This window comes from Glaciimonas sp. PCH181 (assembly GCF_003056055.1).
Classification (GTDB): Bacteria; Pseudomonadota; Gammaproteobacteria; order Burkholderiales; family Burkholderiaceae_D; genus Glaciimonas.
The window spans coordinates 2,767,640-2,825,310 of the sequence record NZ_PYFP01000001.1 but is presented as its reverse complement, the minus strand read 5'-3'; the positions used below and the strand labels follow the sequence as shown (position 1 = coordinate 2,825,310).

Sequence of the window (57,671 nt, the reverse complement as noted above, 5' to 3'; positions counted from 1 at the left end):
TCAGGTTCTGCTGCAAGTGTTAAAGGCACGCAATTATTTGTTGCAGAAAGTGCAGGCCAATGATGATGAAACGACTAGCTCCAAGAATCGCCGCTGTCCTCATGCTGCTGATGTTAAGCGCCTGTGCACTGCCAGATACGCAAGTTAAAACAGGCTCGGTAAGCCCGTCGCTATCAATCCATGGCGCACCGCCGAATGCTGTGCTGTATGTCGATGGTCTGGCTGTTGGAAATGCCGATCAATATAACGGTACAAAAATTTTAGCGATTGAAGAAGGGATGCACCAAATCCAGATCAAGCAGGGTGAACGAGTTTTGCATGCAGAAAAAATAGTTGTCAGTAGCGGAGAAACGCGCACGGTCACTATGAATCGAGGGGACCAATGATGCATTGCAAAATAGTCCTACCTTTTCTGACTGCGCTTTTGATGTTGTCCGGGTGCGCCACCAATCACAATAAATACGAATGGGGCAGCTATGAAAACGGTATGTACAGTTATTACAAAGATCCTGCAGCCGCTGCAGCTTGGGCGACGCAGCTAGAACAAACGATTCAAATTGCCGAGTCGGGCCAGAAAATCTTAGCGCCCGGCGTGTATGCGGAATATGGCTACTTATTGATGCAACAGGGCAAAAATCAGGAGGCCATTATCTACTTTCAGAAAGAGAAAAAGCAGTGGCCGGAAGCAGCATATTTTATGGGTGTGATGATTAAAACCGCCTCCGATACGCCGGGCAAGGCCGCTGTCAAAGGGAGTAAAGAATCATGATTTACAGAGTAAAGTTTCTCTCTTTGATAGCGGTGTTAGTGGTGTTGAGCGGGTGTGTCACTGCACCGAAGGATCAAGCAACCAACTACGAAAAATTCCGTGCCACCAATCCACGTTCGATGTTGATCGTGCCTGTTGTTAATCGCAGTGTTGACGTAGATGCTCCCGATTATTTTCTATCCACTATTTCACGTCCTATTGCTGAACGCGGATATTACGTGTTCCCGGTTAATCTGGTGAAGCGTGTGATGGAGGATGATGGTTTGGGCGATGCGGATATGGTGCATGCAAACTCACCCCAGCGAATGGCGCAGATATTTGGCGCAGAGCCGGTCATGTACATCGCGATTAATCGTTGGGATGCGAAGTATATGGTGCTGTCTACACAAACAACGGTGGAGTTAGTCTATTCACTAAAAAGCGGTATTACGGGAGAGGAGTTATGGCACAAGAAAGAGACGCTAGTCTATAGCCCGCAAGGAAACTCTGGCTTTATTGCCTTAGCCATTGCCGCCGCGATTGAAAAGGCTAAACCGAACTACATGCCGCTGGCGCAGCAGGCTAACGCGCAAGCCATTTATCAAATCGGACATGGCTTACCTGCAGGTCCTTATCATTCGCAATACTTGAAGGATCAAAGCCTGTTTTAATAGGCTGCCTGACAGTGACAGTGACAGCGTTGCGTATTTGCCCATGACCAGTGCATGCGCAGCGCGCATTAAACAAGGAGGGAGGTCAATGTGGATTTTTGTTGATCTCACCCGATTGATGGATGTGCATCAGATTTATGACGTTGATAGATGCTCTGTAGCCGTCGAAAAAATTTCGCGTTACTTCCCGGATTGAGGGGAAGTAACGCATTTTAGAAAGTCTAAAATCTATTTTTCGGCCACGTCTGGCTTGCCGAATACATGGGTATAGGTAGAGTAAAACGAGCAATACATCACGACCGTTAATACGATGGACAGCGGCAACAGCACCATGATGGTAATCGATGCGCTTCCGACTACCAGGGCGACGATAACGCTGATGATTGCCGGTAGCAGAACACCGAAAAGCATCCAGGCAAGTCCGTACACCAGAAAAGCTTTGGTTTCGCGCTGAACGGCGAAGAAGCTGTAAAAAACCGCTTTTGCTACGCCCATTTTCTGCCACATAATAAGCGGCGCTGCGTACCAGAATGCCATGCCAAATGGCACATAGACCGCCGCAGAAAACATCATCGCCAGCGACATATTTGAGTCTTGCGCGGTTTTGGCATCGAGTGGGGCTTGCCCTGTCATCGCTTGCCAGAAAACGCCGCCATCAATCAGGGCTGAGGCGGCGACGGCGATAACCGCTGCAAGCAAATACAGGCAACCGAGTAGCAATAAATTCTTCAGTGCCGGTGAGCGAAACCCGGTCAGCAGGACGTTCGGAAAGACCCGTTTGCCATCTTCGATCTGAACACAGGCTTGCATGAACGCCATCGAAAATACCGGAACTAAAATCAGCGGTAATAACTGACCGACGACTGGCACTATGCCAACAGCCAGCATAAGAAACATATAGGCGAGGAAAAGAGTCGAGATTTCAGCGGGTTGTTTGCGGAATAACGCAAAGCCACTTTTTACCCAAATCCAGCCAGTTTTTGCAGGTAATTTTTCCATTTATATTCAGAACAGGGCCGGAGCCGGGTGAGCGATGCGTTGGCGCAAAATCCGTTCAAAGTGCGTCGGATCATGCGGCGTCAGCATTTCTGCTGCGCGCGGTAGGTAAAAGTCATACAGCCGTGAGAGCCAAAAACGCAACGCAGCTGCGCGCAACATTGGCTGCCAGGCGATTTGCTCGTCGGCGCTGAATGGTTGAATTGCGCGATAGCCATCCAGCATTGCCAGCACGCGGGCCTCGTCGAGTGCACCGGTATCTACCTCGATGCACCAATCATTGACGGTGACGGCGAGGTCAAACAACCAGGTATCGCATCCAGCAAAATAGAAATCGAAAAATCCCGAGAGCTGGTCGCCATCAAACATCACATTATTACGAAACAGATCGGCATGCACCGGACCATTTGGCAGCTTTTGATAAGCCTGAGAAGCCGCAAATTCTTCCTGAAATTGCATTTCAGCGCGTAGTAATTGCTGGATATCTTCCGATAGAAACGGCAATACGACGGGGGCAGTCTCGCGCCACCATGATAGGCCACGCAAATTCGGCTGGTAGATGGGGAAATCCTGCGCCGCCAAATGCATTTTTGCCAGCATCGCACCAACTTCACGACAATGATGCGGACCGGGCGACATTTCGGACTCTCCCTCCAGCTTACTCACAATTGCCGCGGGTTTGTCGTGTAGGGCGTTAATAATCGCCCCCTCCTTGTTGGGAATCGGAGCCGGTACGGCGACACCGCGCTGGGCCAGATGGCGCATCAGTTCCAGGTAAAACGGTAATTGTTCGAATGTCAGTTTTTCAAAGACCGTCAGCACATATTCGCCAGCCTCGGTATTGATGAAAAAATTGGTGTTTTCGATACCGGATGAAATGCCTTTGATCCCGGATGCTTTGCCTAAGGGGAATTGCACAAGCCAGCTGTTGAGGTCATCCAGGCTGACCGGAGTAAATACTGCCATGAGAAAAATTTAAAAAATGAGAATGTGGAATAAAGTCGAAATGACGTGCTATTTGTGAGGATGCGGAGCAAAAACCGTGGTTGTCTTTGCTCCGCATCTTGACTGTCTGCTATTAAATTGTTTAGTTGGCTGGCGTTCCCGGCGGCGCTGGTGCTGTTTTGTTATCAACAGTTTGCTCGGTGCCCGGATTTGCTGGCTTTTCTTTCTTTTGGCCCCAATCGAATTCCTTGATTACCCATTGCGCACCGTTGGCTGGCGCACTTGGCGTGTCGCCGGGCATGGAAGTGCCCACTTGCTTCGGTCGAATATGATACGTGCTGCCACCGCTGTGCACCTTGACATCCGTGACGACGCCTTGCTGACGCTGTTGCGTAATGGCTTCTTCGTTAGGAGTATTGTTGTTTTTTTGGATGGTAATGGCGGGTTTTTCGCCTTCTTCCAGATTTTGCAGTTCAGGTGGCGGTGGTGCCAAATTGGCAGGGCTGCCAGTATTTGGGGCAGTGCCTGACTGTTGCGCAAGGGCAAGCGGCGCTGCAATCGTGCTAATCACTGCGATACAGAGCGTTGCAACTGGCCAGAATTTAAAGTTGTTCATGGTTTTTGAATGCCGTAGTTGTGCGTTGGCATAAAACTAGCTGAAAAAAACTAGTTAAATGCAATAAGCCCATTGTAGCAAACCGGATGTGGCGATAGGGCACTAGTATGCAGTCCTTCCAAATAAACGGCAGGACTTACGCAAATTTGCTTTAACGGCGCGGCGCTTCTCTGCCGTATGACGACTCACTTCGTACGAGCATACCGACTACTTCTGTAGGTTGGTGTACCGCGTTCCCGAAATAATTTCGCATGAGTCCTCCACCTAAATGGCGTAAATCATCCATTTAGGCGAGACCGCATGCATCAATCTTGCGCGTTTATTGCAGTGTCATTACAACAACGCACCGGTATCGGTATGCCGCTCCACCGAATCTGCCAGCGATGTTTCACCCTTGTCATAAAAATCGAATACCGCATCGACAATCAGAGCAGGATCATCAATTACCTGAATCAGATCGAGATCTTTTTCGCCAATCATGCCAGTGGTGACCAATTGCGCGCGGAACCAGTCTAATAGACCCGCCCAAAATTCACTGCCGACCAAAATGATCGGAATGTGTCGACATTTACCGGTTTGAATCAACGTCAGCACTTCGGTTAATTCATCCATCGTGCCGAAGCCACCCGGTAATACGATGTAGGCATCCGCATGGCGTACGAAGGCAACTTTACGCGCAAAAAAGTGACGGAAACTTAATGAGATATCCTGCCATTTATTACTGCTTTGTTCATGCGGTAACTCAATGTTTAGGCCGATTGAGGGGGATTTTCCTTCGAAAGCCCCACGGTTAGCCGCCTCCATCAAGCCCGGTCCGCCACCGGAAATGACGGCGAAACCTGCATCTGAAAATCGTCGCGCAATGTCAGAGCAAAGCGCGTAATACGGGTTATCCTCTTTAATCCGTGCAGAGCCGAAGATCGAAATAGCCGGATGTAACTCCGACAGGCGTTCGGTCGACTCGATAAACTCTGCCATAATTGTGAACATATGCCATGATTCGCGCGCCTTCTTGGAAGTAGCGCGTTCGATGTCCGTCACTTGCCGCAAACGCGGCACATTCTTTCCGTTTGATTCCATATGCAAAAAACCCTGCTGTTAGTTGATGGTTCCAGTTACCTTTATCGGGCGTTCCATGCGTTGCCTGACATGCGCAATGCCGCCAATGAGCCAACCGGCGCGTTGTACGGCATTTTAAATATGCTTCGCCGTTTACGTCTTGATTACCCTGCAGCTTACATTGCCTGTGTCTTCGACGCAAAAGGGAAAACGTTTCGGGACGATATGTATGCCGATTACAAGGCTACACGCGCTTCAATGCCGGAAGATCTAGTTAAACAGATTACGCCTATTCACGCCGCTGTGCGCGCAATGGGTTGGCCTATTTTGATGGTAGAGGGCGTTGAGGCCGACGATGTCATCGGTACCTTGACTGTGCAAGCCGTTTTGCATGGCATGACCGCAGTGGTGTCGACTGGCGATAAAGATCTGGCCCAGCTGGTGAATCAGCATGTGACGTTGATCAATACCATGAACAACGAAAAGCTCGATCCGCCAGGCGTGATTGCCAAATTCGGTGTGCCGCCAGAGCGGATCGTCGATTATCTGACCTTAATCGGCGATACGGTCGATAACATTCCTGGTGTCTCCAAAGTGGGGCCGAAAACAGCGGTGAAATGGCTGGCGCAATACGACACGGTAGACCAGGTTATCGCCAATGCGGCCAACATCGGCGGCGCAGTTGGCGAAAATCTGCGCAAGGCCATTGACTGGCTGCCACAAGCTAAAGCGCTGGTCACGGTCAAGACTGATTGCGATCTCAGCGAGCATATGGGGACATTTCCAGAGTCGTTGGTCGTATTGCCGCAAGATAATGCAACATTAATCGATATTTATACGCGCTACAATTTTAAGACCTGGCTGCGCGAGGTGAGCAGTTTAAACGGTAGCGTAGCAATCAATGGCACAGCGTCCGAAGAAAACACGTTGACGCCGAAAAATACTGAAAAAGCTGGCATTATCGGCAGCGTTATCGCCGCTGTGGAAGATCTGGTCCAGAGCAGCTTATTTCCAGACCTCGCAACAAATTACGAAACAGTCGCGACCGAGCAGCAGCTCGATCATTGGCTGGCAGTGATTAACGCTGCTGAATATACTTCTGTCGATACCGAAACAACTTCCCTCGAACCGATGACCGCGCAATTGGTTGGTATTTCGCTGAGTTGTATCGCTGGTGTTGCCGCTTATATTCCGGTGGCGCATCGCTCGCAAGATGGACCGCAGCAGTTATCGCGGGATTTTGTGCTGGCAAAAATGAAGGCTTGGCTGGAAGATCCTAGCAAGAAAAAAATCGGGCAAAATTTAAAATACGACAGCCATATTTTTGCCAATCATGGAGTGACCTTGCGCGGCATCGCGCACGACACCATGCTTGAATCATACGTGTTTGAATCGCACCGGCCGCATGACATGGATAGCATGGCTTTGCGTCATCTTGGTCATAAAACTATCACGTTTCAAGAAGTGTGCGGAAAAGGCGCATCGCAAATTTGTTTCGATGAAGTCGAGATTGCACGGGCGACTGAATACGCCGCTGAAGACGCCGACGTTACTTTGCGCCTCCATCAAACGATGTGGCCGCATATCGAAGGCGATACAAATCTGCGCTTTATTTACGAAAAAATTGAAGTTCCCACCGCTGTTGTCTTGCAGAAAATCGAACGCAATGGTGTCTTGATCGACGCCGGTTTGCTAGGAACGCAGTCAAACGAATTAGGCAAACGCATGCTGGATATCGAGCAGCAGGCGTATGTATTGGCTGGTCAGCCATTCAATCTGAATTCGCCGAAACAATTGGGTGAAATTTTCTTTGAAAAACTCCAATTGCCGATAGTCAAAAAGACGCCTTCCGGCGCGCCTTCGACCGATGAGGAAGTATTGCAAAAATTGGCTGAGGATTATCCGCTGCCGAAGATTTTGCTCGACTATCGCAGCCTGTCGAAATTGAAGTCCACCTATACCGACAAATTGCCGAAAATGGTCAATCAGACCACCGGACGCGTCCATACTAATTATGCGCAGGCAGTCGCGGTCACGGGGCGATTAGCTTCTAATGATCCGAATTTACAAAACATTCCGATCCGCACCGCTGAAGGGCGGCGTATCCGTGAAGCGTTTGTCGCGCCGGAGAATAGCGTCATCGTCTCTGCCGATTATTCGCAAATTGAGCTGCGCATCATGGCGCATATTTCCGGCGATGAAAACATGTTGCGGGCGTTTGCGGATGGCGAGGATATTCACCGCGCCACGGCTGCAGAAATTTTTAGCACGACGCCGAAGGATGTCACCAGCGAGCAGCGTCGCTATGCCAAAGTGATTAACTTCGGTTTGATATACGGGATGAGCGCTTTCGGTTTAGCCGGTAATCTTGGTATCGAGCGGGGTGCCGCGCAGATGTATATCGAAAAATATTTCCTGCGGTTTTCGGGTGTCAAACAGTTTATGGATGACACCCGTTTGCAAGCTAAGGCGCAAGGTTACGTCGAAACGGTATTTGGGCGTCGTTTGTGGCTGCCGGAAATTAACTCACCTAACGGTCCGCGCAGACAGGGCGCGGAGCGTGCGGCGATTAATGCGCCGATGCAAGGCACGGCGGCCGACTTGATAAAACTATCGATGATTGCTGTGCAGGATTGGCTCGAAACGCAGAAGCTGGGATCAAAGATGGTCATGCAAGTGCACGATGAATTGGTGTTGGAAGTACCGCAAGACGAGTTGGAGCTGGTGCGTCAAAAGCTGCCGGAATTAATGGCTGGCGTGGCAACTTTACGCGTGCCATTGATTGCAGAAGTTGGCGTAGGAAAAAATTGGGATGAGGCACATTAATTCTGACGAAATTTTGTAAAATTTGAGACGTTTATCCTTTTGTTTTAACCATTTTGAGGAAAATACGAATGCCTAATTTCAAAGATGATTTCGATAGTCTGGTGGGAAAAACGCGTTTGACCGAAGACCTTAATCGCAGGACTTTTATGAAGGCCGCTTTAGGCACGGGTTTTGCCGCCGCAGTCCTGCCAGTCTGTGCCCAAACCGTCATCAAGACTGATACGGTCGGCCTTACCGCTGGCTCGCTTGAGGTGCAAATGAATGGCTTGACGGTGCCAGTGTATCGGGCGCAACCGGAAGGCAAAACCAATCTGCCAGTTGTGTTGGTGATTTCTGAAATTTTCGGCGTACATGAGCATATTGCTGATGTCGCACGGCGTTTTGCAAAGTTCGGCTATCTGGCAATTGCACCTGATTTGTTTGCGCGTCAGGGCAATCCAGCGGCATTTTCCTCTATCGCTGAGTTACAGAAAGAAGTAGTTTCAAAAGTCCCGGACGATCAGATTATGGGCGATCTGGATGCGTGTGTGGCATGGGCCAAAGCGAATGGCGGAAATATCGATAAGCTGGCAATTAACGGATTTTGCTGGGGCGGTCGGGTGACTTGGCTTTACTGCGGCCACAATCCAAAAGTGAAAGCGGGCGCGGCTTGGTATGGTCGTCTTATCGGCGAAAAAAGCGCACTTAATCCTCTGCAACCGATTGATATTACACCGACTTTGAAAGTGCCTGTTTTGGGCTTGTACGGCGGCAAGGATGAAGGTATTACGCAGGATAGCATCCAGCAAATGAAGGCAGCATTAGCCAAAGGCAGCAACAAGTCGATTTTCGTGGTGTATCCAAATTCGGGCCATGCTTTTAATGCGGATTATCGGCCGAGTTACGTTGAAGCAGACGCCAAGGATGGCTGGAAGCGCACGATAGACTGGTTTAAGACTCACGGCGTAAGTTAAGAAGAATATCCGACGGTGATTGCCGTCGATGGTGAAAGTAGTGCAAAAAAATGCGCAGACGGTTGTGATAACAACGGTCTGCGTTTTTTTTTGTCTCGGCTATAGAGACGCGAAGCGAAGTGTTATGCGCCGGTAGCAACCGGGCGGCTGGTGTCTGCGCACCATTCGCTCCATGATCCGGGATACAGCGCCGCGCCATGCAGCCCGGCGATTTCTAGCGCCAGCAAATTATGACAAGCGGTGACGCCCGAACCGCATTGCATGATGGCGTTTTGTGATGCGCTGATGATGTTATTGAATTCTTCATGCAACTGATGGCCGGGTTTAAAGCGTCCATCAGCTTGCAGATTGTCTTTGAAGAAGCGATTTTTTGCACCCGGGATGTGGCCGCCGATAGGATCGATAGTCTCGTTTTCTCCACGGAAGCGGTCCGGCGCACGAGCATCGACCACAATGCGTTGCTGACTGGTCAGGTTATTCAACACGTCATGGGCATCGACCTGCGTAACCAATGATGGCCGGGCGTTGATATTGCCGACGGTTGGCGCTGGCACGTCAGTCGACAGTGCTTGCCCTTCTGCTTGCCACATTGCCAGTCCGCCATCTAAAACTGCAACAGACGCGTGGCCGATTGATCGTAACAACCACCATAATCTTGCCGCAAACATGCCTCCGTGCGCATCGTAAGCAACGACTTGCGTGTCGTCGTTAATTCCCATGTTGCGTAAGGTAACAATTAGGGCATCTTGCTCCGGTAACGGATGGCGACCTTTGAAGGTCCCGTCGGCGGCTTGCTTGGCACCGGATAAATCTTGATCAAGATGGGCGAAATGCGCACGCGGAATATGACCGGCAGCGTAAGCTGCGCGACCAGCATCCGGCGCGGCCAGGTCATGACGGCAATCGACGATAACCCACTTTGGGTCTTGAGCATTCTGCAGCAGATTGGCCGCTGAAATCAGTGTGGTGTAAGGATGTTTGTTGGGCATAGCGATCTCCGGTAATTCGTGCGGTAGCAGTAATTCGATTGTACCCAAGGTTGCTTTATTACGGGTACTTTAGCGAGTAGTCTGGCTGCAGCGAGAGTCGAAGGGAGATAGGCGCAACGGACTCTACGACTAGTCCAGAAGTATTGCGCCAGAGGAGGGTCGATTTTTAACTGTGCCGTAGCGGCGAAGGACGCTTACAGTGTGATTTGACTGCGATACCATTCATGGAAGTGCTGCATGCCATCTTCCATCGGCGATTGATACGGTCCAACTTCATTGGTGCCGCGGTCCATCAGAATGCGACGACCTGCATCCATACGTAGCGCAATTTCGTCGTCCTCTACGCAGGTTTCCATGTAGGCGGCGCGCTCGGCTTCGACCATTTCGCGCTCAAACAGGGCGATTTCTTCCGGATAATAGAACTCAACCACATTGGTGGTTTTTTGCGGGCCGCGTGGCCACAAAGTGGAGACGACCAGCACGTGTGGATACCACTCAACCATGATGTTGGGATACAAAGTCAGCCAGATTGCGCCAAATTTAGGTGGTTGTCCGTTGTTAAACTTGAGAACCTGTTCTTGCCATTTTTGGTACGCCGGTGAGCCGGATTTGGCCAAGCCATGATTGACGCCCACGGTCTGTACGCTGTAATGCTTGCTGAATTCCCAATTTAAGTCATCGCAACTGACAAAGCTGCCTAAACCCGGATGGAATGGTTCAACGTGGTAATCCTCCAGATAAACCTCAATAAAGGTCTTCCAGTTGTAATCGCATTCATGGACTTCGACGTGGTCAAACAAATAGTTGCTGAAATCGAGATCTTTGGCGACGCCCAGATTTTGTAGTTTTTCGCCGACATTGAAGCCGTTTTGCTCAAATAGCAAACCATTCCAGCTTTGTAACGGGGTTTGGGACAGATTCATGCACGGCGTTTCGCCGAAATGCGGCGCGCCAATCAGCTCGCCCTTGAGATCATAGGTCCAGCGATGGAGGGGGCAGACGATGTTGCGCGCGTGGCCGCGACCATCCAGCATTTTTGCTTGGCGATGGCGACAGACGTTAGAAACCAGCGCGATCCCCTCGGGGTTGCGCACTAACATGCGGCCTTCATTTTCAGATGCCAGCGTAGCGTAATCGCCTACGTTGGGCACCATCAATGCATGACCGGCGTAACGCGGACCATGTTGAAATAGTTGCTGGATTTCGCGTTTTAACAGTGTTTCGTCAAAGTAAACGTCAACCGGAAGTTGCGCTTCAGACCGCGCCAGCTTGGCAAAAATAGCCAGATCGGACATTCCCGTCCCCCAAATTAATCTGCACCAACCTAAGAGAGAAAGAATCCGCAAAAACCTGTGTTCAAATAAATGAAACGGAAATTTTGGACATAACCCGTGATTATGCCATAACCCTAGTGTGTTTTTTTCATTTAACTATAAATTAAGCGCGATGGTGCGCACTTCTAGAAAGGACGGTGCGTCAAATACATTATCGAGACTAGATTGCCCTTTGTATGCGGATGCATTGCGGCGTGCACAAGGGTTTAGTGTTGCCGTTTTGCTTCGGCGTTATCTGCATTTTTAACTGATTTCGCTATAGTTTATTTCGCAACGAATTAATAAAGCGACTATCAGAAATTCAACGGTTTATACCTGTTTGCACTAAAATAGCGGACTACACTATCGCACCGTCTCTATCTTCGACGTTCGTTTGCTCACCCGCAGTCAGTTGTTGCGTCCGCCGTTCTGGCGGCGGCGTTGGCGCAAGTCAATGCGGATGGCGAGCAAGCACGCCAAGGGGTGACGGTTGCGCAACATTATTTTGAACAGGTTCTATACAAAACTATGGCAAAAAACACACTTTCTGCCAATCAGCCGGCTTCATTTGAACAGGCAATGGCTGAATTGGAGCAACTTGTTGCGCAGATGGAAGCTGGCGAATTGCCATTGGAAGCCTCCGTTGCCGCCTATAAACGCGGCTCGGAGCTGGTGAAGTTTTGTGCTGTACAACTCGATAAAGTCGACAGTCAGGTCAAAGTGCTGGAAGGTGACATGTTGAAGCCCTTTGTTACTGCCCCGGATTCGGACGGAATTATCGAATGACGCAAGAAATGACGCAGCACATCAACGCAATTGACGACAATCTTGTGGCGCCAGTGACATTTGGCGTCTGGATGCAGCATGTTCAAACGACAATGGAAGCCGCATTGTCCGCATTTTTGCCAGCGGCTGACATCGTCCCGACGCGGCTGCATGAAGCCATGCGTTACGCTGTGCTTGACGGCGGTAAACGCGTGCGGCCGCTGTTGGTATTTGCAGCCGGTGAATTGTTTGATGCGCCTGTTGCCATGCTGCAACGGTCCGCGGCAGCGGTGGAGATGATCCACGCGTATTCGCTCGTGCATGACGATATGCCGTGTATGGATGATGATGCGTTACGGCGCGGTAAGCCGACTGTGCATGTGCAGTTTGATGAGGCGACTGCGTTGCTAGTCGGCGATGCGCTGCAATCGCAGGCATTTGTAGTGTTATCGGCGAGTGTCGAGGACGCTGATGGTATCGCGGTCGACATTGCGCCTTTACGCCAAATTGCGATGCTGCGTTTGTTGGCGCAGGCTTCTGGCGCTGCTGGCATGTGCGGTGGTCAGGCGATTGATCTCGACAGCGTCGGCTTGCATTTGTCTTTGGATGCGCTTGAATTGATGCATCGACTAAAAACTGGCGCGTTATTGCGCGCCTCTGTGCTGCTGGGAGCGATCAGTGGCAAGACATTATCCTTGGCGGAAACCAACGCGCTGGAGACTTACTCAACAGCGATTGGATTAGCGTTTCAAGTGGTCGACGATATCCTCGATGCGACTGCTGATTCGGCAACCCTCGGCAAAACAGCGGGCAAAGATGCCGCAGACAATAAACCGACCTATGTTTCGATTCTGGGTTTGCCCGAATCGCAGGCATTGGCGGAAAAATTGCGCAATGACGCTCACGCGGCGGTTGCGCCCTTTGGTGATAAAGCACGTCGTCTGCGTGAATTGGCAGATTTGATTGTGCAGCGGAAAGCTTAAGCCCCATGAATTTACTTAATAAAATAAACAGCCCGGCAGATTTGCGCCTGCTTTCGCGTGCGCAACTGAAACCGCTGGCAGACGAACTGCGCGAATTTGTCATTGATTCTGTGTCGCAAACGGGCGGTCATTTGTCGTCTAATTTGGGAACTGTTGAGCTGACAATTGCGTTGCATTACGTTTTTAATACGCCTGAAGATCGCGTCGTCTGGGATGTTGGTCATCAAACTTATCCGCACAAAATCCTGACAGGTCGGCGTGATCAGATGAAAACCTTGCGTCAGTTTGAGGGAATTTCCGGATTTCCACGGCGTGACGAGAGCGAATACGATACGTTCGGTACTGCTCACTCATCGACATCGATTTCAGCGGCGCTGGGGATGGCGCTAGCCGCCAAGACTAAAGGTGAGGATCGGCATGCCATCGCGGTAATTGGTGATGGTGCCATGACCGCCGGGATGGTATTCGAGGCGATGAATAATGCCGGTGTGTATGAAGATATCAATTTGCTGGTGATTTTGAATGACAACGATATGTCGATTTCGCCGCCGGTTGGCGCGCTGAATCGCTATCTCGCGCGGTTGATGTCTGGCCAGTTTTACGCCAAGGCGAAGAATGTCGGCAAGTCGATGCTGCCTGCGCCGGTATTGCAATTGGCTAAGCGTTTTGAAGAGCACGCTAAAGGCATGGTAGTGCCAGCTACGATGTTTGAGGAATTGGGCTTTAACTATATTGGTCCGATTGATGGACATGATCTGGAGTCGTTGATTCCTACGATGCAGAATTTGAAGCATCTTAAAGGTCCGCAGTTCTTGCACGTCGTGACGAAAAAAGGGCAGGGCTATAAGTTGGCGGAAGCTGATCCTGTGCTGTATCACGGTCCGGGGAAATTTAATCCTGCTGAGGGGATTAAGCCGGCCACTTCTAGCAAGATGACTTATACGCAGGTGTTTGGCGATTGGTTATGCGATATGGCTGCGCAGGACGATAAGCTGATCGGGATTACGCCAGCGATGGGCGGTGGTTCTGGATTGGTGGAGTTTGAGCAGCGTTTTCCGGATCGTTATTACGATGTTGGGATTGCGGAGCAGCACGCGGTGACGTTTGCTGCGGGATTAGCTTGTGAGGGTTTAAAGCCGGTAGTGGCGATTTACTCTACCTTTTTGCAGCGGGCTTATGATCAGTTGATTCATGATGTGGCGTTGCAGAATTTGGATGTGACGTTTGCGCTGGATCGGGCTGGATTGGTTGGTGCGGATGGCGCTACACATGCTGGGAATTACGATATTGCATATTTGCGTTGTATTCCGAATATGGTGGTGATGGCGGCTTCTGATGAGAATGAATGTCGTCAGATGTTGACTACTGCTTATCATTATAAAGGCCCGGCTGCTGTGCGATATCCGCGCGGCGGCGGTGTTGGGGCGGTGATTGATAAGGAGCTTGTTGGGCTACCTTTGGGTAAGGGGGAAGTCCGACGTGTGGGTAAGGGTGTGGCGATTTTGGCGTTTGGTACGATGGTTGCTCCTAGCTTGGGGGCTGGTGATGCGTTGAATGCTACGGTTGCTAATATGCGCTTTGTTAAGCCGTTGGATGTGGGGCTGTTGTTGGAGTTGGCGGCGTCGCATGATGCGCTGGTCACCGTTGAGGAAGGTTCGATTATGGGCGGCGCGGGGGCTGCTGTGGCGGAGGCGTTGGCTGCTGCCGGGTGTGTTAAGCCGTTGTTGAATTTGGGGCTGCCGGATCGGTTTATTGATCATGGGGATGCTGGGCAGTTGTTGGCTATGTGTGGGTTGAATGCTGAGGGGATTGCGGCGAGTGTTCGGCAGAGGTTTGGTAGGGATTTTGTTGTGGGTGAGGGGGCGGTATAAGGTTGTTGTTCGGTTTTCGTTATTCAACGGAGTTTGTGCTCCGTGATGGCTTTATCGGGGGCGGCCCGACAGCCGGTTACTTTCTTTTGCTTCGGCTCGGCGCCCCCGCTAAAAGAAAGTAACCCAAGAAAAGGCGACCGCAGGTATCGCTGCTCCGGGTTCCCAAATTTCTTAGCTGTCCCTCGGGTCGAAAGACCAACTCGCCTTCGGCTCAAACATGTCTTCCGACACTCTCCGAGTGACAGCTAAGAAATTTGGCCGCGCTACATGACGGGGTAGGTCAACTTCAAAAGTAACTGCAACTGTGGCTGCGCCTTTAATTCATAGGCTGCAGCCTTTTTGCATTTGGGTTGTTTTATTTTGTAAAAATGGTTGGGGTTTTACACGTCGGTGCGTCGGCTGTTTTTCCAGAGTACGTCGCTGCCGCCGTCTAATCTATTTAGTACCCGCGATAAGACGAATAACAAGTCTGATAGCCGGTTGACGTATTGTCTTACGGGGACGTTCACGGTTTCGGTTTTGCCTAGGGAGATGATGCTGCGTTCGGCGCGGCGGCATACTGTTCGGCAGACGTGGGTCAGCGCTGCGGTGCGGGCGCCGCCGGGTAGGATGAATTCTTTTAGTGGCGGCAGGTCGGTGTTGTATTTTTCTAGTAGTGTGTCTAGCCGGGCTACTTGGGCTTCGTTGATTAGTACGTAGCCGGGGATGCATAATTCGCCGCCCAGGTCGAATAAATCATGCTGGATTGTTAGCAAGTCTTCTCGTAACGATGCTGGTAGCTCCTCGCATAGCAACACTCCCAGGTGGGAGTTTAATTCGTCTACGTCGCCGATTGCGTGGATGCGCAGGCTGTCTTTTTCGGTGCGGCTGCCGTCGCCCAGGCCGGTGCTGCCGTTGTCGCCGGTGCGGGTGGCTATTTTTGAGAGTCGGTTGCCCATGGTTTCTTCTTTATTGAGTGTGGGTGGTGGAAGCCCTACTGTACACCAGCAGCGCTTTAGCGCCTTAAATTCCGGGTGATTCCCTGTAATTCTCAGTGGGGAGTAAAATCTCACCAAACGGAGACCTTTCATGAATCATATAGTTAATATGGCTACCTTAAAAAAGCCGCTGCCTGAAGCCTTGCTGGATGCGCTGAAGTCGTTATTCGGCGATCGTTTATCTACTACGCAGGCTATGCGTGAGCATCATGGTAGTGACGAATCTTCTTACGATCCTATGCTGCCCGATGCGGTGGTTTTTGCTGAATCTACTGAAGAAGTTGCGGCTACTGTCAAGCTTTGCAGCGACTTCCAAATACCTGTTATTCCTTATGGTTCGGGGACATCTCTTGAGGGCCATATATTGGCGCTGCAAGGCGGTATTTCGATCGATTTGTCGCGTATGAATCGGTTGCTGGCGGTGCATCCGGAGGATATGACTGCTACTGTACAAGCCGGTGTGACGCGCAAGCAGATCAATCATGAGATCAAGGATAGCGGCTTGTTTTTCCCGATCGATCCGGGTGCTGATGCATCGTTGGGCGGAATGGCGGCGACGCGGGCCTCGGGCACCAATGCGGTGCGTTACGGAACGATGCGTGAGAACACGCTGGCGCTGACCGTGGTGACTTCCGACGGTCGGATTATCAAGACTGGCACGCGGGCTAAAAAATCTTCGGCTGGTTACGATCTGACGCGTATTTTTGTTGGTAGTGAAGGGACGCTCGGGATTATTACCGAAGTGACTGTGCGGCTTTATCCGCAGCCCGAGGCTATTTCTGCTGCGGTTTGTTCATTCGATAGTATTGCCGATGCGGTCAACGCGGTGATTCAGATTATTCAGCTGGGTGTGCCGATTGCGCGCGTTGAGTTTCTCGATGAAAACAGCGTCAAGGCGATTAATGCTAACGCTAAGTTGGGTTTGCCGGAAAAGCCGCTATTGCTGTTTGAATTCCACGGTAGCGATAACGGCGTGAAGGAACAGGCAGAAGTGGTGCAGGCGGTGGTCGATGAACATCATGCGACCGGCTTTGAATGGGCCACGCAGCCCGAAGATCGGTCTCGTTTATGGGCGGCACGGCATAATGCTTATTTCTCCTTGCTGCAGTTGCGTCCCGGTGCTCGTGCTATTTCTACTGACTGCTGTGTGCCCATCTCACGCCTTGCCGAGTGTATGCTGACGACCAAGGCCGATTGCGATGCGCATGGCATTATTTATTCGATTCTTGGGCACGTTGGCGATGGTAATTTCCACGTGCAAATGCTGGTCGATCCAGATAATCAGGATGAAATTGCTTGTGCTGAGGGTGTTAATGCACGGATGGTGGCGCTGGCGATTTCGATGGATGGGACTTGCACCGGCGAGCACGGCGTCGGTTTGCACAAAATGGATTTTCTGATTGCTGAGCATGGCGCTGGCGCGATTGAAACCATGCGTGCGTTGAAGCACGCTTTTGATCCAAAAAACATCATGAATCCAGGAAAAATCATCCGTTGGTAACCCAGAAAAATGGCACTATTTTTTGCGTTTCTCTTCAGAAAATACGCTAGAACTGCGCAGCAGTATGGGAGACTTTACACATTTAATGGGGCATAATCTGACTGCAAAAATATGCAATACGTTAATCACTTTCAAAAATGCTAAATAAGACTTCCATCGCGACGCGATTACCACCGGTGCATGCGCTTTCCGCATTTGAGGCGGCGGCCCGGCATAACTCTTTTGCACTTGCTGCAGACGAGTTATGTATCACGCCGTCGGCGTTGTCGCACCGGATTCGTCTGTTGGAGGATTTTGTCGGTGAACGCCTTTTCAGCCGAGATGGCCGTACCGTCAACTTGTCAGAGTTTGGTCGTCGTTATCTGGATGTGGTGCGTAACGCATTGCGTACTTTGATTGAATTTCCGATGCCGCATCGTGGCGCACAAGCGCAGCCGCGTATCAAAATAACGGTGCCGCCCACTTTTGCGCGACATTTGCTGATTCCCTATCTTGGTAGCTTTATCGCCGAATATCCGGACATTGTGGTCGAGATATTTATGTCGGTGCCGCTGTACGATCTAAGCCTGTCCGAAAGCGACGTTGAAGTCCGCTTTGGTGCAGGAAAGTATCCCAATACCACCACCGAAAAACTATTTGAAGAGCCTGCGTTCGCCGTTGCCACGCCGGGTTATCTGAGTCAGATTGGCGGTATAAAAACACCGGCAGAGTTGCGCAAAGCGACGTTATTGCGCTCGGCACTAGAGCCGTGGCAGCCGTGGTTTGAGGCCGCTGGTCTGGATTGGCCGGAGCCATCGTCGGGTTTGCGGGCCGATGATCTGGGTTTGCTGCTTGAGTTAATTCGAAATGGCTACGGCGTAGGTCTGACGCGCAAACATTTCGCCCAAAAAATGATCGCCGATGGTGAGCTGGTACAGCTATTCGATATCAGTCTGACTTCGCCGCCGCATGCTTACTATCTGGTCTACGAACAAAAGCCCTACGAACGTCCGGAAGTGACGATTTTTATTGCCTGGATGAAAAAAACCTTTAACAAGCTTTAGGCCCAATTACGTCGGTGAGCAACCAATGCCGCCCGACGTAGCGAGCAAGTGAAAACATTTCACCATAGTTGCCTAAGCTTTTCAGCCGCAAAAAGCCATTTAAGCAGCCTTTTATAATGGCAACTCGCTATACTTCCCAGCATGTAACAACTGTTCTGTTTGAGAAGGCTCTGCCCCTTTTTTTTTGCCCTCAGCGCAGAATGCAGTCCTTAGCTAAGTCCTTGTTGCTCCCAAGTCAGCTTTCAACTTAGTCCTCACACTGCGCCAATCCGCACAAAAACGTCGCATAGGATGCACATGAACGCCCCCGAAAAGTCTCTAGAAGCACCTGCTTTCACCGCCGAACGTCAGCGCCAGGTGGCTGCGGCATTACGCGCTGTTTTGCCGCCGCACGCAGTATTGTTCAATGAAGAAGATACGCGGCCCTATGAATGTGACGGTCTGGCCGCATACAGGCAGTTGCCGATGGTGGTGGCCTTGCCCGAAAACGAGGATCAGGTTGTAGCAGTCCTTAACATTTGCCGTGGTCTGAACGTGCCGATCGTGCCGCGTGGCGCAGGTACGGGTCTGTCTGGCGGCGCAATGCCGATTGCCGACGGCGTCGTGGTATCGACGGCGAAGCTGAATCGTATCGTTAAAATGGATCTCTATTCACGCACTGCGGTGGTCCAGCCCGGTGTACGAAATCTGGCTATTTCGGACGCCGCCGCTATTCACGGTTTGTATTACGCGCCCGATCCTTCCTCGCAGATCGCCTGCACCATCGGCGGCAACGTTGCCGAAAATTCAGGCGGCGTGCATTGTCTTAAGTATGGCCTGACCGTGCATAACGTCATGCGCGTGAGGATGGTCACGATTGATGGCGATATTGTTGAGCTTGGTGGCGGCGTTGGTGGCGCATTAGATGCACCGGGGCTGGATTTGCTGGCCGTCTTCGTGGGTTCAGAAGGCATGCTGGGGATTGTTACAGAAGTCACCGTCAAGCTCATTCCAAAGCCGCAACTGGCACGCGTCATTATGGCGTCGTTTGATGACGTCGTAAAAAGCGGCAACGCGGTGGCCAATGTTATCGCAGCAGGGATTATCCCGGCGGGTTTGGAAATGATGGATAAAACCAGCTCACGCATGGTTGAACCGTTCGTCAAAGCCGGTTATGACACTGATGCTGCGGCGATCTTATTGTGCGAGTCGGATGGCACAAACGAAGAAGTCGAAGAAGAAATCGGCCGCATGAAGGCGGTATTCGAAGCCAGTGGCGCGACGCGGATTGAAGTATCGCAATCGGAAGCCGAGCGGCTGCGGTTTTGGTCTGGCCGCAAGAACGCATTCCCGGCGGCGGGGCGTATTTCGCCTGATTATTATTGTATGGACGGCACCATTCCGCGTAAAAATTTAGCCCAGGTTTTACTGCGCATCGAAGAGATGGAAGGCAAGCATGGTTTGCGTTGCGCGAACGTATTTCATGCCGGTGATGGCAATCTGCATCCCCTGATTTTATTCGATGCCAACGTGCCGGGCGAATTCCATCGGGCCGAAGCTTTTGGCGCTGAGATTCTGGAATTATGCGTCGAAGTCGGCGGCACCATTACGGGTGAGCACGGCGTCGGAATCGAAAAAATCAACTCAATGTGCGTGCAGTTTTCAGTGCTCGAACGTGAGGCGTTTTTTGGGGTGAAACGGGCCTTCGATACGGCATTTTTATTGAATCCTGATAAGGCAATTCCGACCTTGCAGCGCTGCGCGGAATACGGAAAAATGCATGTCCAGCGTGGGCAGTTAAAATTTCCGGATTTGCCAAGATTCTAAATATCAGCGCAGTGCGCTCTGAACAATAAAGAGACAAAACCAGATGATGGACGAGCAACAATTCAAGGATCAAATTCTTTCGGCAAGCAGCAGTGGCAGCGCGTTACAGATTCGCGGCGGCGGCACCAAAGATTGGTACGGTCAGGCACCGCAAGGCGCGCTACTCGATACGCGTGCGCATAGCGGCATCATTGACTATGAACCGACAGAACTGGTGATCACCGCACGGTGCGGCACGCCATTGGCAGAGATCGAAGCAGCGCTGGCAGAGCGCAATCAATGCTTCGCTTTTGAACCGCCCCATTTTGGCGCCAGCGCGACAGTGGGCGGCATGGTCGCCAGCGGCTTATCCGGTCCTTCACGGCAGGCAGTCGGAGGACTGCGGGACTTCGTATTAGGCGTCGTCATGATGGACGGCAAAGGCGATGTTTTGCGCTTTGGCGGACAAGTGATGAAGAACGTCGCCGGTTATGACGTTTCGCGCTTACTAACCGGGTCGCTCGGTACGCTTGGTTTGTTGCTTGAAGTATCGGTAAAAGTGTTGCCGCTCCCGATCGCGGTCAGCAGCCGCCGTTTTGCGGTAGCTGAAACTGAAGCGCTACGTTGGTTGAATGAGTGGGGCGGTCAACCGCTGCCGATTTCAGCCAGTTGCTGGTGCGATGGCGTGCTAACAGTACGATTATCCGGCGCGCAAGCAGCGGTCAGTGCAGCGGAGAAAAAATTGGGCGGCGATGCCGTGCCAGACGCGGATGCTTTTTGGCGCAGCGTGCGTGAACAGACGCATGCATTTTTTGCCTCGGGATCGGAAATTTGGCGATTGTCTGTCCCTTCGGTGACCGCAATAACGTCGTCGTTGGGATTGTCAGGCACGACGTTGGTTGAGTGGGGCGGGGCGCAACGCTGGCTCATCCCCGATGCGGATGCTGCGGCTGATCCGCTCAAAATCCGTGCAGCAGTCAGCGCGGTCGGCGGCCACGCAACTTTGTATCGATCCGGGGATAAAAGTGTTGGCGTATTTCATCCTTTAGCACCAGCAGTTGCGCGGATTCATCACAATTTGAAAGCGACATTTGATCCCGCGGGTGTTTTTAATCCGGGACGGATGTACCCCGGATTGTAAGCGCGATGCACGCACCGTTTGAAGGCCCAACACTGCTTCACAGGATTCTATGCAAACTAATTTAGCCCCATTTATTAAAGATACCCGCGAAGGCCAGGAAGCCGAGGCGATCTTACGCGCTTGCGTGCATTGCGGATTTTGTACTGCCACCTGCCCCACTTATCAATTGCTAGGCGATGAGCTGGATGGCCCGCGCGGGCGGATTTATCTGATCAAACAAGTGTTGGAAGGCCAGCCCGCCACCACGAAAACGCAGCTACATCTGGATCGCTGCCTGACTTGCCGCAATTGTGAGTCAACCTGTCCTTCTGGCGTGGAGTATGGCCGCTTGCTGGATATCGGCCGCAAAGTGGTCGACGATCAGGTCCCACGATCATTGGAGCAGCGCATCACGCGCAATGCATTGAAACAGCTCTTGCCGCGTCAATGGCTGTTTAGACCGGCGTTTAAAACCGGACAAGCGCTGCGCTCCTGGTTGCCGCAAAAACTGAAAGATAAATTGCCGCCAAAACAGGTGGCCGGACAATGGCCGCAACGCCAGCATGCACGCAAAATGCTGTTGCTGGATGGGTGCGTACAACCTGCAATGGCCCCGAATATTAATAGCGCCACCGCACGCGTGTTGGACGCGCTGGACGTTCAGCTACTGATTGCGCCTAAGGCTGGCTGTTGTGGTGCGATTCGTTATCATCTGAATGATCAAGAGGGCGGTCTGGATGATATGCGTCGCAATATCGATGCATGGTGGCCTTATGTTGATGGCAGCAACGGACAGAAAATCGACGCAATCGTTATGACTGCGTCCGGTTGCGGTGTCACGGTCAAAGAATACGGGCATTTGCTGGCGGGCGATGCTGCCTATGCAGAAAAAGCGCATAAAATCTCTGCGCTAACCCGTGATTTGAGTGAAATTTTGCCGGCGCTGGAAGCCACTTTACTGGCTAAACTCAAAGGCAAAATTAACCAGCGCGTCGTCTATCATCCGCCTTGTACTTTGCAGCATGGACAGCAGATACGCGGCAAAGTTGAGGGCGTATTGCGTAACGCCGGGGTGGACGTGCAATTATGCGCGGATAGCCATTTGTGTTGCGGTTCGGCGGGGACGTATTCAGTGCTGCAACCGGAACTCTCGCATCAGTTGCGTGACAATAAATTGCGCAACTTGCAGGCGACCAAGCCGGATATGATCGTCTCTGCGAATATTGGATGCCTGACCCATTTACAGTCGGGCACTGCCACACCTGTAAAACATTGGATTGAGTTGCTGGACTCTGCGCTGCAACAACCATCCTTGTAATAACGTCAGCATTTCAGCCCAGGAAGCCACCTGTTATTAGCGGCTTCCTGGGCCTTTATAAGAAGTCGAGCGTCGTTCGATCGCTCCATTACTCCATTACCCCATTCCTCCCCGCCTAAGCTAATCCGTTTTCAGCGCTTTTCTTTACAGCGCATATTTTTCTTTCCATTTTTCAATCATTTATCGCATTTAAATACTGACGCTACACGTTAATTACGCGCAGTGCAGTAACTTAAATGAAGCTGTCGCACCGACGCATATTTATATCTATTATTAAGAGAAGATTTATCTATCTTTAATGCCGGATTATTCTGTATTACAAAATATTGCTATCGCACAATTACTTTTAATTGGTATAAATAAGTTTGAATGTTCGAATTCGAACAATATAATTTCGAATATTAATATTTAATGATCGTTGCAATCATTTTTAGTGTTATTTGCAATGATATCGATACAAGCGTTATCAACATGAGAGGAACATTGTGTCAGCAGGTGAAATGTTTGATTTATTAGTAGTAGGCGGCGGTATCAACGGCGCCGGTATTGCACGCGATGCTGCCGGGCGAGGTTTAAGCGTGTTGCTTTGCGAACAGGACGATCTGGCTGCGCATACTTCATCCGCCAGCACAAAGCTGATCCACGGCGGTCTGCGCTATCTGGAGCATTACGAATTCAGTCTGGTGCGCAAGGCGTTGAAAGAGCGTGAAGTATTACTGCGTCTGGCTCCGCATATTATTTCGCCATTGCGCTTTGTGATGCCGCATGTTGCTGGTGTACGACCGGCCTGGATGATCCGTGCGGGTTTGTTTTTGTACGACCATCTTAGCAAGCGCGAAATATTGCCGGGTTCTCGCGGTATCGATTTTCGGACGCATGTCGCTGGCACCCCATTGAAGAAATCGTTGAAGAAAGGTTTTGTCTATTCCGATGCCGCCGTGCAGGATGCGCGTCTGGTCGTGCTGAACGCGATGGATGCGAAAGAACGGGGCGCGACTATTTTGACAAAAATGCAATTGATTTCAGCGAAGCAGGGGGCGCAACAATGGGATGCGACTTTACGCTCAACGATCACTGGCGAGACCATGCAAGTCAATGCGCGTTGCGTCGTCAATGCGGGAGGCCCATGGGTTGGTAGCCTGCTCAGCGGCGCACTAAACACTTCAGCGCAGCATCATATTCGTCTGGTGAAGGGCAGCCACATTGTCACGAAACGCCTGTTCGATCATGATCACGCCTACATTTTTCAAAATCCGGATAAACGCATCGTTTTCGCGATTCCGTATGAAAATGATTTCACCGTCATTGGCACGACAGACGTGGAATACAGCGGCGATCCTGCCAAGGTAGATATTTCGGAAGAGGAAACGGCCTATTTATGCGAATCGGTAAATCGTTATTTCGATATTCCTGTGACACCGTCGCAAGTGGTCTGGTCTTGGTCAGGGGTACGTCCATTGCTGGAGGAAGAAGTTGCTAATCCATCGGCAGTAACGCGTGACTATCGTTTGGAATTAACGGTGGAGAAAAATCTGGCACCGGTACTGTCCGTATTTGGTGGAAAAATTACGACCTACCGGCGACTGGCAGAAGAAGCGATGGAAAAGCTGCAACCGTTGTTTCCTGAGATGAAGGCCGAAGATTGGACAGCGCATGCGCCGCTGCCGGGCGGCGATATGGAAAATGCCGATTTCGCCAGCTTTTTAAAGCACTTTCAGCAGCGTTATGGCTGGCTGCCAGCCGCAACAGCAAAGCGCTATGCCCACGCCTACGGTACTCGTGCGGCGATGTTTCTAGACGGTTTTCACAGTGCTTCTGATTTGGGTGAGTTGTTTGGTGCCGATCTGTATGAGGCCGAAGTACGCTATTTGGTGCGCCATGAATGGGCGCTGACCGCAGAGGACATTATCTGGCGTCGTTCAAAGTTGGGATTATGCCTCGATAGAATGGCGGTGGCGCGATTAAGCTCTTGGTTGCATCGATGGAATAGCTTGAAAGTAAGCAATATCCGCGAATTATCGGACACAGCTAACAATTCTCTGTGATAACAATCATGATGCGTGAAGGCGTATCGAAACCCTTGGAGTCGGCAAGTTGAAAGACAAATACATATTATCCCTTGATCAGGGCACTACTAGTTCGCGTGCGATTCTGTTTGATCGGCAGGGCAATATCGTGTCGTCCGCACAAAAAGAATTCCATCAAATCTATCCGCAGCCGGGATGGGTTGAGCATGATCCACAAGAAATCTGGTCGACCCAGGTTGGGGTGGCCGCCGAAGCTACTACCAATATCGGTCTTAACGGTTCGTCGATTGCCGCCATCGGGATTACTAATCAGCGTGAAACGACGATAGTCTGGGATCGCGAAACCGGTAAAGCTATTTACAACGCGATTGTCTGGCAAGACCGTCGCACGGCGTCATTTTGCGATGATCTGAAAAGTCGCGGATTGGCAGAGACCATCCGTGAAAAAACCGGCTTGCTTGTGGACTCTTATTTTTCCGGAACAAAAATACGCTGGATTTTAGACAACGTCGAAGGCGCACAAGAAATGGCTGATCAAGGTCGCCTAGCTTTCGGTACCGTTGACACCTGGCTGGTCTGGAATTTAACGGCCAGCCGATTGCATATCACCGATGTGTCCAATGCCTCGCGCACGATGTTATTCAATATTCATACGCTGGATTGGGATGACGAATTACTTGCGATTATGGGGGTGCCACGCAGCATGTTGCCAGCGGTCAAGTCATCCAGTGAAGTGTATGGCTACACCGAAGAAAATGGGATTCCGATAGCCGGTATTGCAGGCGATCAGCAGGCAGCATTGTTTGGGCAAATGTGTACCGAGCCGGGGATGGTCAAGAATACCTATGGCACCGGTTGCTTTATGGTGATGAACACCGGCACGACGCCTATCGTCTCAAAAAATAATTTGCTGACGACCATCGCCTGGAAGATCGGGGATGAGGTGCAGTACGCGTTGGAGGGCAGTATTTTTATCGGTGGCGCGGTGGTCCAATGGCTGCGAGATGGTCTGGGCATTATTAAAGAGTCGAGCGAAGTTGAAAGCCTGGCGCGCAGCGTCAAAAATACCGATGGCGTCTATTTGGTCCCAGCGTTTGCAGGTTTAGGCGCGCCGCACTGGAATCCGAATGCGCGTGGCACCGTGTTTGGCGTCACGCGCGGCACTACTTCAGCGCATTATGCCCGCGCAGCGTTAGACAGTATTGCCTATCAGACGATGGATGTGCTGAAAGCGATGGAGGCTGACTCTGGCATTATTATTTCTGAATTGCGGGTCGACGGTGGCGCGACGGCAAATAATTTACTGATGCAATTTCAGTCCGACATTTTAGGCGTTGATGTGGTCAGGCCAAAAGTCACGGAAACCACCGCCTTGGGCGCTGCCTATCTGGCCGGTCTTGCTGTCGGTTATTGGAGCAGCACCGAAGATGTCCGCGGCCAATGGCAACTAGATCGCCGCTTTCATCCAGACCTGCCCGCCGCAGAGGTCAAAGCCAATATCAAGGGCTGGCAGCGGGCTATTGTCGCCGCCACCGCCTGGGCTGACGATAAGGCCTAAGTCACGTTTATTCCTGTGATTACCATTGCTCGCTATTTATAGCGATGGTTTGACACGTCTGTTGTCTGGCCGACTACTGAAAGATTTGAAATATGCATCCGTTGTTAGGTGAGTTTGTAGGAACCACTCTGGTGGTTCTGTTGGGAAATGGCGTTGTCGCGAATGTGATTCTAAATAAGACCAAAGGCCATAACGGCGGGTTGATCGTCATTACAGTTGGGTGGGCAATGGCGGTATTTGTGGGCGTTTTTACGGTGGCATCAGCAAGCGGAGCGCATCTTAATCCGGCGGTGACTGTGGCGTTAGCAGTTGCCGGTAAGTTCGCATGGTCTGACGTGTCGGGTTATGTCGCAGTCCAAATGCTCGGCGGCATGATGGGCGCATTTTTGGTGTGGTTAGTTTATCGTAAGCACTTTGAGCAAACGCCATGCGGCGATACCAAACTGGCAGTATTTTGCACCGCACCGGCGATACGGAACATTTTCGGTAATTTGGTGTCCGAGGTGATCGGTACATTTGTTTTGGTGTGCGGCGTGTTAAGTATCGCGTCGCCAAAATATGGTTTAGGCGCGCTGGATGCACTGCCGGTAGCGCTGCTGGTAATGAGTATCGGCGTGTCGTTGGGAGGCACTACCGGGTATGCGATTAATCCTGCCCGTGATTTGGGGCCTCGCTTGATGCACGCGCTGCTGCCGATTCCAGGCAAACGCGACAGTGATTGGGGTTACGCTTTTGTGCCGGTTGTCGGTTCGCTTCTTGGTGGCACATTGGCCGCGCTGCTATACGTTTTTCAGGCAGTATGACGCGACCGTTTTTCCGGATATCTCCGCAGTACTTTGACGCAGCCCTGAGGCTGCGTTTTTTTTAGGCAGAAAGCAATTTTTCGATATCGCCGCTCAGTGATTCCGGCTTGGTCTGCGGCGCGTAACGATCAAACACAGTGCCGTCTTTGTTGATCAGGAATTTCGTAAAATTCCATTTGATGCCTTCAATGCCTAACAAGCCCGGCGCGGCATTTTTAAGATATTGATAGAGCGGCGCGGCTTGCTCACCATTGACATTGATTTTGGCAAATAAAGGAAAGTTGACGCCGTAATTTTTTTCACAAAAGGCGCCAATTTCTTCCGCGTTTCCTGGTTCTTGTGCGCCGAACTGATTGCACGGAAAGCCAAGCACTTCAAATCCCTGAGCACGGTATTTGTTATAAATTTCTTCCAGCCCTTTGTATTGCGGCGTGAAACCGCAGTTACTCGCGGTATTGACGATCAGTACCACTTTGCCGCGATATTCGCTCAAAGTAGTCGGTGTGCCATCCAATCGCTCAACAGTGAAATTGTAGATATTGGCGGTGTCAGTTGCGTTCGTTGTATTCGTCTGGTTGCTCATAGTATCCCCAAATGTTCAGTACCAGCAGACAGATTGCGTGTGCTGGCATCTTTGCTATTCAGCTTGATGGCAAGCCGAAGATCGTTGACTGAGTCGGCATTGCGCAATGCGTCTTCGTAAGTAATTTTATCGGCGTCGAATAAATCAAACAAAGCCTGATCAAACGTTTGCATCCCAAGTTCGCGTGATTTTTTCATCAGCTCTTTGATTTCATGCACATCGCCTTTGAAAATCAAATCGGATATCAGCGGAGAATTTAACAAGACTTCGACCGCAACGCAGCGCCCTTTGGTCGCTTTGAGAGGGATCAAACGTTGCGATACGACCGCTTTCAAATTCAATGAAAGATCCATCAATAATTGCGTACGTCTTTCTTCTGGAAAGAAGTTAATGATCCGGTCTAGCGCCTGATTGGCATTGTTTGCGTGCAGCGTTGCCAAGCATAAATGACCGGTTTCGGCGAAAGCAATTGCATAGTCCATCGCTTCGCGGTCGCGGATTTCACCGATTAAGATGACATCCGGCGCTTGGCGCAAAGTATTCTTCAGGGCGATTCCCCAGCTCTCTGTATCGACGCCGATTTCGCGCTGGGTAACTATGCAGTTTTTATGCGGATGCACATATTCGACCGGATCTTCGAGCGTAATAATGTGGCCGTAACTGTTTGCATTCCGATGCCCGATCATCGCGGCTAAAGTGGTCGATTTGCCCGATCCGGTAGCGCCCACCATGATCACCAGGCCGCGCTTGGTCATCGAGATTTCTTTTAGCGTGTCTGGCAAGCCAAGTTCGTCAAAATTTGGGATTTCGGTAGTAATTGTGCGTAACACCAGCCCGATTCGCCCTTGCTGAACAAATGCCGAGACCCGAAATCGCCCACCGCCACCGGGATTGATTGCAAAGTTGGATTCTTTTGTGGCCTCAAATTCGGCCGCTTGCTTGTCGTTCATGATAGCGCGCGCCAATTCAATGGTGTGCGCAGCGGTCAGTGGCTGATTTGATACCGGCGTAATTTTTCCATCGATTTTGAATGCGGGTGGAAAATCTGCTGTGATAAAAAGATCTGAACCGCGCTTACTGACCATTAAGCGCAATAAGTCGTGCATGAATTTTGTAGCCTGATCACGTTCCATGATGTTTCCTGACCTAGTCGAGAGTGGCTATTAAGAACTATATTTGATCTTACTGCGCAACCAGGATCGGTGCGCAGGCGCTATTGGTGTTCCAGCTTGTTATCGCCATACTGACCGCCATGTATACGGCAGAGTCATAACAATAGATGCAGGTTTTTTGCGCTGAGCTTTATCTCTAATGACTAGGTCAGTGTAGCTGAGACTACGAACGCTGACCTGGTTTTAGGCTTGTTAGCCTGGGAAGTTATCTGGCGTTTTGGCCGCGGCACGTGCAGTTGCGACGGAAATAATATTGCGTTTCACCAGCTCAGTCAGGTTGCTGTCTAATGTCTGCATGCCAACATTGCTGCTGGTTTGTATCGTTGAATACATTTGGGCGATTTTGCTATCCCGAATCAAACTGCGGATAGCCGGGGTTCCCAACATAATTTCGTGCGCTGCTACGCGTCCGGTGCCGTCTTTTGTCTTCAACAATGTTTGCGAAATGACGGCTTGCAATGATTCTGACAGCATCGCCCTCACCATTTCTTTTTCTTCACCTGGAAACACGTCGACGATACGGTCGATGGTTTTTGCTGCGGAAGAGGTATGCAGTGTGCCGAATACCAGATGTCCGGTTTCAGCCGCCGTCAACGCCAATCGTATAGTTTCCAGATCGCGTAGTTCGCCCACCAAAATCACATCCGGATCTTCCCGCAATGCCGAACGTAACGCATTGTCGAAGGAATGGGTATGCGGACCGACTTCACGTTGATTAATCAGGCATTTATTGGATTGATGGACAAATTCAATAGGGTCTTCAATCGTCAGAATATGCGCATATTCATTTTCATTGACGTGATTTACCATCGCTGCCAGCGTGGTTGATTTGCCTGAGCCGGTTGGGCCGGTCACCAATACCAGACCGCGCGGTTTTAGCGCTAATTCAGTAAAAATACGCGGCGTGTTGAGTTGTTCCAGTGTCAGAATTTTAGACGGGATGGTCCGCATGACCGCTGCTGCTCCGCGATCCTGATTAAAGGCATTCACCCGAAATCGCGCCAATCCTGGAATTTCAAATGAAAAATCGCATTCGAGATTTTCTTCGTAAATCTTGCGCTGACCGTCATTCATGATGTCATAAATCATGTCGTGCACAGCTTTGTGATCCAGCGGCGGCAGATTAATACGGCGGACATCGCCATTTACCCGAATCATCGGTGGTAGACCAGCAGATAAATGCAAGTCGGAAGCCTTGTTCTTGACCGAAAAGGCCAGAAGTTCGGTAATGTCCATTTATAATCCCTGTGTTATTTTTGGTATGTGTCAGCAAAGCAGTGCAGGAAAAGCTAGCTGTACTGATCTCGCATTACATTTAAAGACGTGCTGAACTGTCATTTTAAAGCTAAAGCTCCTCCCTAGATTATGTTCTCAATCCCCGAAAAGTTGCAAGCTGTACACGAAATTATCGGCAACGCCACGGCAATGGCGTCGCGTCCGGCAGACAGTGTCAAGCTATTGGCCGTATCCAAAACCTTTGGCGCGGATGCAGTATTGGCCGCAGCGGAGGCTGGTCAGCGCGCTTTTGGCGAAAATTACTTGCAAGAAGCGTTGGATAAGATGATTGCGGTCAAGGCCGCCCGAGCTGCTTTTCCCACAGCAGATGGGATTGAATGGCATTTCATCGGGCCAATTCAAAGTAATAAGACCAAAGCGATTGCCGAGCATTTCGATTGGGTGCATACGATAGAACGCGAAAAAATCGCGCAACGCCTGTCTGATCAGCGGCCACCGGAATTGCCTCCCTTAAATGTCTGTTTACAGGTGAATATCAGTGGCGAGGCTAGCAAAAGCGGCGTCGCCCCCGATCAGGCGCTGGCTGTAGCGCAAATAATCGCGGTGTTGCCACGTTTGACGTTGCGCGGTTTGATGGCGATCCCGGAACCGACTGCCGACGTGACGCAGCAACGGGCAGCATTCAGGCAGGTTAGAGAGTTATTTTTAAAATTGCAACAAAATGGATTGGCGCTGGATACTTTGTCGATGGGAATGTCGGCCGACATGGACGCGGCGATTGCAGAGGGCGCGACGATTGTGCGTATCGGCAGCGCTATTTTTGGAAAACGGGATTACTCCTGAGAGGATTTTGCGATTGTTGGCGATGGCTGCTAAGTATTTTGCTTAAATCGCCGCAGCAAATTTAATCCTATTATTTACAGATAACATTTCACCGCATAGGCAAAATACATGGAAAACAAGTGCAAGATCAGTTTCATCGGCGGCGGGAATATGGCCACTGCATTGATTGGCGGGTTGGCAGGGACTGTCACCGATGCTGCCAATATTCATGTGGTCGATTTAAATGCGGATGCGTTACAGAAGCTAGCGCACCAATTTGGTGTGACGACAGCGACCGAGATTGATGCAGTCGTTAGCCGCAGCGATGTTGTTGTCTTAGCGGTGAAGCCGCAACAAATGCAGCAAGTCGTGAGCGCGTTATTGCCGTTTATGTCTGGCCAATTGGTGTTGTCGGTGGCTGCAGGGATTCAGTCGAAGGATTTGTCGCGCTGGTTAAATGGCCATGCTGCCATCGTCCGTTGCATGCCGAATACGCCAGCATTGATCGGTAAAGGTATTACGGGAATGGTGGCAACTGCGGGCGTATCCGCGCAACAGCGCGCTACCGCCGATCTTATTTTGCGGGCAGTGGGCGAGACGGTGTGGTTGGACGATGAAGCGCTGATCGATTCGGTCACCGCGATTTCTGGTAGCGGTCCGGCTTACGTGTTTTATTTTATTGAAGCGATGCAACAAGCGGCGCAGGAATTGGGATTGACGCCGGCGCAGGGCAATGCGCTGGCGCTGGCGACCTTTGTCGGTGCTTCACATTTAGCGGCAGAATCGGCGGATCCGATCTCGGTATTGCGAGAGCGCGTGACGTCAAAGGGCGGAACGACTTACGCGGCACTGCAAAGTCTCGAAGCTAGCGGGGTGAAGGCGGCCATCGTGGCGGCGGCGAAAGCGGCTGCGGTGCGCGGTAAAGAACTGGGCGAAGAATTTGGCCGAGATTAAATTTGTCGGATGCGAATAAGGATATTGCCGAAGGGCAATGCAGTGGGTATTCCGGACAAAAAAAAGCGCACATCGGATAACGATGCGCGCTTTTTTCGTAGTTAAAGCTTGTATTTATTTGCTGCGGCCAATCACAACCCCAGCCAGCAAACCGATTGCAGCAGCAACGCCGACGGCTTTCCATGGGTTGCCGCCAACGTATTCGTCAGTGACATGGGCGGCGTGTTTACTTTTTTCAACCGCTTTTTTTGTGACTTTCGGTAGCTCCGATTTCGCTGTCTGCAATGCAGCTTTCAAACGTTCGCGTGCTTGCTGGTAGCGGTCCTCAACGTGATCGCCGGTGGTATCCACCAGATCTTGCGCATCCTGGATAACAGATTTCAGGCCACCTGCTAGATTGTCGCGGGCGTCTTTTACTGATTCATTATTGATAGCCATGATTTACCTCTTTCATGTGGGTGAGCAAGCGAATTATCGGGATAACGTATTAGTGAAAAATGTAGAAAAATGATATTTGGTAAATATTATCGTAGTGCATAGTCTAGTGCAACGCCACAAAATAGTACCGCACCCAGCCAATTATTATGTCGGAACGCTGCAAAACAGCCAGCGCGTTCCCGCTTGCGTATCAGTGTGTAGTGATAAACGGCAAAAGCCACGGCCACCAACAAACCGACGTTAAACCAGCCTTGCAACCCATATTGTCGTCCGACCAGGAACACGATGCCGAAGCTGACCGCATAACATACCATTACCGCCAGAACATCGTAACGACCGAAGGTAATGGCCGAGGTTTTTATGCCGATCTTAAGGTCATCTTCACGATCGACCATCGCGTATTCGGTATCGTAAGCAATCGCCCAAAAAATATTTGCAATGAGTAAGACCCACGCTGCCAGTGGCACAGAATTTTGTACTGCGGCAAAGCCCATCGGGATGCCGAAGCCAAATGCGATGCCCAGATAAGCCTGCGGAATGGCAAAAAAACGTTTGAAATAGGGGTAGGTGCCAGCGATCACGACTGCTGCCACCGATAGTTGTTTGCTGAATGTGTTCAGCGGCAAAATGAGCAGCAATGCTAGCAGCGCCAGAACGGCGGCCACCATCAATGCCTCCCAGCCTGCGATTTTGCCGCTGGTAATCGGGCGCTGCACGGTGCGAGCGACGAATTTATCAATGTCGCGGTCGGCATAGTCGTTGATTGCGCAGCCAGCGGAGCGCATCAGGACTGTGCCAACGCAGAAAATGACGACGATTTTCCAGTCGGGTTTGCCTGCACTGGCAAGCCACAGAGCGATCAACGTTGGCCACAGCAATAGCAGGATGCCGATGGGTTTGTCGAGCCGGATGAGTTGAAAATACAGTTTGAGTCGGTTCATGATGTGCTGATTGTTCTAATAGTTCTAATTGTTCGATGTAAGGCGCGCCAGCCTATGACTGCTCTGTGGCTGAATAGGTCGAAGGGAAAGCTGGCGCAAAAGAAGGCAGCTCCCTTTTAGCAGTGCCATCTTCTTGACACTTAGGTTATTAGCCTTCAGTCGCTTCGGCATCCCGTAAAAAAGTCACGCCCGGCAAACCACAAGCTAGCACAGCTTGCTGTACCGATTCGATTGCAGCGCGGCGGGTAAAGCTTTTACGCCATGCAATCACTACCCGGCGCGATGGCCGTGGCGACGAGAACGGGATGTAACGCAGATTGCCAACTTTGGTGTTGAGGTCTGGCACGGATGCTTGGGGCAAGGCGGTAATGCCGATGCCCGAGGCCACCATATGGCGAATGGTTTCCAGCGACGAACCTTCGAAGGTACGGGCGATGCCGTCGCCAGTGGTAGAGAAGCGCGACATTTCCGGGCAGACTTCCAGCACCTGATCGCGGAAGCAATGACCGTTGCCTAATAACAGCATGGTTTCGGATTTCAGATCTTCGGCGCGGATACTTTCGCGACTGGCCCATGCGTGATCTTTCGGCAGAGCGACGACGAATTCTTCATCGTACAGCGGCTGCACCATCAAGCCATGTTCTTGAAATGGCAGCGCCATAATCGCGGCATCCAACTCACCCTGACGGAGTAATTCAAGCAGCCGGACGGTGAAATTTTCTTGCAAAACCAGCGGCATTTGCGGCACGCGATCGATCATGGTTTTGACCAATGGCGGCAGCAAATAAGGTCCGATGGTATAGATGATGCCCAATCGCAGCGGGCCAGCTAGTGGATCTTTGTTTTGATTGGCAATCTCGCGGATGGTGGCGGTCTGCTCCAATACGCGCTCAGCTTGGGCGACAATCTGTAAGCCTAACGGCGTGACAGAAATTTCACTGCCGCCGCGTTCAAAAATCACGACGCCTAATTCGTCTTCCAATTTTTTGATGGCGACGGACAAAGTCGGCTGGGCGACGAAGCAAGCTTCAGCGGCGTGCCCAAAATGCTTTACGCGGGCTACTGCCACGATGTATTTCAATTCGGTCAGAGTCATGTTGTTATCTTCGTATATTTTTTAAATCGCAGATAACCGGTCGGAGCCGGCGACACATTTTGATGGACAGGATGCGATAAAAGCTGCACCGAAAGTGCCCCCTAGGCATACTTAAATCGCACCTAAGAAGCACTTTTTCTGTCACTTATACCTTCAGAAAATCCTCCCGGCCATTCAGCCAGCGTGTCAGATGACATTCTACCGTCGTCACGTTTTCTGGCGTTGGATGATGCAATAACTGTTCGGCTAGCGCACTGGCCTGATCGACTATCCATTGATCGGTGCTCAAGTCGGCGAAGCGTAACATCGCTTGTCCTGACTGGCGCGCGCCCAAAAATTCTCCGGGACCGCGTATTTCCAGATCACGCCGTGCAATTTCAAAACCGTCCGTGGTTTCTCGCATTGTCATCAGGCGTTGCTTGGCGATCAGGCCCAATGGACTTTGATACAGCAGCAAGCATACGCTGGCAGCGGTCCCACGTCCAACCCGCCCGCGTAATTGATGCAATTGCGACAAGCCAAAACGCTCGGCATGTTCGATCACCATCAGCGAGGCATTCGGCACATCGACGCCGACTTCAATCACCGTGGTGGCGACCAGTACGTGAATCTGGCCTGCGATGAAAGCCTCCATTACGGCCTGTTTTTCAAGCGGTTTCAAACGTCCATGCACCAGGCCGACCTGCAAATCGGGCAGCGCTTCCACCAGCATGGCGTAAGTCTCGGTGGCAGTTTGTAATTGTAAGGCTTCGGACTCTTCGATCAGCGGGCAGACCCAATATACCTGGCGTCCTTCTTGTGCCGCCGCGTGGACCCGCTCAATGACTTCATCGCGCCGATTCTGATCGACGCTGCGAGTGACGATCGGCGTGCGGCCTGGCGGTAATTCGTCGATCACCGAGATTTCCAGATCGGCGTAATAGGTCATCGCCAGGGTCCGTGGGATCGGCGTGGCGCTCATCATCAATTGATGGGGAACGATGTCAGAGGCGACGCCGTGACGTTCGCTCTCGCCATTGCTTTCGGTTGCTGATTTTTGTCGTAGCGTCAAGCGCTGGCCTACGCCGAAACGGTGCTGCTCATCCACAATTACCAGACCGAGCTTGGCAAATTGCACCGTCTCTTGAATCAACGCATGCGTACCAATCACCAATTGCGCTTGTCCAGAGGCGATGCGTTCTAGCGATGCCTGTTTTTCTTTCTTTTTCAGGCTTCCCGTAAGCCACGCCACGCTGATGCCCAATGGCGCCATCCAGGCCGCGATTTTACGGAAATGCTGATCAGCCAGAATTTCGGTCGGTGCCATTAACACTGCTTGAAACCCGCTGTCGATCGCTTGCGCGGCCGCCAGTGCCGCCACCACGGTTTTGCCGCTGCCGACATCGCCTTGTAGCAAACGCTGCATAGGAAATGACTCTTTGATGTCAGCCCGAATCTCTGCCATGACACGTTCTTGCGCGCCAGTCAGTTTGAACGGCAAGGTCTTCAGAAAAGCCTTGGACAATTTTCCCACTAGCGGCAATGCACGGGCATTTTGCGCCCGACGCTCAAATTGTGCGCGCTTCAATGACAATTGTTGTGCCAGTAATTCGTCAAATTTCATCCTTACCCATGCAGGATGTGAACGATCTTCCAGCGCGCCTTCATCGATCTCTGGCGGGGGATTATGTAGCAGTCGGACCGCGGCCTCAAAAGTCGTTAATTGGTAAGTCTGTAGCTGCGCTGGCGACAAAGTATCGCGCCATTCGATTTTTTGCATCGCATCGACGATCGATTTGCGCAGGAAAATTTGCGATAATCCTTCGCCTGATGGATAAACCGGGGTCAACGCCTTCGGTAGCGGGGCCCCTTCAAGCACGATCTTGTAGGTTGGATGGACCACCTCGGCACCGAAAAAACCATGCCGAATTTCACCGCGTGCGCGCACCCGAGTGCCGACTGCCAATTGTTTGGTCTGGCTACCGTAAAAATTCAGAAACCGCATCATTAGCTGACCGCTATCGTCGGCCAGTGTTACCACCAGCTGGCGTCGCGGTCGATATTGGATATCGCAGCTGGTGACGATGCCTTCTACCTGCGCAACCGTGGTCCCCATCATATTTCCCTGATGAATCGGCACGACTTCGGTTTCGTCTTCGTAACGCATCGGAAGATGCAGCACCAGATCCATATCGGTGCGTAGGCCAAGCCGTGCCAGCTTGGTTTCACGACTTGCAGCCGGGGCTTTGACGGCCTTGCCAGACTTATTGGGTGGAGTTGATTTTCGCGTTGGGTCGGGCATATAGGCCGTAAATGGAGCGGCTGGGCGTAAAATAGCGGGTTGTTCGAGATAAATGCGGCGCTGATGAACGATTCCGATAGTCGGTAATAGTTGGCGCTGCACTCCGAGAGAGTCTTTTCGGTTGCCATTGTAAAGGCTACTTGCTGCATGCGTAAGGTGGAGAAGTCTTGAAATTTGGCCTTGAACGCATGTTTTGATTTTTTATTAATTATTTATTGGCCTTAGTTAAGTATGCATTCTCTTTCCGATTACGATTTCACGCTCCCACCTGAACTGATTGCCCAATTGCCGCTGTCTGAGCGCAGCGCTTCGCGCTTATTGCATGTTGATAATACCAATGGCGCGGCGTTGATTGATCGTCAGTTCACCGACGTGGTTGATCTATTGTTGCCCGGCGATTTACTGGTTTTTAACGATACACGGGTGTTAAAAGCACGATTTTTCGGTGTGAAAGACACCGGCGGCAACGTCGAAGTGCTGGTTGAACGTGTGCTCGATAATCGTACAGTCCACGCGCAGGTGCGGGCATCAAAATCGCCGCCAACGGGAACCAACATACGTCTGGCGGAGGCTTTCGATGTCACCGTCGGTCCGCGCGTAGGCGAATTTTTCACGCTGATTTTTCCGACTGACGTGTTCGAATTGATTGAGGCACACGGTCGGTTGCCGTTGCCGCCCTATATCGAACACACCGCGGATGCGTTCGATGAAACCCGTTATCAGACCGTCTATGCAAAGGAGTTGGGGGCGGTAGCGGCCCCGACAGCCGGTTTGCATTTCGATCTGGCGTTGCTCGAACGTTTGCGTCAAAAAGGGATTAATTTTGCCTATGTTACGCTGCACGTCGGCGCGGGCACCTTCCAGCCAGTGCGCACAGAAAACCTCGCAGATCATAAAATGCATACAGAGTGGTACACCATCGATGTCGCGACCGTAGAGGCGATACGTGCAACCAAGGCTGCTGGCAGGAGCGTGGTAGCGGTGGGCACGACCAGCTTGCGGGCGCTGGAATCGGCATCGCAATCGGGCGAATTGCAGGCTGGCGGCGCGGATACGGCGCTATTTATTACGCCGGGTTATCGTTTTAAGACGGTGGATCGTCTGATCACCAATTTCCATCTGCCAAAATCGACGTTGCTGATGCTGGTTTCGGCTTTTGCCGGTTATGACGTGATCAAAGCAGCGTATGCACACGCGATTGTGCAACAGTATCGTTTCTTCAGTTATGGCGATGCCATGCTGCTGACCACTCAAAAAAACATTTAAAGAATCTCTATGCTTGAATTTACGTTGTTAAAAACCGAAGGAAAAGCACGCCGCGGCCGCGTCAAGCTGAATCACGGAATCGTCGAGACGCCAATCTTTATGCCCGTCGGGACGTATGGTTCGGTGAAAGCCATGTCGCCGCTGGAACTGAAAGAAATCGACGCGCACATCATTTTAGGGAACACTTTTCACCTTTGGCTGCGACCGGGTATCGAAGTCGTCAAGAAGTTTGGCGGCTTACACAAATTCATGGGTTGGGATAAGCCGATCCTGACTGATTCCGGCGGGTTTCAAGTATTTTCTCTTGGAGCGATGCGTAAGATTACTGAGGAAGGCGTAAAGTTTTCGTCACCGATTAATGGCGATAAGTTGTTTTTATCACCAGAAGTGTCGATGCAGATTCAGAAAGTTTTGAATTCCGACATTGTGATGCAGTTTGATGAATGCACGCCCTATGAAATCGACGGTCGTCCTGCGACGCAGATTGAGGCCGCCGAGTCGATGCGGATGTCGTTGCGCTGGGCCAAACGCTCGCAAGATGAGTTCAAGGGCGGCGAAAATCCAAATGCCTTGTTCGGCATTGTGCAGGGCGGTATGTTTGAACACTTACGGGAAGAATCTCTGGCCGGTTTGAATGCGCTGGATTTCAATGGCATTGCGATTGGCGGTTTGTCGGTCGGCGAGCCAAAAGAAGAAATGATGCGCGTGCTGGAATATATCGGGCCAAAACTACCGGCAAACAAACCACATTATTTAATGGGGGTCGGCACGCCGGAGGACTTGGTCGCCGGTGTTCAGAATGGCGTCGATATGTTTGACTGCGTGATGCCGACCCGTAATGCGCGTAATGGGTGGTTATTTACACGATTTGGTGACGTGAAAATTAAAAATGCGCGCTATAAAGAAGATACGCAGCCGCTGGATGAAAGTTGCGGTTGCTATGCCTGCAAGAATTTCTCCCGCGCTTATTTGCATCATTTGCATCGCACCGGTGAAATTCTCGGGGCCCGCCTGAATACTATCCATAACCTGCATTACTACCTGGATTTGATGCAAAACATCCGTAATGCGCTGGATGAGGAACGTTTTACCAGTTTTGTGGCTCTGTTCCACGCGGACCGGGCGCGCGGAGTCTGAGATTAAAGTATCGCTTTATAGTAATAAACTTCCCCATTGACACGCCAAGCATAAGCAGAATGCGATTCCTGCACCGCCCAATGCTAAAATGCGAAGTTATTTTAAAACAACCACTTTTTTGGAGCATTCTAGTGTTCATTACTACTGCATATGCGCAGACTGCGCCTGCCGCAACAACTTCTGCCGGCCCTTTTGGCCTTGGTGGCAATCTGACCAGCTTCCTGCCGATCATTTTGATGTTTGTTGTACTGTATTTCCTGATGATTCGTCCACAGATGAAACGTCAAAAAGAGCAAAAATCCATGATGGATGCACTGGGCAAGGGCGATGAAATCGTTACAGCTGGCGGCATATTGGGCAAAGTAACGAAAGTTGCTGACGGTTATGTCACGCTGGAAATTGCTAGTGGCACTGAAGTTACTCTGCAAAAAAGTGCAGTAACGACATTGCTGCCTAAGGGCACGATCAAGACGCTGTAATTGGCGTCTTTGGTCGCTGATCGAGAAGCGCCTCTTGGGGCGCTTTATTCACATGATCAGGTCCATAGGTTGGTGTCGTACTTATTTATTAGCTGCAAAAAAGTTAAATGGCCGTTAGCCGAGATACACCGGTTTATCATCGTTTTTACCAATGGTGTCTCGCTATTGGGTATGAAAACCAGCAAACTCCGTTGCCGGCCAGTATTTTTTTGGGTTGATCCTGAAATGCGGCACGTCCCATTTCACCAAGCGTCCCAGTCAGCATCGGGCACCATTTATAGAAGTAAGAGTTTGTAGCAAGTTGCGGACTCACACAAAACGCTGAAACACTATGAATCGCTACCCCCTCTGGAAATATATTGTGATCGTCTTCGCGCTGTTGTTTGGCGTGCTGTACACACTGCCGAACTTTTTTGGCGAATCACCTGCGGTGCAAATCAGCAGCGGAAAATCTACCCTGAAGGTAGACAGCGCGCTGAGCGGACGGGTGGAGCAAGTCCTCCAGCAAGCCAATTTGGCGCCCCTCAGTATCGTTTTTGATGACGCCGGTCCGCAAGGTTCTGTACGTGCGCGTTTCGCCGATACCGATGCCCAGTTCAAGGCTAAGGCCTTGCTGGAAAAAGAATTAAATACCGACCCTACCGATCCGACTTATGTCGTCGCCTTCAATTTGGTCCCAAACACACCGCAATGGCTGCAAAGCATCCATGCGTTCCCGATGTTTCTGGGGCTGGATTTGCGCGGCGGTGTGCATTTTCTGATGCAAGTCGATGTAAAGGCCGTGGCAAACAAGCGTATTCAAGGCCTGCAATCGAGCGCCCGCAGCATTATGCGCGACAAGGATATTCGCTATAGCGGCATCGACCGTAACGGCGACGCAATTGAGATGCGCTTCCCGGATCAAGATACGTTGAGCAAAGCCAGGGATTTGTTATCAGGGCAATTGCCTGATCTGACGCTGACAGACGGACCGGCGGGCGGGGATATCAAGCTGATCGCCACGTTGAAGCCGGACGTATTGAAAAAAACTACCGATGAAGGTGTACAGCAAAATATTCTGACCCTCTCCAAACGCGTGAATGAATTAGGTGTTGCCGAGCCGATTATTCAACGTCAGGGTGCAGACCGCATCGTTGTGCAGTTGCCAGGTGTGCAAGATGTTTCGCGCGCTAAAGACATCATTGGTCGTACCGCGACGCTGGAAGTACGCATGGTCGATGAGTCGGTCACGCGTGGCACTGAAGAAACTGCCGCCGTACCATTTGGCTCCGAACTGTTCAAGGTCGGTAAGAATGCACCGGTCATCCTGTACAAAGATCCTGTGTTAACCGGCGACTATATCTCTAACGCTTCGGTGTCTTTCGACCAGAATCACCAACCAGCGGTCAGCATCGATTTGAACGGCGATGGCGGTCGTAAGATGCGCTCTGCCACACGCGATAAAGTCGGTAAAGCGATGGCTGTCGTGCTGTTTGAAAAAGGCAAGGGCGAAGTCCTGACGGTCGCAACGATTCAAAGCGAATTGGGTTCCAGCTTCCAGATTACCGGCATGGGTACTCCGCAAGCCGCCGCTGATCTGGCCTTGCTGATGCGCGCCGGTTCGCTGGCTGCACCGATGGAAATCATCGAAGAACGTACTATCGGACCGCAACTTGGTGCTGAGAATATCAAAAAAGGTTTTGATTCAACCTTGTATGGCTTTTTGGTTGTTTCAGTATTCATGATTTCTTATTACTTGCTGTTCGGTGCATTCAGTGTGATCGCATTGTCGGTCAACCTGTTGCTGCTAGTAGCGGTATTGTCGACTTTGCAGGCAACTTTAACGCTGCCCGGTATCGCCGCGATCGCGCTGACGCTGGGTATGGCGATTGATGCGAACGTGCTGGTGAATGAACGGATACGTGAAGAACTGCGTAAGGGAAATTCTCCTCAGGCGGCAATTGCATTAGGTTTTGAGCATGCGTGGCATACCATTCTTGACTCCAACGTGACGGCATTGATTGCCGGTGTCGCATTGCTGATTTTTGGTTCCGGTGCGATTCGCGGCTTTGCCGTGGTGCATTGTCTGGGTATTCTGACTTCAATGTTTTCGGCGGTGTTCTTCTCGCGTGGCTTGGCTAATTTGTGGTACGGCCGCCGCAAGAAACTGACGACTTTGTCGATTGGAAAAGTCTGGCATCCCGGCGAATAACGATTGAAAAGACCATTACCCGGTTTTTAAAGTGACTGAATGGCGCGCTAATAACAGGCGCTAAACAGACCAAAAAACCGCAAAAATAGATGTTGATATGACCGTACTGCCATTTTATATTTACCCTTAACTGGATGAGTAAAATGGCAAGGTCGAACCGAAAGGAATGTGATGGAGTTTTTCCGAATTAAAAAAGATATTCCGTTTATGCGCCACGCATTGATTTTGAATGTGGTGTCGGCGCTGACGTTTGTCTTGGCAGTGTTTTTCCTTTTTCATAAAGGTCTGCATTTGTCGATCGAGTTCACCGGCGGTACGGTGATGGAGGTCACGTATAGCCAGCCAGCGAATATTGAGGGCATCCGCAAAACGGTTGAGGATATCGGTTTTACCGACAATCAGATTCAAAGTTTTGGGACTGCACAAGACGTTTTGATCCGCTTGCCAGCTAAAAAAGGCGTTAGTTCATCGCAACAAAGCGAAACTGTTTTGAATGCACTGAAGGCTAAAGATCCTGATGTTGTATTGAAACGGAATGAGTTTGTCGGTCCGCAGGTGGGTGATGAGTTGGCGCACGATGGTTTGATGGCGCTGCTGTTCGTTGTGGTCGGCATCATGCTGTACCTGGCGATTCGCTTTGAGTGGAAATATGCGGTTGCCGCGATTATCGCGAACTTGCATGACGTGGTGATTATTTTGGGATTTTTTGCGTTCTTCCAGTGGGAGTTTTCACTCACGGTATTGGCGGCGGTGCTGGCGGTACTGGGTTATTCGGTGAACGAATCGGTCGTGGTATTTGACCGGGTACGTGAAACTTTCCGGGACCGCAAGTTCGGAAAAATGGCGACGCCGGATGTCTTGAATCATGCGATTACCAGCACTATTTCCCGGACTATTATTACCCACGGAAGTACTGAAATCATGGTGTTGTCGATGCTGGTCTTTGGTGGCCCGACCCTGCATTATTTTGCTGCGGCACTGACTATCGGTATTTTGTTCGGTATTTATTCTTCGGTGTTCGTCGCCGCAGCGCTTGCCATGTGGCTAGGCGTGAAGCGTGAAGACTTGATCAAGCCGATCAAGGAAAAAGATGAAACAGAAGGCGCGGTCGTTTAAGCGCAGTCGATAAAAAAACCAGTCTTCGGACTGGTTTTTTTATGGCGATTAACACATGTTAAATGACCGTTTATTTTTCTTGGCTTTATTCAGAGGTTTAGCGCGACCATCGTTTTGCGGCCACTTTTGTCATCAATGAAATGATGGAGGTAGCATCCTGCGACTTAGCCAAATGGCTAATATCGGCGCAATCGCAAAGCTGCCGAATAGCCAATATGCAGCACTGCTTGCGCCACGTAATCCACCCGGCGTCGATAGCCCTGCGGTATTTGCCAGCAGACCAGCCAATGCCGCACCGATAGCCATCGCATACAGTTGCACCGTCGTGATGGCGGATGAGGCCAGATTTTCTTCTCCGACCGGCGCGGCTTTCATGACACGTGTCAGCAAATGCGGCCAGCCGAGTCCTACGCCAAAGCCGACTCCGGCTAAGGCGATGACCAATATTGTCGTTTCTAATGCCAACGGCAGACGGTCGTGCTCTGGCATGACGATTGCCAGCACGATCAGCGCCAGCGCCACGCACACAGGACCAATGCGAATCATTCGATCAGCGGCGATACCGTTGCGACTTGAGCTGATGAGCGATGCGATGCTCCAGCCACCTGCCATGGCGGCGGTCATATAACCGGCCATTAGCGGTGTGTGAAGATGAATTACTTGCAGAAAGTAGGGCACAAAAATTTCAGTCGTGGTACCCATCATCAACAGACAGACGCACGCAAAAATGGCCCCCAGCGGCGAGTGAAGCGAATACGCGCCGCTGGGCAATAGCCGCACTGTTGCACGCTGATCCAGCCAGGCCAACAAAATGCCGAGGCCCAAACCGATGGCGACGCCGATGATTTTTCCTATCGTTTGCGTGAATAAGTCGCCGATAGCGATCACCAATACCGATGCGGCCAGCAAGCAAATTTTACCGAAGGGAACTCGCAGCGTTCCGCGGTCTGCCGCGTTATCCTGACGACTATCGAGTTGACTGCTAACGATCACGGCTTGCAACGCTGCGATTGGTAATAGCACCCAGAATGCCAGCCGCCAGTTGCCGGTTTGGGCAAATAGGCCACCCACCGCAGGTCCGAATAGCGTCGCAATGCCCCACATGCCCGAAACTAGCGCCACCGCTCGCGACCATAAGCGCTGCTCAAATACGATCCTGATCAACGCATAGCTGAGAGCTGCCAGAATTCCGCCCCCCAAGCCCTGAACGCTACGGCCGACTAATAACCATGCCATTGTCGGGGCCGTCGCGCAGCCTATCGTACCGATGGAAAACAATGTCAGTGCGCATAAATAGGCAGCGCGTGGCTGGAATATATCGATCAATTTTGTGGAGAGCGTGGAGCCAAGAATCGAGGCGACTATAAACAGCGTGGTGTTCCAGGCGTAATAAGGCAGCCCTCCGATATCGCGCACGACCGATGGCAATATCGTGGTCACAATGTGAACATTAATGGCGTGCAGAGCGACGCCGCCGGTCAGTGCGATGGCGCGCAAAGCATTGCGACCGGCGAGTAAATCTCCCCAAGTGGGAGCGGCGGTGGATAGGGTCTTCAAGTGCACCTCGACAATTGCATTAATCGGCTTTAATATCCAAGAAATTAGTTGGATATTGCGGAGTGTAAAGCCGAAAAATGGAATATACAAGAAATAACTTGGATAATAGCGAAGCGCAATCTACCGCCGACCGTATTCTTTTGCGTCTGAAGACCAAAGGCGCCGCTTCGACCGCGACCCTTGCGCAAGAACTTGACATCACGGTTGAAGCCGCGCGTCTGCAAATGCAGAAACTGTTCTCCGGTCATTTGGTTGCCGGTTTGCAAGAGGCCTCTTCAGGCGCTGGGCGACCGCGCCAAAATTGGGTGCTGACCGCCACTGGCCATGCCCGTTTTCCCGATACGCACGCGCAATTGACGGTCGATCTGATTGGCTCAGTCAGGCAATTATTTGGCGAGAGTGGCTTGGAAAAACTGATTAGTCAGCGCGAAGATACGCTGCGGGTAACTTATTTTCAAGCCTGCGAAGGACTGACGGCAGTGGAGGACAGACTAGCGAAATTGGCTTCGCTACGCGAGGCCGAGGGCTATATGGCAACGGTTGAACGCGATGGCGCAGATTGGTTGCTGATAGAAGATCATTGCCCTATTTGCGCAGCCGCAAGAACTTGTCAGGGCTTTTGTCGGTCCGAACTCGAGCTATTTCAAGAAGTTGTGGGCGGTGGCGCTGAGGTGAGTAGAGAGGAGCATTTGTTTGCCGGAGCACGCCGATGCGTCTATCGCATTCGCTCTATCGTAGCCTGAAGCAAAAGAAACGTTAAACCGCCATAATTGCTGGCAGTCAGTCTCTTCAGGCCGGACGGCGGCATAAATTGTGCCGCTTGCTCGTGTATTTTCCTGATAGCTTTGGACGATTATCAATCGTAATGTGTCATTTCCGAAAACTTGGGCAGGAGTAAAGATGGATTGGAATAACGAAGTGCTGCTGAGCTTGATCTGGTTAGGGAAAGCTTTCATTATCAGCATTGTTTGCGTAAGCCTGATTGTCTGGTTGTTGTCGCGCTTTACTGTGTGGGGCCGTCAATTCGGCCGTCTGACCTGGGATTTTTTCAGACCGGGCCGCAGCAAGTGGCCATTGTTCTGGTTAGCGGTGATTGTTTTCCTGACACTGTTTTCGGTCCGCATGAATGTCTTGTTTTCATTTTGGAGTAATGGTCTTTACAGCGCTTTGCAAAAGCTCGATGCCAAAGCATTTTGGACCATGGTCATCATATTTTCGGTGCTGGCGACGATCCATGTCTTCCGTGTCTTGGTAAATTTTTACGTTCGGCAGGCATTTTTGATTCATTGGCGGGTCTGGCTTACCAACAATTTAGTCGATCGCTGGTTTGCCAATCAAGCCTATCACCGCACCCAGTTTGTCGCTCAAAAAATCGATAACCCCGATCAACGTATCCAGCAGGATGTCGAGTCATTTGTCGCCAGTTCGCTGGCGCTGTCGATGGGCGTGCTGGATTCAGTGGTGTCTTTATTCTCGTTCAGTTTCATCCTCTGGGGTTTGTCAGGCGCGTTGGCCATGTTCGGTATGGAGATACCACGTGCAATGGTATTTCTTGTGTACATCTACGTATTGATTGCGACGATTTTTGCTATCAAAGTCGGTCACCCATTGATGCGCTTATCTTTCTTGAGCGAAAAATTCAATGCGGACTTTCGTTATGCCTTGGTACGCATCCGCGAATACGCCGAAAGTATTGCCTTTTTTCGGGGAGAAAGCGTCGAGCGCGGCACGTTGGCAGCAAGATTTAGCAGCCTGATTGCGAATATGTGGGCGATTGTCTCGCGATCACTCAAATTCCAGGGGCTGAATTTGGTAGTCAGCCAGGTCGCCGTAGTATTTCCTTTAATTATTCAAGCACCGCGTTTTTTTAGTAAGCAAATTACGCTGGGCGACATGATGCAAACGGCGCAGGCCTTTGGTCAGGTGCAGGACGCGCTATCGTTTTTCCGTAACGCTTACGATGATTTTGCCAGTTACCGCGCCACCATGAATCGTCTGACCGGCTATCTCGATTCAATTGATGCGGCGGCAAAATTACCGGGCGCGCAGATTGGTTATCAGCAAAATGCGTTCGAAGTGAATGGACTGACGGTGAAAAGCCCGGCACAGACCATGCTGGTTGAGAACTTGAATCTGCATCTGGCACCCGCGGCATCGCTGCTCATCCGAGGTCGTTCAGGTGTTGGTAAGACGACATTGCTGCGCGCTGTTTCCGGTTTATGGCCTTATGTCGACGGCAGCATCGTGCGCCCAGATTCCCAGCACGCGTTGTTCTTGCCGCAAAAACCCTATTTGCCTTTGGGCACGCTACGTACCGCTTTGCTTTATCCCAGCGTTGCCCAGACCAATGATGATGACGCCGCTGACGTGCTGCGCAAATGTCAGCTAGCGCATTTGATCCCGAGGCTGGACGATGAAGCCGATTGGAGCAATATTTTATCGCTAGGCGAACAGCAACGGCTGGCAATTGGCCGCGTGTTGCTGCGCCGCCCGCAAGTGTTGTTCCTGGATGAAGCGAGTTCGGCGATGGATGAAGGAATGGAACATGCGATGTATCAATTGGTGCGCGAATCGCTGCCACAAGTTATTTTGGTCAGCGTAGGACATCGCAGCAGTCTGGCGGTATTTCATGCGCAGGAACTGGTATTGCTGGGGGCCGGAAAGTGGCACTTGGCTGCAATCGAAGGCTGGATGGGTGCAGCAGAAATACCGTTAGCGCCGGTGATCTGAAGTCTGCTTCAGTGAGAGCAAAAAAAATGGCTACCGAAAACGGTAGCCATTTTTGCATGGTGCTTAAAAAACGTGCTTAGATTTTCTTAGCCAGATCAGCCGCATAGCCGATGTAGTTTGCAGGGGTCATTGCCAACAAAAGATCTTTCGCGTCTTGCGGAATCGCCAGGTTCAGAATGAACGCGCGCAGTGCATCTTTGGAAATGCCTTTGCCACGTGTCAGTTCTTTCAATTGCTCGTACGGATTTTCGATACCGTAACGGCGCATCACGGTCTGCACCGGCTCTGCCAATACTTCCCAAGTTGCATCCAGATCTTCGGCTAAACGCGATGGATTCACTTCCAACTTGTTCAAGCCGCGCAAGCAACTATCGTAAGCCAGCAAAGAATAGCCCAATCCAACGCCGATATTGCGCAGCACGGTCGAGTCAGTCAGGTCACGCTGCCAGCGCGATACCGGCAATTTTTCCGACATGTGCTTGAGAACGGCATTCGCCATGCCCAGATTGCCTTCGGAGTTTTCAAAGTCGATTGGATTAACTTTGTGCGGCATCGTCGACGAACCGATTTCCCCGGCTTTCAGGCGCTGTTTGAAATAACCTAGGGCGATATAGCCCCAGATATCGCGATTCAGATCCAGCAGTATTGTGTTGGTGCGTGCTACGGCATCAAACAATTCAGCCATGTAATCGTGTGGCTCGATTTGGATGGTGTACGGATTGTAGGTCAGGCCGAGGCGCTGCTCGATCACGTTCTTGGAAAAAGTTTCCCAGTCAAAAGTTGGATAAGCAGACAAATGCGCATTGTAATTGCCGACCGCACCATTCATTTTGCCCAAAATCTCGACTTCAGCGATGCGTTTGGCCGCACGTTGCAAGCGGGCGACGACGTTTGCCATTTCCTTGCCTAGCGTGGTTGGACTGGCTGGCTGGCCGTGGGTGCGTGACAGCATTGGGAGTTCAGCGTTTTCGTGCGCCAATCCGGTGAGCTTAGCAATTAACTGGTGCAAGGATGGCAGCAACACCGTATCGCGGGCGGCCTTCAGCATCATCCCGTGCGAGGTATTGTTGATATCTTCCGAGGTGCAAGCAAAATGGATGAATTCGGAGGCTGCTACCAGTTCAGGCACGTCCTTAACTTGCTCTTTTAACCAGTATTCAACCGCTTTAACATCGTGATTGGTGACGGCTTCGATTTCTTTGATGCGGGCTGCATCTGCTTCAGTGAATTCTGCAGCGATTTTGTCTAGTTGGGCGCTTGCGGCAGGCGAAAATGGCTTGATTTCGCTAAAACCAGCGTTGGAAAGTGCCTGTAACCACGATATTTCTACTTTAACGCGGTGGTGCATGAAACCGGCTTCGGACAGGATTGGGCGCAGTTTGTCGGTTTTGGCGGCGTAACGACCATCCAGCGGGGACAGAGCAGAAAGTGCGGTAAGGGACATAGTAATGTTGGTCAGAAAGAGTGAATCAAAGCGCCGGATACTTCTTAGGCACAACTATTGCATGAGATATCGTGTGCGTTTGCATGTATTTTGTCGTGGATGGTGCCCAAGAACGCAGGCCAACCATAAACCGAAGTACACCTCGACGATGCAATCAGAGCCGAATTTTACCATTTGCGGCCTCTTCGATCTGTTGTTTTGCACACCGGCGGGGATGGGAGATGCCGAAAATGGCAAACCCCGATGCTATAATCGTGTCCAATTATTTCTATAAGTAGCGTATGAAGCTGATCGGTTCCCTAGGTAGTCCCTATGTGCGTAAAGTCCGCGTTGTCATGGCGGAAAAGAAACTCGACTATACATTTGTGCTCGAAGATGTATGGGCAGAAACCACCACAATCCAGATCTCAAATCCGCTTGGCAAAGTGCCTTGCCTGATTATGGAAGATGGCGGCGCGATGTTTGATTCGCATGTGATTGTGGAATATCTGGATACGCTGACACCAGTCGGTAAATTGATTCCTGCCAATACGCGTGAGCGCGCAGAAGTCAAATGCTGGGAGGCGTTGGCCGATGGTGTTCTGGAGGCTGGCGTATTAATGCGGTTGGAACGTTTGCAGCGCACGCCGGAACAACAAAGCGAAGTCTGGATCGCCCGTCAGCAGCGTAAAGTCGATGCCGGTTTAAAAGCAATGGCAGCTGGATTGGGTGAAAAACCATTTTGTTCGGGAAATCATTACACACTGGCGGACGTCGCGGTTGGTTGCGCATTAGCCTGGATTAGCTTTAGATTCCCTGAAATTGAATGGCGTGAGACCTATCCAACGCTGACTAAATTATTAGAAAAATTGTCCGAGCGTCCATCGTTTAAAGATACTGTTCCGCAATAACGATTATTGTAACGATCACTAAATAGCGTTAATGTAGCGCTAAACACTATTATTGCCGCTTAACTTGTTTGGTTAAGCGGCTTTTTTTCGGCATAAAGAAAACTGATGGCGACTCGCCAAAAGTTTTTTTGAACATTGCCGAAAATGCCGATTGGCTGGCATAGCCCAATTCGGAAGCGACCATCGATAAAGGCATGCCACGGGTGATCATCGGCGCAGCATGGGCCAGCCTTATTTGCTGGCGCCATTGGCCAAATGTAATGCCCAAATCCCGCTCAAATAAACGTGCCAAAGTTCTTTCTGATGCGCCGACATGCTGGGCCCAATCGCCCAGCGTCATGGCTGAACCGGGATCATCCAGCAAGGCTTTGCATAAGACGATTAACCGTTTTTCTGTGGGTAAAGCAACGCGTATTGCCTGCGTTTCGGAATCGGCTAATTCGCTCAATATGAGTTGGCCTATCAGCGACGCGCGTAATGTCTCTTCATCGGCCTTCGATAAAGCGGCGATCAGCTCACGCAATAGCGACGACACTTCAACGACGATGCATTGATCCCCGCGAAATGGCATGGCGCTGGAATGGATATACAGCGCTCGCAGTTGGGATTTTTCCAGCGTCTTGATTTCGTGTACCACTTGCGGCGGAATCCAAATCGCGCGCAGGGGTGGCACTATCCAAGTACTGTTCCCAACGGAAACACGCAGGGTGCCCTCGGACGCATAAGTCACCTGTCCCCACGCATGGGTATGCGCTTGCAATATGGCTGAAGGGCCAAGATTTCTTGCACGCATACGGACCGGATGTTGCGCATCGGGCACCATATCGGGCATGTTTATTTGCGTATGATTCAGTATTGGTACGGGCATAAGAGGGCGATGAAATGGCTGCCGGAAAAATGTAATTGGCAGAAATTCGATAGAAGATGACATGTTATCTTAAAACAGTCGTCTCTTTTTTGCATACACTGCTGATATTCTCCGAAATTGCCGGGCCACTTGTTAAAAGTCGCCTCACATACCAGTTTTAACACTCTTCACCTCATCCATCATGCAAACAGCTATCAACATATCGTCTGCGCAGGATCAGCAAAATACGCAAAAAACCGGGTTCCGGGTATTAGGCGCGATTAGTTTTGCGCACTTTTTGAACGACATGATCCAGTCGCTGATCTTGTCGATTTATCCGCTGCTCAAGGATAATTTCCATCTGAGTTTCGCCGAGATCGGTTTGATCACACTGACTTATCAGATTACTGCCTCGATTTTGCAGCCGGTCGTAGGTCTATACACCGACAAACATCCAAAGCCTTATTCGCTGGCTGCCGGAATGTGCTTCACGCTGGTGGGTTTGTTGACGCTGGCGATGGCACCTAGTTTCGGTGTGTTGTTGGTTGCGGCCGCATTGGTGGGAACTGGTTCTTCGATTTTCCATCCAGAGTCGTCCCGCGTCGCGCGGATGGCTTCGGGCGGACGACATGGGCTTGCGCAATCGATATTTCAGGTGGGCGGCAATGCTGGCAGCTCGATGGGACCGTTATTGGCGGCGTGGATTATTATTCCGCACGGACAAACTAGTATCGCCTGGTTTTCGTTGGCAGCATTATTGGCAATCGGTGTGTTGTGGCAAATCGGCAATTGGTATAAACAGCAAAACCGTCTCAGCAAAGGAAAAAAAGCCAAGCCACACCTCGGTTATGTTGCCTTGCCGCGTAAGAAAGTCCTCATTTCTATCGGTATTTTGCTATTACTGATTTTCTCGAAGTATTTCTACATGGCAAGTCTGAGCAGCTATTTTACTTTTTACCTTATCGATAAATTCCATTTGTCAGTGCAATCGGCGCAGGTGCATTTGTTTGTCTTCCTGTTTTCAGTGGCAGCCGGTACGGTATTAGGCGGTCCGATTGGGGATCGCGTCGGTCGCAAGCTAGTCATTTGGGTATCGATTTTAGGCGTTGCGCCATTTACCTTGATGCTGCCGTATGCCAATTTGTTTTGGACCGGGATTTTGACGGTGATTATCGGCGTTATTCTGGCTTCTGCATTTTCGGCTATTTTGGTGTTTGCGCAGGAATTGGTCCCGGGCAAAGTTGGCACAGTATCCGGATTATTCTTTGGGTTTGCGTTCGGTATGGGCGGGATTGGCGCTGCCGCGCTAGGCAAGTTAGCGGATATTACTGATATTAGCTTCGTATATCATGTCTGTTCATTCCTGCCGCTGATTGGTATATTCGCCATTTTTCTGCCGAATCTGGATGCCCACCGGCGCAAGCTTGCAGCTACGCCAGCCAGTTAATCCTGCATTAAACGATTGAAACGACCATGAAAAAAGCGCGCTTACTATGAAGTAAGCGCGCTTTTTATTGCGCCTCAACAAAATGCTTCAAAAACTTATTTTTTGTTTTTGTCTGCCCATTGTTGCAATGCCTGCATCGTGTTTTCGACATGCTTTTCAGGACTTAGACTGCTGTATTCATACAGAATCTTGCTATCTGGCGTGATGACGTAAGACACGCGGTCGGCGTAACTTGTTTTCGATAAAAGCACTGAATCATACGATTTCATGATGCTTTGCGTAGTATCTGCAGCGACCGCAAATTTACTACGGCATTCGCTTACCGAGAATTTATTCAGCGTATCGATATTGTCATTTGATACACCGATCACAGTCGCGCCCAGCGCTTTGTATCGATCCGTCGCATCCGCGAACAAATGGGCTTCAATGGTGCAGCCTTTTGTGAACGCTGCCGGATAAAAATACAGTACTACTGGTCCTTTTTTCAGCGCATCAGCGAGTGAATAGGTAAATACTTTACCGCCCAAAGAGGCCTGCGTAGAGAAAACAGGTGCTTTATCGCCAACCTTAAGCACAGCAAAAGCAGGGGCCATGATCGTTGTGCTGATAACCAGTCCGGCAATCCATCGTTTCATGTTATTCCTTTAAAGAGAGCCGTTACCGATGCTGTGGTGTGGCAAATAGTAATCATGCCGCTAGAGCACTATTTTGTCGACTGGATTCTGTGGCTGTTAATGCGCGCCGCCTTGCCATCTGCCGCGACCGCCACCCCATCCACCACCGTGGCCCCACCCGCCGCCACGTCCACCGCGCCAGCCATTACCCCAGCGATACGGGCGATAGCTGGAGTAGCCGAAACCCAGAGAAACCGCCGGCCCAAAGTAAGCCGGTCCGCCGGCAATATACGCGCCGTCTACTGCACCATAAGGCGTGTAGGTGTTATAGCCGCCGCCATAAGCGTAGGGGCTGTCATAGGGGACCGCGACGCAACCACCTAACAATAGCGCTGCGCCCAACGTGCCTATTAAAAGAATTTTTTTCATGATCTTGCCTTCCTTGTCTTGATGCAAGATTGGATGCAAATGGACAAATGAAGTTCAGCCATTGAGATTCTGCAAAATCATGTTTTAAATATAATTAAATGCCGGTTATTAGATAAAAATAGCCATAACACACGCTAATTGATGATAATTTTTCGTAATAACGCTTTCTTGCACCAGAGTGTATCCTTAGCGCTAGACCTACCTTTTACAATTGGTAACCAAAAGCCTGCTGGAAGCGATCATCGATTTCTGCACGGCTAGGCTGATGATTTTGTGGCCCTTGCGCCGCGATCTTGATACTGCCCATCAAACTCGATAAACGTCCGATAGTCGCCCAATCCATACCGTTGGTCAGACCGTATAGCATCCCCGCGCGGAAAGCATCGCCGCAGCCAGTTGGGTCTAAAATGCGATCTGGTTTAACGCAAGGAATGGCGATTTTTTCGCCGCCCGTAAAAATATCTGCGCCCAATTCGCCGCGTGTTACGACCAGTGCGGTCACTTGTTCTGCAATTTGGGTCAGGCTCAGACCTGTGCGCGCAGTCAGTAATTCTGCCTCGTAGTCGTTGACGGCAATATAGGTAGCAAGCGCGATAAAGTGGCGCAATTCTGCGCCATCAAACATCGGCATCCCTTGGCCTGGATCAAAAATCAACGGAATGCCATGCGATACCGCATGTTCTGCATGCTGCAACATGCCGTCACGCCCGTCGGGGGCAACGATAGCCAGCTTGATTTCACTGCGCTCTTCCAGCGCCGCAATCGTCACTTCATGCGAATGGGTCATCGCACCCGGATGAAAGGCGGTAATTTGATTATTTCCGGCGTCGGTGGTGATAAAACATTGGGCGGTATAAATCGATTCGATGGTGCGAATACCTGCGCAAGAAATATCCAGTTGTTTCAAGCGATCCAGATACGGTGCAGCGTCATTGCCGACGGTTGCCATGATCAACGGCTCACCGCCGAGTAGCTTCAGGTTATAGCCAATATTTCCTGCACACCCGCCGAAGTCGCGACGCATCGTCGGCACCAGAAAGGAAACGTTGATTTTGTGCAATTGGTCCGCCAGCAAAGCATCGGCGAAACGGCCTGGGTATTGCATGATGACGTCGTAAGCTAACGAACCGGAGATGAGGGATGTCATAAGTGGTTTTCAGAGAGAGAGTAATCGGAATCCTGATCGTGCTGGAGGTGTTCTAACGCCGTATCTTACCGCGCATAATGCGCATCGATATTGCGGCATCAGCCAGCAATGCGGTGCTAAAAAATCTGAGTGGATTTTACGGATAAAACAGATAAACGCGATAGCCAGATGCTTTCAATTGAGACAGTTCAAATGTCAATTTGACGGACTGCTCTGTATTGCGGGCAAATCCTTGTGTCAATAGTGTCGCGTTAGTTGCGTTGATCGTGGCGGGCAAATAGTCAGTTGGCGTAAACACGCGACGCGCAATCGCTTTTTCGCTGGTATCGTTTAAGGTGAGTTCAATATTTGGCCAAGCCTGAACGCTACTATTTCGATTGCGCATGAGCACAGAGAGAGCGAACTGATTGCGTGCTGGAACGATTAATTGCAGATCGTTAGCATCAATGGATATGCCGTCGATGTTCATCGGTAAGCCAATCTTGCAGCCCAGATAATTACAAGCCCTCTGTAACGCAGGCTTTAGCGGCGGCAAACTTGCTGCTAACTGATTCCGAAATGTGTAACCGGCTTGTCCGATTAGCGTGATCAGCAGCAATACACAGCCTAACCACATACTCGTTCTTATTGCGCCGCCGACACGCTGTTTACGCCTTGCTTCCTGCATGAAGCGTGGTTCGGCGATGATATCTTCGCTATCTTCGGTAACGGTTGTAGGAGGGGTACTGTACTCGTTGACGCGATTGCCAGCTTTCTCGCCGAGCGTATCGCGGGCCTCACCTAAAATGACGTCGGGGACCTTTGGGGCGGCAATTCCCGGCGCGTTTTGTTTTTTTCCGCGCCACGGTCTATTTTGTAATTCATCGATAAGTCGATCTAACTCGTCGTCATCAGCCGAATAATCCGTACCATCCAATGCCCCGGGCTCTATTTGAAACAAGGTCATGCGTTGCAACGGATCTTCGCTGGCGCTATCGCCAACGTTAGTTGGGATCGCGTTGACATGGCGATGCCAGACATTGGGCGAACTTGTCAGCGGGACGGTAACGTGCAGCTTTTGCACCGCGTATCCAGATGAGGCTGCAGGTATCGGAGATACCTCTTGGCGTTTCTCTGCGAATTCGGATTGGAGAGCGCTGGCGGGGGTTGGAGAATAAGCACTTTCCTTGTCGATTTGGCTTGGAGGGGCAAAATGCGGGTAGGGTGACGGTACTTTTTGGATTGATGGTGACTCTTTAGTCTCACCGAATATCGGCTGTTCAGCAGCAGGCTGGGCAGAGTAATTTGGTGCCGCGTGAAATGTATCAACCGGAGTGGGTGTCGCAGTGTTGTTTGGTAGCGGATTCGAAGCCCGCGGAGAAACTATTTCAGGCGCGGGCGGCGTTGGTAGAGGCATCGGTGCCGATATTGCCAAAGGTGGTGCTATTGGCGCCGAACGTTCGTTGGTCCACGTCGCCGTGGGCGATGGATTGCCATGTTGGCTGGTAGACGGAAAGCTATTGCTGTCGCCGGAAGTTGCATGGCCCGGTCTTACTAAGTGCTCAATGCCGTTGAATACTTCACGGCAGGCACCGCAACGGACCAGCCCTGCGCGCAATTTTAATTGGTCGTTAGCGACCCGAAAAATGGTCTGACAATGGGGGCATTGCGTCGCCAGAGCCATGATTATCTATGCGGCCCGTTCGGTTTGCAGGGGAAGCGTTCCAGATAAGGCAACCCATCCATCTAGCTCGCGCCACACCGTCATTTGTAGCCATGGTGCGTAAGCGGCGATAACATCCTGTGCCTGTTCTGCCAAAACGCCTGACAAAGTCAGACTGCCGCCCGGCGCAATGCGGGCGCATAACATTGGCGACATCAATTTCAGCGGGCCTGACAAGATATTCGCCACGACGATATCGAAAGTCCCTTGCGGCGACAGGCTGACGAACTCGTCAGGAAGATAGTAAGCAATCTCACAGTGATTACGGGCGCTATTATCGTGCGCCGATACAATCGCCTGCGGGTCGATATCCACACCGATAACATTGGCGGCACCAAGTTTTTTAGCCACCATCGCCAAAATACCTGATCCGCAACCATAGTCGAGTACGGAGGCGACCTTTTGTTCGCCGAGATGGCTTTCTAGCCATTCCATGCATAACCGTGTAGTGGGATGACTGCCGGTGCCGAACGCGAGACCGGGATCAAGCTCCAGAATCAGGCCATTCGCGTCCGGTGCATCGTGCCAGCTGGGCACGACCCAGATATTTTTGCCGATATGGATAGGCGCAAACTGGGATTGGGTGAGACGAACCCAATCCTGATCGCCGACTGCGCGCAAGGTATAAACCGGGGCAGTTTCCAGGCCGCAGGCAAGGGCCGCTGCGCTGACGATGGCGGGATGATCCGCATCGATATCACTCAGCGCCACTACGCGGCTACGTTCCCATGCTGCGGCTTCCGGCTCCATCCCCGGCTCGCCGAACAACGGTTGTTCGGCGGCAGTGCCTTCGTCGGCGTCTTCCACTGAGACCGATAACGCGCCAGCCTCCATCAACGCATCCGACAATGCCTCAGCGTGATTACGGGCTACTTCTATGACTATTTCGGTCCAGCTCATGTGCAACCTTACTTCTTTTCAGATTTAGGCAATTCTGGTCTTTCGGCCAGTTTATGCTCTAGATAATGGATGTTTGTACCGCCTTCGATGAAGCGTGCATCAATCATCAACTCGCGATGCAGAGGGATGTTGGTGCTGATACCTTCGACCACCATTTCAGACAAAGCGATTTGCATGCGTTTGATCGCTTGCTCACGCGTGGTGCCGTATGAAATGACTTTACCGATCATCGAATCGTAATGCGGCGGGACGTAATAACCGGCGTAGGCGTGCGAATCAACCCGAATGCCAGGGCCGCCCGGTGCATGCCATGACAGGATTTTACCCGGCGATGGCGTGAACTTGAAGGGGTCTTCTGCGTTGATACGGCATTCTATCGAATGGCCGGTCAATTGGATATCGCGTTGGCGATAACGCAGTTTTTCACCGGCTGCGATGTGAATTTGCTCTTGAACAATATCGACACCGGTGATCATTTCAGTGATTGGATGTTCAACCTGCACGCGGGTATTCATTTCAATGAAATAGAATTCGCCGTTTTCGTAAAGAAATTCAAACGTACCAGCACCGCGATAGTCCATCTTGCGACAGGCTTCAGCGCAACGATCGCCAATTTTCTCAACGACTTTGCGAGGGATGCCCGGTGCTGGGGCTTCCTCGATGACTTTTTGATGGCGGCGTTGCATGGAGCAATCGCGTTCGCCTAGCCAGATCGCATTTTTATATTGATCGGCCAGAATCTGGATTTCCACGTGACGTGGATTTTCCAGATATTTCTCCATATACACTTCTGGATTGCCAAATGCTGCACCAGCCTCAGTTTTGGTCATGGTGACGGCATTTGCCAGCGCTGCTTCTGTGTGCACTACGCGCATGCCGCGTCCGCCGCCGCCGCCGGAGGCTTTAATGATGACCGGATACCCGATTTTGCGGGCGATCTTGATGACTTCTTTCGGATCGTCCGGCAATGCGCCTTCAGAACCGGGAACACAAGGTACGCCGGCACGGATCATGGCCTGTTTGGCGGAGACTTTATCGCCCATCAAGCGGATATTCGCTGGACGTGGGCCGATAAAGACAAAGCCGGATTGTTCTACACGTTCAGCGAAATCGGCGTTTTCCGATAAGAAACCGTAGCCGGGATGAATCGCCTCAGCATCGGTCACTTCTGCTGCGCTAATGATCGCAGGCATGTTCAGGTAACTCAGGCTTGACGGCGCCGGGCCGATACAGACCGATTCATCGGCCAGCTTCACGTATTTGGCTTCGCGGTCGGCTTCTGAATGGACCACCACGGTTTTGATGCCCATTTCACGACACGCGCGTTGTATGCGCAGGGCGATTTCGCCGCGATTGGCGATGAGAATTTTTTCAAACATAGTAAA

The 57,671-nt window shown here is 51.1% G+C and carries 51 protein-coding genes (1 of these 51 cut by a window edge); 28 read left to right on the top strand and 23 right to left on the bottom strand.

The window, feature by feature from the left end; translation table 11 throughout:
• The 4 genes in view from C7W93_RS12890 to C7W93_RS12875 are tightly spaced (at most 2 nt apart) and all read left to right on the top strand, a layout consistent with a single transcriptional unit that may run on beyond the window.
• Positions 1-63 carry the 3' end of a CsgG/HfaB family protein gene (locus C7W93_RS12890; protein WP_225869826.1) on the top strand. The gene continues 912 nt to the left of window position 1, outside the view, so the window shows 63 of its 975 coding nt (coding positions 913-975); its start codon lies beyond the left edge, outside the window; it ends in the stop codon at positions 61-63.
• 2 nt (positions 64-65) lie between these two features.
• Complete coding sequence (locus C7W93_RS12885; RefSeq protein WP_146177553.1) at positions 66-386, top strand: hypothetical protein; 321 nt, start codon at positions 66-68, stop codon at positions 384-386.
• Complete coding sequence (locus tag C7W93_RS12880; protein WP_108440366.1) at positions 383-769, top strand: DUF4810 domain-containing protein; 387 nt, start codon at positions 383-385, stop codon at positions 767-769. The genes C7W93_RS12885 and C7W93_RS12880 overlap by 4 nt, the downstream gene beginning before the upstream one ends.
• Entirely contained in the window at positions 766-1,419 is a 654-nt protein-coding gene (locus C7W93_RS12875) for a GNA1162 family protein (protein WP_108440365.1), read from the top strand. The genes C7W93_RS12880 and C7W93_RS12875 overlap by 4 nt, the downstream gene beginning before the upstream one ends.
• Before the next feature lie 228 nt (positions 1,420-1,647).
• On the opposite strand, the gene C7W93_RS12870 is transcribed toward C7W93_RS12875, so the two are convergent.
• From C7W93_RS12870 to C7W93_RS12855, 4 genes are all read right to left on the bottom strand, one after another.
• Positions 1,648-2,418: a BPSS1780 family membrane protein gene (locus tag C7W93_RS12870; protein ID WP_108440364.1), complete on the bottom strand. Its 771-nt coding sequence runs from the start codon at positions 2,416-2,418 to the stop codon at positions 1,648-1,650.
• Positions 2,419-2,424: 6 nt separating this feature from the next.
• Positions 2,425-3,381 carry a homoserine kinase gene (locus C7W93_RS12865; RefSeq protein ID WP_108440363.1) on the bottom strand — a complete coding sequence of 319 codons (957 nt, stop codon included), beginning with the start codon at positions 3,379-3,381 and terminating at the stop codon, positions 2,425-2,427.
• A 121-nt stretch (positions 3,382-3,502) separates the two neighbouring features.
• On the bottom strand, positions 3,503-3,976 hold the full coding sequence (locus C7W93_RS12860; RefSeq protein WP_225869825.1) for a hypothetical protein: 474 nt from the start codon (positions 3,974-3,976) through the stop codon (positions 3,503-3,505).
• A gap of 333 nt (positions 3,977-4,309) precedes the next feature.
• Positions 4,310-5,056 (bottom strand): TIGR00730 family Rossman fold protein, encoded by a 747-nt coding sequence (locus C7W93_RS12855; RefSeq protein ID WP_108440362.1) that lies wholly within the window; start codon positions 5,054-5,056, stop codon positions 4,310-4,312.
• Between C7W93_RS12855 and polA the strand changes: the two genes are divergently transcribed.
• A complete protein-coding gene (gene polA, locus C7W93_RS12850; protein ID WP_108440361.1) occupies positions 5,057-7,861 on the top strand; it encodes a DNA polymerase I in 2,805 nt (934 codons plus the stop codon).
• A gap of 68 nt (positions 7,862-7,929) precedes the next feature.
• Entirely contained in the window at positions 7,930-8,814 is an 885-nt protein-coding gene (locus C7W93_RS12845) for a dienelactone hydrolase family protein (protein WP_108440360.1), read from the top strand.
• A gap of 122 nt (positions 8,815-8,936) precedes the next feature.
• Here C7W93_RS12845 and C7W93_RS12840 read toward each other — a convergent pair whose 3' ends face one another.
• Positions 8,937-9,803 carry a sulfurtransferase gene (locus tag C7W93_RS12840; RefSeq protein WP_108440359.1) on the bottom strand — a complete coding sequence of 289 codons (867 nt, stop codon included), beginning with the start codon at positions 9,801-9,803 and terminating at the stop codon, positions 8,937-8,939.
• Positions 9,804-9,997: 194 nt separating this feature from the next.
• Positions 9,998-11,098, bottom strand: coding sequence for an aromatic ring-hydroxylating dioxygenase subunit alpha (locus C7W93_RS12835; protein ID WP_108440358.1), 1,101 nt, complete (start codon positions 11,096-11,098; stop codon positions 9,998-10,000).
• A gap of 546 nt (positions 11,099-11,644) precedes the next feature.
• Here C7W93_RS12835 and C7W93_RS12830 point away from each other — a divergent pair.
• From C7W93_RS12830 to dxs, 3 genes are read left to right on the top strand one after another with little or no spacing between them, the layout of a single operon-like run.
• Positions 11,645-11,902: an exodeoxyribonuclease VII small subunit gene (locus tag C7W93_RS12830; protein ID WP_108440657.1), complete on the top strand. Its 258-nt coding sequence runs from the start codon at positions 11,645-11,647 to the stop codon at positions 11,900-11,902.
• Between the two features lie 8 nt (positions 11,903-11,910).
• A complete protein-coding gene (locus C7W93_RS12825; protein WP_201747255.1) occupies positions 11,911-12,864 on the top strand; it encodes a farnesyl diphosphate synthase in 954 nt (317 codons plus the stop codon).
• 5 nt (positions 12,865-12,869) lie between these two features.
• Entirely contained in the window at positions 12,870-14,735 is a 1,866-nt protein-coding gene (dxs, locus tag C7W93_RS12820) for a 1-deoxy-D-xylulose-5-phosphate synthase (protein ID WP_108440357.1), read from the top strand.
• Positions 14,736-15,115: 380 nt separating this feature from the next.
• Here the strand turns inward: dxs and C7W93_RS12815 are convergent, their stop codons facing one another.
• The gene (locus C7W93_RS12815) at positions 15,116-15,673 is read right to left on the bottom strand and encodes a cob(I)yrinic acid a,c-diamide adenosyltransferase (protein WP_108440356.1); all 558 of its coding nucleotides are present in this window, start codon (positions 15,671-15,673) and stop codon (positions 15,116-15,118) included.
• Between the two features lie 130 nt (positions 15,674-15,803).
• On the opposite strand from C7W93_RS12815, the gene C7W93_RS12810 reads away from it, so the two are divergent.
• The 8 genes from C7W93_RS12810 (at position 15,804) to C7W93_RS12775 (ending at position 26,867) form a co-directional block, all read left to right on the top strand.
• Complete coding sequence (locus C7W93_RS12810) at positions 15,804-17,213, top strand: FAD-binding oxidoreductase (RefSeq protein ID WP_108440355.1); 1,410 nt, start codon at positions 15,804-15,806, stop codon at positions 17,211-17,213.
• Between the two features lie 155 nt (positions 17,214-17,368).
• Entirely contained in the window at positions 17,369-18,256 is an 888-nt protein-coding gene (locus C7W93_RS12805) for a LysR substrate-binding domain-containing protein (RefSeq protein ID WP_108440655.1), read from the top strand.
• Between the two features lie 297 nt (positions 18,257-18,553).
• Positions 18,554-20,062, top strand: coding sequence for an FAD-linked oxidase C-terminal domain-containing protein (locus C7W93_RS12800; RefSeq protein ID WP_108440354.1), 1,509 nt, complete (start codon positions 18,554-18,556; stop codon positions 20,060-20,062).
• A 43-nt stretch (positions 20,063-20,105) separates the two neighbouring features.
• A complete protein-coding gene (gene glcE, locus C7W93_RS12795; protein WP_370446432.1) occupies positions 20,106-21,182 on the top strand; it encodes a glycolate oxidase subunit GlcE in 1,077 nt (358 codons plus the stop codon).
• Positions 21,183-21,231: 49 nt separating this feature from the next.
• Complete coding sequence (glcF, locus tag C7W93_RS12790; protein WP_108440353.1) at positions 21,232-22,479, top strand: glycolate oxidase subunit GlcF; 1,248 nt, start codon at positions 21,232-21,234, stop codon at positions 22,477-22,479.
• Positions 22,480-22,964: 485 nt separating this feature from the next.
• On the top strand, positions 22,965-24,524 hold the full coding sequence (gene glpD / locus C7W93_RS12785) for a glycerol-3-phosphate dehydrogenase (RefSeq protein WP_370446431.1): 1,560 nt from the start codon (positions 22,965-22,967) through the stop codon (positions 24,522-24,524).
• Positions 24,525-24,573: 49 nt separating this feature from the next.
• The gene (glpK, locus tag C7W93_RS12780; RefSeq protein WP_108440351.1) at positions 24,574-26,064 is read left to right on the top strand and encodes a glycerol kinase GlpK; all 1,491 of its coding nucleotides are present in this window, start codon (positions 24,574-24,576) and stop codon (positions 26,062-26,064) included.
• Positions 26,065-26,156: 92 nt separating this feature from the next.
• Positions 26,157-26,867 (top strand): MIP/aquaporin family protein, encoded by a 711-nt coding sequence (locus tag C7W93_RS12775; protein WP_108440350.1) that lies wholly within the window; start codon positions 26,157-26,159, stop codon positions 26,865-26,867.
• Positions 26,868-26,928: 61 nt separating this feature from the next.
• On the opposite strand, the gene C7W93_RS12770 is transcribed toward C7W93_RS12775, so the two are convergent.
• From C7W93_RS12770 to C7W93_RS12760, 3 genes are all read right to left on the bottom strand, one after another.
• Complete coding sequence (locus C7W93_RS12770) at positions 26,929-27,450, bottom strand: glutathione peroxidase (protein ID WP_108440349.1); 522 nt, start codon at positions 27,448-27,450, stop codon at positions 26,929-26,931.
• The gene (locus C7W93_RS12765; RefSeq protein ID WP_108440348.1) at positions 27,447-28,583 is read right to left on the bottom strand and encodes a PilT/PilU family type 4a pilus ATPase; all 1,137 of its coding nucleotides are present in this window, start codon (positions 28,581-28,583) and stop codon (positions 27,447-27,449) included. Before C7W93_RS12765 ends, C7W93_RS12770 begins: the two co-directional genes overlap by 4 nt.
• Before the next feature lie 231 nt (positions 28,584-28,814).
• Positions 28,815-29,858, bottom strand: a complete 1,044-nt coding sequence (locus C7W93_RS12760; protein ID WP_108440347.1) for a type IV pilus twitching motility protein PilT — start codon at positions 29,856-29,858, stop codon at positions 28,815-28,817.
• A gap of 129 nt (positions 29,859-29,987) precedes the next feature.
• Between C7W93_RS12760 and C7W93_RS12755 the strand changes: the two genes are divergently transcribed.
• Together C7W93_RS12755 and proC are read left to right on the top strand one after the other, a co-directional pair.
• Positions 29,988-30,701 carry a YggS family pyridoxal phosphate-dependent enzyme gene (locus C7W93_RS12755; protein WP_108440346.1) on the top strand — a complete coding sequence of 238 codons (714 nt, stop codon included), beginning with the start codon at positions 29,988-29,990 and terminating at the stop codon, positions 30,699-30,701.
• Between the two features lie 108 nt (positions 30,702-30,809).
• Positions 30,810-31,634, top strand: a complete 825-nt coding sequence (gene proC, locus C7W93_RS12750; protein WP_108440345.1) for a pyrroline-5-carboxylate reductase — start codon at positions 30,810-30,812, stop codon at positions 31,632-31,634.
• Between the two features lie 114 nt (positions 31,635-31,748).
• On the opposite strand, the gene C7W93_RS12745 is transcribed toward proC, so the two are convergent.
• From C7W93_RS12745 to recG, 4 genes are all read right to left on the bottom strand, one after another.
• Entirely contained in the window at positions 31,749-32,072 is a 324-nt protein-coding gene (locus C7W93_RS12745) for a YqjD family protein (protein ID WP_108440344.1), read from the bottom strand.
• Between the two features lie 86 nt (positions 32,073-32,158).
• Positions 32,159-33,013 (bottom strand): 4-hydroxybenzoate octaprenyltransferase, encoded by an 855-nt coding sequence (ubiA, locus tag C7W93_RS12740; protein ID WP_108440343.1) that lies wholly within the window; start codon positions 33,011-33,013, stop codon positions 32,159-32,161.
• 148 nt (positions 33,014-33,161) lie between these two features.
• Positions 33,162-34,109, bottom strand: a complete 948-nt coding sequence (locus tag C7W93_RS12735; RefSeq protein WP_108440342.1) for a LysR substrate-binding domain-containing protein — start codon at positions 34,107-34,109, stop codon at positions 33,162-33,164.
• A 145-nt stretch (positions 34,110-34,254) separates the two neighbouring features.
• Complete coding sequence (gene recG / locus C7W93_RS12730; RefSeq protein ID WP_108440653.1) at positions 34,255-36,390, bottom strand: ATP-dependent DNA helicase RecG; 2,136 nt, start codon at positions 36,388-36,390, stop codon at positions 34,255-34,257.
• A gap of 231 nt (positions 36,391-36,621) precedes the next feature.
• On the opposite strand from recG, the gene queA reads away from it, so the two are divergent.
• The 5 genes from queA (at position 36,622) to secF (ending at position 42,579) form a co-directional block, all read left to right on the top strand.
• Positions 36,622-37,656: a tRNA preQ1(34) S-adenosylmethionine ribosyltransferase-isomerase QueA gene (gene queA, locus C7W93_RS12725; protein WP_108440341.1), complete on the top strand. Its 1,035-nt coding sequence runs from the start codon at positions 36,622-36,624 to the stop codon at positions 37,654-37,656.
• A gap of 9 nt (positions 37,657-37,665) precedes the next feature.
• Positions 37,666-38,793: a tRNA guanosine(34) transglycosylase Tgt gene (gene tgt, locus C7W93_RS12720; RefSeq protein ID WP_108440340.1), complete on the top strand. Its 1,128-nt coding sequence runs from the start codon at positions 37,666-37,668 to the stop codon at positions 38,791-38,793.
• Between the two features lie 80 nt (positions 38,794-38,873).
• Complete coding sequence (gene yajC, locus C7W93_RS12715; protein WP_108440339.1) at positions 38,874-39,272, top strand: preprotein translocase subunit YajC; 399 nt, start codon at positions 38,874-38,876, stop codon at positions 39,270-39,272.
• 331 nt (positions 39,273-39,603) lie between these two features.
• The gene (gene secD, locus C7W93_RS12710) at positions 39,604-41,463 is read left to right on the top strand and encodes a protein translocase subunit SecD (RefSeq protein ID WP_108440338.1); all 1,860 of its coding nucleotides are present in this window, start codon (positions 39,604-39,606) and stop codon (positions 41,461-41,463) included.
• 171 nt (positions 41,464-41,634) lie between these two features.
• Complete coding sequence (secF, locus tag C7W93_RS12705; protein WP_108440337.1) at positions 41,635-42,579, top strand: protein translocase subunit SecF; 945 nt, start codon at positions 41,635-41,637, stop codon at positions 42,577-42,579.
• 132 nt (positions 42,580-42,711) lie between these two features.
• On the opposite strand, the gene C7W93_RS12700 is transcribed toward secF, so the two are convergent.
• On the bottom strand, positions 42,712-44,136 hold the full coding sequence (locus C7W93_RS12700) for an MFS transporter (protein ID WP_108440336.1): 1,425 nt from the start codon (positions 44,134-44,136) through the stop codon (positions 42,712-42,714).
• 77 nt (positions 44,137-44,213) lie between these two features.
• On the opposite strand from C7W93_RS12700, the gene C7W93_RS12695 reads away from it, so the two are divergent.
• Positions 44,214-44,879, top strand: a complete 666-nt coding sequence (locus tag C7W93_RS12695) for a metalloregulator ArsR/SmtB family transcription factor (protein ID WP_108440335.1) — start codon at positions 44,214-44,216, stop codon at positions 44,877-44,879.
• A gap of 157 nt (positions 44,880-45,036) precedes the next feature.
• Positions 45,037-46,866 carry an ABC transporter ATP-binding protein/permease gene (locus tag C7W93_RS12690; RefSeq protein WP_108440334.1) on the top strand — a complete coding sequence of 610 codons (1,830 nt, stop codon included), beginning with the start codon at positions 45,037-45,039 and terminating at the stop codon, positions 46,864-46,866.
• A 76-nt stretch (positions 46,867-46,942) separates the two neighbouring features.
• Here C7W93_RS12690 and purB read toward each other — a convergent pair whose 3' ends face one another.
• Positions 46,943-48,310 carry an adenylosuccinate lyase gene (gene purB, locus C7W93_RS12685; RefSeq protein WP_108440333.1) on the bottom strand — a complete coding sequence of 456 codons (1,368 nt, stop codon included), beginning with the start codon at positions 48,308-48,310 and terminating at the stop codon, positions 46,943-46,945.
• A gap of 281 nt (positions 48,311-48,591) precedes the next feature.
• Between purB and C7W93_RS12680 the strand changes: the two genes are divergently transcribed.
• Positions 48,592-49,200 carry a glutathione S-transferase family protein gene (locus tag C7W93_RS12680; RefSeq protein ID WP_108440332.1) on the top strand — a complete coding sequence of 203 codons (609 nt, stop codon included), beginning with the start codon at positions 48,592-48,594 and terminating at the stop codon, positions 49,198-49,200.
• A 49-nt stretch (positions 49,201-49,249) separates the two neighbouring features.
• On the opposite strand, the gene C7W93_RS12675 is transcribed toward C7W93_RS12680, so the two are convergent.
• Entirely contained in the window at positions 49,250-50,032 is a 783-nt protein-coding gene (locus C7W93_RS12675; protein WP_225869824.1) for a helix-turn-helix domain-containing protein, read from the bottom strand.
• 217 nt (positions 50,033-50,249) lie between these two features.
• On the opposite strand from C7W93_RS12675, the gene C7W93_RS12670 reads away from it, so the two are divergent.
• The gene (locus tag C7W93_RS12670; RefSeq protein ID WP_108440331.1) at positions 50,250-51,494 is read left to right on the top strand and encodes an MFS transporter; all 1,245 of its coding nucleotides are present in this window, start codon (positions 50,250-50,252) and stop codon (positions 51,492-51,494) included.
• Between the two features lie 95 nt (positions 51,495-51,589).
• Here C7W93_RS12670 and C7W93_RS12665 read toward each other — a convergent pair whose 3' ends face one another.
• The 6 genes from C7W93_RS12665 to accC form a co-directional block, all read right to left on the bottom strand.
• Positions 51,590-52,129, bottom strand: a complete 540-nt coding sequence (locus C7W93_RS12665) for a peroxiredoxin (protein WP_108440330.1) — start codon at positions 52,127-52,129, stop codon at positions 51,590-51,592.
• Between the two features lie 96 nt (positions 52,130-52,225).
• Entirely contained in the window at positions 52,226-52,537 is a 312-nt protein-coding gene (locus C7W93_RS12660; protein ID WP_108440329.1) for a hypothetical protein, read from the bottom strand.
• Positions 52,538-52,742: 205 nt separating this feature from the next.
• Complete coding sequence (locus C7W93_RS12655) at positions 52,743-53,684, bottom strand: carbohydrate kinase family protein (protein ID WP_108440328.1); 942 nt, start codon at positions 53,682-53,684, stop codon at positions 52,743-52,745.
• A 136-nt stretch (positions 53,685-53,820) separates the two neighbouring features.
• Positions 53,821-55,347 carry a DUF3426 domain-containing protein gene (locus C7W93_RS12650; RefSeq protein WP_108440327.1) on the bottom strand — a complete coding sequence of 509 codons (1,527 nt, stop codon included), beginning with the start codon at positions 55,345-55,347 and terminating at the stop codon, positions 53,821-53,823.
• A 6-nt stretch (positions 55,348-55,353) separates the two neighbouring features.
• Positions 55,354-56,286, bottom strand: coding sequence for a 50S ribosomal protein L11 methyltransferase (gene prmA / locus C7W93_RS12645; RefSeq protein ID WP_108440326.1), 933 nt, complete (start codon positions 56,284-56,286; stop codon positions 55,354-55,356).
• Between the two features lie 8 nt (positions 56,287-56,294).
• Positions 56,295-57,665 (bottom strand): acetyl-CoA carboxylase biotin carboxylase subunit, encoded by a 1,371-nt coding sequence (accC, locus tag C7W93_RS12640; protein ID WP_108440325.1) that lies wholly within the window; start codon positions 57,663-57,665, stop codon positions 56,295-56,297.
• Positions 57,666-57,671: the final 6 nt, after the last annotated feature.

Excerpts from the sequence above, each read along its gene's own strand:
- C7W93_RS12855 (WP_108440362.1), bottom strand. The coding sequence starts at position 5,056 with ATGGAATCAAACGGAAAGAATGTGCCGCGTTTGCGGCAAGTGACGGAC.
- C7W93_RS12860 (WP_225869825.1), bottom strand. The coding sequence starts at position 3,976 with ATGAACAACTTTAAATTCTGGCCAGTTGCAACGCTCTGTATCGCAGTG.
- secD (WP_108440338.1), top strand. The coding sequence starts at position 39,604 with ATGAATCGCTACCCCCTCTGGAAATATATTGTGATCGTCTTCGCGCTG.
- C7W93_RS12755 (WP_108440346.1), top strand. The coding sequence starts at position 29,988 with ATGTTCTCAATCCCCGAAAAGTTGCAAGCTGTACACGAAATTATCGGC.
- polA (WP_108440361.1), top strand. The coding sequence starts at position 5,057 with ATGCAAAAAACCCTGCTGTTAGTTGATGGTTCCAGTTACCTTTATCGG.
- C7W93_RS12675 (WP_225869824.1), bottom strand. The coding sequence starts at position 50,032 with ATGCCCGATATGGTGCCCGATGCGCAACATCCGGTCCGTATGCGTGCA.
- C7W93_RS12695 (WP_108440335.1), top strand. The coding sequence starts at position 44,214 with ATGGAATATACAAGAAATAACTTGGATAATAGCGAAGCGCAATCTACC.
- C7W93_RS12845 (WP_108440360.1), top strand. The coding sequence starts at position 7,930 with ATGCCTAATTTCAAAGATGATTTCGATAGTCTGGTGGGAAAAACGCGT.
- glcF (WP_108440353.1), top strand. The coding sequence starts at position 21,232 with ATGCAAACTAATTTAGCCCCATTTATTAAAGATACCCGCGAAGGCCAG.
- C7W93_RS12825 (WP_201747255.1), top strand. The coding sequence starts at position 11,911 with ATGACGCAGCACATCAACGCAATTGACGACAATCTTGTGGCGCCAGTG.
- C7W93_RS12815 (WP_108440356.1), bottom strand. The coding sequence starts at position 15,673 with ATGGGCAACCGACTCTCAAAAATAGCCACCCGCACCGGCGACAACGGC.
- C7W93_RS12840 (WP_108440359.1), bottom strand. The coding sequence starts at position 9,803 with ATGCCCAACAAACATCCTTACACCACACTGATTTCAGCGGCCAATCTG.
- prmA (WP_108440326.1), bottom strand. The coding sequence starts at position 56,286 with ATGAGCTGGACCGAAATAGTCATAGAAGTAGCCCGTAATCACGCTGAG.
- ubiA (WP_108440343.1), bottom strand. The coding sequence starts at position 33,013 with ATGAACCGACTCAAACTGTATTTTCAACTCATCCGGCTCGACAAACCC.
- C7W93_RS12745 (WP_108440344.1), bottom strand. The coding sequence starts at position 32,072 with ATGGCTATCAATAATGAATCAGTAAAAGACGCCCGCGACAATCTAGCA.
- C7W93_RS12800 (WP_108440354.1), top strand. The coding sequence starts at position 18,554 with ATGAACGCCCCCGAAAAGTCTCTAGAAGCACCTGCTTTCACCGCCGAA.
- C7W93_RS12885 (WP_146177553.1), top strand. The coding sequence starts at position 66 with ATGAAACGACTAGCTCCAAGAATCGCCGCTGTCCTCATGCTGCTGATG.
- glcE (WP_370446432.1), top strand. The coding sequence starts at position 20,106 with ATGATGGACGAGCAACAATTCAAGGATCAAATTCTTTCGGCAAGCAGC.
- C7W93_RS12650 (WP_108440327.1), bottom strand. The coding sequence starts at position 55,347 with ATGGCTCTGGCGACGCAATGCCCCCATTGTCAGACCATTTTTCGGGTC.
- C7W93_RS12870 (WP_108440364.1), bottom strand. The coding sequence starts at position 2,418 with ATGGAAAAATTACCTGCAAAAACTGGCTGGATTTGGGTAAAAAGTGGC.
- C7W93_RS12765 (WP_108440348.1), bottom strand. The coding sequence starts at position 28,583 with ATGGAACGTGATCAGGCTACAAAATTCATGCACGACTTATTGCGCTTA.
- queA (WP_108440341.1), top strand. The coding sequence starts at position 36,622 with ATGCATTCTCTTTCCGATTACGATTTCACGCTCCCACCTGAACTGATT.
- C7W93_RS12670 (WP_108440331.1), top strand. The coding sequence starts at position 50,250 with ATGCAAACAGCTATCAACATATCGTCTGCGCAGGATCAGCAAAATACG.
- proC (WP_108440345.1), top strand. The coding sequence starts at position 30,810 with ATGGAAAACAAGTGCAAGATCAGTTTCATCGGCGGCGGGAATATGGCC.
- C7W93_RS12880 (WP_108440366.1), top strand. The coding sequence starts at position 383 with ATGATGCATTGCAAAATAGTCCTACCTTTTCTGACTGCGCTTTTGATG.
- C7W93_RS12735 (WP_108440342.1), bottom strand. The coding sequence starts at position 34,109 with ATGACTCTGACCGAATTGAAATACATCGTGGCAGTAGCCCGCGTAAAG.
- accC (WP_108440325.1), bottom strand. The coding sequence starts at position 57,665 with ATGTTTGAAAAAATTCTCATCGCCAATCGCGGCGAAATCGCCCTGCGC.
- tgt (WP_108440340.1), top strand. The coding sequence starts at position 37,666 with ATGCTTGAATTTACGTTGTTAAAAACCGAAGGAAAAGCACGCCGCGGC.
- C7W93_RS12665 (WP_108440330.1), bottom strand. The coding sequence starts at position 52,129 with ATGAAACGATGGATTGCCGGACTGGTTATCAGCACAACGATCATGGCC.
- C7W93_RS12760 (WP_108440347.1), bottom strand. The coding sequence starts at position 29,858 with ATGGACATTACCGAACTTCTGGCCTTTTCGGTCAAGAACAAGGCTTCC.
- C7W93_RS12655 (WP_108440328.1), bottom strand. The coding sequence starts at position 53,684 with ATGACATCCCTCATCTCCGGTTCGTTAGCTTACGACGTCATCATGCAA.
- C7W93_RS12690 (WP_108440334.1), top strand. The coding sequence starts at position 45,037 with ATGGATTGGAATAACGAAGTGCTGCTGAGCTTGATCTGGTTAGGGAAA.
- recG (WP_108440653.1), bottom strand. The coding sequence starts at position 36,390 with ATGCCCGACCCAACGCGAAAATCAACTCCACCCAATAAGTCTGGCAAG.
- C7W93_RS12680 (WP_108440332.1), top strand. The coding sequence starts at position 48,592 with ATGAAGCTGATCGGTTCCCTAGGTAGTCCCTATGTGCGTAAAGTCCGC.
- C7W93_RS12660 (WP_108440329.1), bottom strand. The coding sequence starts at position 52,537 with ATGAAAAAAATTCTTTTAATAGGCACGTTGGGCGCAGCGCTATTGTTA.
- purB (WP_108440333.1), bottom strand. The coding sequence starts at position 48,310 with ATGTCCCTTACCGCACTTTCTGCTCTGTCCCCGCTGGATGGTCGTTAC.
- C7W93_RS12835 (WP_108440358.1), bottom strand. The coding sequence starts at position 11,098 with ATGTCCGATCTGGCTATTTTTGCCAAGCTGGCGCGGTCTGAAGCGCAA.
- secF (WP_108440337.1), top strand. The coding sequence starts at position 41,635 with ATGGAGTTTTTCCGAATTAAAAAAGATATTCCGTTTATGCGCCACGCA.
- C7W93_RS12770 (WP_108440349.1), bottom strand. The coding sequence starts at position 27,450 with ATGAGCAACCAGACGAATACAACGAACGCAACTGACACCGCCAATATC.
- C7W93_RS12810 (WP_108440355.1), top strand. The coding sequence starts at position 15,804 with ATGAATCATATAGTTAATATGGCTACCTTAAAAAAGCCGCTGCCTGAA.
- yajC (WP_108440339.1), top strand. The coding sequence starts at position 38,874 with ATGCTAAAATGCGAAGTTATTTTAAAACAACCACTTTTTTGGAGCATT.
- C7W93_RS12775 (WP_108440350.1), top strand. The coding sequence starts at position 26,157 with ATGCATCCGTTGTTAGGTGAGTTTGTAGGAACCACTCTGGTGGTTCTG.
- C7W93_RS12830 (WP_108440657.1), top strand. The coding sequence starts at position 11,645 with ATGGCAAAAAACACACTTTCTGCCAATCAGCCGGCTTCATTTGAACAG.
- dxs (WP_108440357.1), top strand. The coding sequence starts at position 12,870 with ATGAATTTACTTAATAAAATAAACAGCCCGGCAGATTTGCGCCTGCTT.
- C7W93_RS12865 (WP_108440363.1), bottom strand. The coding sequence starts at position 3,381 with ATGGCAGTATTTACTCCGGTCAGCCTGGATGACCTCAACAGCTGGCTT.
- C7W93_RS12875 (WP_108440365.1), top strand. The coding sequence starts at position 766 with ATGATTTACAGAGTAAAGTTTCTCTCTTTGATAGCGGTGTTAGTGGTG.